Genomic DNA, 57,671 nt, shown 5'->3' with positions numbered 1-57,671 from the left:
TTGGTTTGGTATTTTGAATCTCATCTTGACCAGGAGGTGCCCGATGATCTTGACTCTTACGCAGTGGCGCTGGGTCTGACCGGGCGCGATGCGTTTTATGAATTGATAAAAGCCGAGTATTTGTATCGCCAGAGGTCCTGCGACTAGGGGCCCGGCACCGGAGGGTATTACATGCACGACCCTGATCAGATCGAGGAGGAGCCGGGAACCCGGTTTTTACTTTACCCTCAGTCTCCTTTTCTGGAACCCGATGCACCGCTGGAACTTGTCGAAATTTCCGCCCCGCAGGGCAGTATTGGCCCGGGTCCGTCAGGCCCGCGCATGTACACGGTCAACCCGGTCGGAAAAACCACGCCCTATGGGGCGATTGTTCCGGGGCCCAACGGACCCGGTATGTATCTACCCCCCTGGGATGGATACATTCATCCCCCTGCCATGCCGGATGAGCTTGGCAATTTCATCCATATAGATCCGTCCGATCCCGCATTCGAAGCGGCCCATCTGTTTGGCTCGGCCCATTTTACCATGGATGTCTGGCAAGGCTATTTCGACCGCCCGATCCCCTGGCATTTCGCGCGGGATTTCGACCGGCTGGAGTTATCGCTGCTGCCCAGCCTCGACAATGCGCATATCGGATGGGGCTTTCTGGAAACCGGGGGAACACATGAACATGGGAATGAATACCGCCCCTACAGTCTGAACTTCGATGTGGTCGCGCATGAAATCGGGCATGCCATCATTTACAGCGTGATCGGAATGCCCTCGGACGGGGATGCGGGGGGTGAGTATTACGGGTTTCATGAATCTGCCGCAGATTTGGTGGCTTTGCTGGCGTCGTTGCATTTCGGGTCCGTGGTTGACGCATTGTTGGAGAACACGAAGGGAAACCTGTATTCGTTCAATCGTCTTAGCCGCTTTGCCGAATTGTCGGACAACGCCCAGATCCGTATGGCGGCCAATACCCGATCGCTGTCAGAGTTCGCTTCAGGATGGTCCAGCGAACACGCGCTGTCAGAACCGCTGACCGGAGCCATGTTCGACATATTTGTCGATATCTATCACGAACGGCTGCTGGTGCATGACCTGATCTCGGCCGAAGAAGAACACCTGTCTGACCAGTTGGAGGACTCGCCCAATTACAGCGAGGTGATGCAGGGCATTTTTGACGCCAGGTATGCAGAAAACCCCGAAGGGTTTCGCGTCGCTCTGCTTGAGGCGCGGGATTACCTTGGCACCTATCTGGCCGATGCATGGGAACGTCTGGATGCGGATATGCTCAGCTATTTCGGGGTAGAAAAAGCGCTGTTGGCCGTTGATCAGGAAATCACCGGCGGTGCCTTTCGCCGCATCATCGAAGGGAACTTTCGAATGCGCGATATCGGCCTGACAACCGCAGGACCGCGCGTGCCTGATCCCGAAGAAGACAGCCACTCAAACTCGGTCCGTACGCAGGTGCCGGGTGAATGACCAATTCCCTTTATTTTTGAACCGTTTTGTGGCATGCAAACCTAGGATGATTTTTGGATAATAAGCCCGGATTTTCTTGTTCGGGTGCATTTTAAAAAGGGGGAGATGAGGGTTCGGACTCCGTCGCTCCCACAATTGGGAGAGAGTGTTATGTCTGAGTCCCTTCTCAGTTTTTCAGAAGTGTTATTGTTTGGGCGAACAGTCGAAGAGATTAAAATCGACACGCAGACCAAGGTAAAAGCGGCGACCACGGCACCGCTCGACCCTTTGCAGGGTGACACCGTCGATGGTGTGCCGCTGAATGCCGGGGATCGTGTGCTGGTCAAGAACCAGGCCAAAGAGTCAGAGAACGGCATCTACACAGTTGCAGATGACGGTGACAATTCATGGTTCAACAAAACGCAATTCAAACGCGGCACGGTCATCAAGGTTAGACGTGGTACCCAGAAAGGTCTTTGGTTACAGGATGGTAACTTTGGTCTGGGCGAACAGAAATTCAAAGAAACGGACAAGCCCGGAAAACGGCGCGGTCAAAACAATCATTTGGCCGAACAACTGGATGATGATGCCCGGTTCGCCAGAATTTATGGCTTTGCCTATGAAGGCACGTACTATGAATTGCCTGAGCCCTGCATTTTCCTTGTGCATGGTGAGGGTGAAACAGCCACGATGGATAACGCGCCAGACACTCAAGGGGCTCGTGCGCCTGTCTCGCCCACTCTTTCAGGCGTTGCTTCTGCCGAGTACCAGATGGCCAACGATATCCGCGTCTGGGACTATGACAAGGCCGATTTCACCATCCGCATGGACGTGATGACTGGCCAGTTCGAACAGGTTCTGCTCGACATCTATTTCGGCTTTGACAGTCCTGCAATCAGCGGCGCCAAAGTATCGGGTGCCAAGGTGAGCGGTGCGAAAGTGTCCGGGGCCAAGGTCTCGGGTGCCAAAGTCAGCGGCGCGAAGGTCAGCGGGGCCAAGGCGCGCGGCGGCGACTAAGCCCGGCTGTTCAAGTTTCAGACCAAGGGCGCGTTGTTCACGCGCCCTTTTCTGTTCAGAACCCTGCCTTTTTCAGACCTTCGACAAAGTGCTGGGTGTCTTCTTCAAGACGATCCGGCAGAACCGCGCCCCAACGTTCGAGCGAGAAGTTGGGATGAGCAACCCGGTGTTTGTCCGCGATCTGACGGGCCAGGTCGGTTTGACCCAGCTGGGCGTAGCTGGCGGCCAGCATCCGCTGCCCCTCCGTCGGGTTGTTCATCTTGTTGACGGTTGCAATCACGTCGTCGTAGCGGCGCAGATTGTAGTAGGCCCCACCCAGATGCCACAGGTACTGATCCGGGAAATAGGGGTTCAGCCGCATCGCCTGCTGGATATGCGTGATCGCCGTTTCATTGTCGCCCGAATGGGCCAGAGCATCGGCAAAGTCGGAATGCATATCCGCATCGTTGGGATTAAGCGCCAAGGCCCGGCGATAAGACTGTAGCGCGGCGTCATGTTCCTTGCGGTACAGATGCACATAGCCCAGCTCTCCAAAACCGCGGGCATCGGTCGGGTCCAGCTCGATCGCGCGCTGCGCAAAGCTCAGCGCCTGATCCAGCGCGCTTGAGGGGTCCTCGGTCCAGGAATACCGCCAGTCGATATTCAGCGTACGTGACAACGCAGCGGCGGCGCGGGCATAGTTTTCATCCCGCGCCAAAGCGGACTGATAGAAATCCTGCGCTTTGCGATTGTCGTTCCGGGTGTATTTGAAAATATGATACTGGCCCTGCAACACCGACCCATATGCCTCAAGATCGGATGGGATCGACTGGATCATGCGCTGTTTTTCGTGGGATTCGATCATCACAGCTGTGGCCGCGACGATGCATTCTGTCACCTCGTCCAGAATATCGAAAATATCGTCGATCTTGCGGTCAAACCGCTCACCCCAGATGGTTCGTTCCGAGGTTGCGTCCACCAGTTCTGCAGAGATGCGAATGCGGCTGGCCGAGCGTCTGACGCTGCCACGGGCGACATAGCGCACGTTCAGCTTTTGCGCGGCCTCCTTTGGCGACATGGACTGCGTTTTGAAGAAAAATGACGAGTTCCGCGCAATGACGAAAAGATTGCGGAACTTGGACAGGTTCATGATGATGTCGTCGGTCAGACCTTCGGCAATCCAGCTGTCGGATTCGTCCCCGCCCTGGCTGCTGAAAGGCAGAATGGCGACCGAGGGCGTATCGGGGCGTTCCAGAATGTCGCCCGGCACATCCGGACGCATTGTCCCGGCCATTGTTGCCCCGGCGACCTCGCTGCGGACGCAGTAGGTCGAGACGGGCGAGAGGATGTTCTTGAGCTGCTTGGGCCCCAGAAACTCATAACCATAACGCAGCCGGTTGCAGACCTGATCATAGACAGCTGAGCTGACATAGACCCGTTCCGGTTCCGCGATTTCCTGAAGTCGGGCGGCGATATTGACGTTGTCGCCATGGATGCCGCGATCGTCGATCAGGATTTCACCCAGATGCACACCGGCCCGGAAATTGATTCGCTGATCATCGGGGCGGGATTGATTGTGCTGGCTGGCGATGCGGTGCAGCTCTACACCGAATTCCACCGCGCTGGTGGCCGTTTCGAACAGCGCCAGAACGCCGTCCCCGCGCACCTCGACCACGCGGCCCTGAAAGGCCGCGCAGGTTTCTTCCAGCTGCGTCATCAGTGATTTCAGCGCGTTATATGTATCGAGCTCATTCTCGCTCATGAGGCGAGAATAGCCGACAACATCGGCGAACAAGACCGCGCCCAGCTTTTGTGTAATTGATGGATTTGAACTTGAAGTGTTCACAATAGATACTCGTCTGGTCGTCCGTACTCGAACCCTGCCGTCATTTTATAACAAGAAATGCTTTTGCAATCTGAGAGCAAAATCACACCTGTTACGAACCATTGCCGATTTGCGGAGGCCAGGACCACGTCGATGCGTCGCCTGATCCAAACGTCACGACCGTTTTCGGGTCAAGCTCCTGCGCCAAAGCCGCGCGCCGGTCCAGCCAGTCCTGCCTGAGAATGCCGACCACGACCATATCGTGAAATGCCCCATCCGTATACCAGGCTTGCCGCATGGTCCCTTCAACCCGACATCCCAACCGTTCTACCAGATCACGGCTGATATGATTGTCATCCCGATAGTAGGACGTTAGCCGGTTCAAGCCAAGCTGCCGAAATGCGAAGTCAACCAATAGCGCGGTTGCCCGTATCGCAATTCCAAGACGCCGCGATGATTTTTCGACAAACATGGCCATGATGGCGTCGCGGTTGATGGGCGAAATCGCCTCAAGACCAGTTAGCCCAAGCAGGTCACCATTTGCCGACTCGACGACGAACCAGGATTTTCCCTTGCTGCCGGACGGGTCAAACGCATCGGACCATGAATCTTCGGTTTGGGCTTGGTTGAATGGAATGCGGGACGTGCGGTCAAATCTGGCCAGATCATCAATGTTCTGAAACCAGGGTGTAATGACCTCTAGATCCGCCTTCTCCAATGGACGCATTCTGAATACGCTGCTGGATGTATCTGGCAATGGATCAACTACCTTTAAATGAATTTTGAGAATATGGGCGCAACCCTAACACAATTATCCGAAAAACATGAAATCCCAAAATGAGTGTTCCGGCGGAATTGCACCGACCGTGGTTTTCGGGGACCAAAGCCCAAACGGAAACCGGCCCGCCTGAAACAGGCGGACCAGTCTACCGTGAGCTATATGTGTCTTTTTAGCATTTCGGGTTTCACCTTAGACAGGTAAAACCCCAAAGCTTTAGTCGTACAAAACGGCCGAGATTTTCGGGTCGTCCATGTTCGACGCGTCATAGTAGTAGAAGCCGGTGTCGATCAGTGATGGAACCTCTTCACCGTTCAGCGCGGCAACCGCTGCCTTGACCGTTTCATAGCCGATGCCAACCGGGTTCTGCGTGATCGCACCCGTCATCAGACCGCTTTTGATTGCGTCTTTCTGGGCCTTGCCGCTGTCATAGCCGATGATGACCAGACCCTCGGTGCCCAGTTCCTGCACACCGTTCACCACACCGATGGCCGAGCCTTCGTTGGTGCCGAAGATGCCATTCAGGTCCGGGTTCGCGGTCAGGATCGCCTTGGTCACCTCGGTCGATTTCAGGTGGTCACCCTGTCCGTATTGAACGGTGACAACTTCGATGTCCGGGTATTTCTCGGCCATGCGATTGACGAAACCGTCGCGGCGGTCGATCCCGGTGCGGCTGGTCTGGTCATGTGCCACAACGGCCACTTTGCCTTTGCCGCCCAGTTTCTCGGCCATCTTGTCTGCGGCCAGACCGGCCGCTGCAAGGTTGTCGGTTGTTGCGGTCGAAAGCGGGATGTCGCTGTCGACGCCACTGTCAAAGGCGATGATCGGAATACCCTTGTCATTGGCCTGCTTCAGCAGCGGGATTGCCGCCTGACTGTCCAGTGCCGCAAAGCCGATGGCCTTGGGGTTGTTGGCCAGCGCTGCCGCCAGCATGTCGATCTGGCGGTCTACCATGGTCTCGTTGTCGGGGCCTTCAAAGGTGATGGTGACGTTGTATTCATCGGCGGCCTGTTCGGCGCCCGATTTCACAGCCTGCCAGAACTGGTGCTGAAAGCCTTTGGAGACCAGCGGGATATAGATATCCTCAGCTGCCGCCATCGAGGCCGGGCCCGCAATCGTGGCCGCGCTGAGCGCACCCAGTAGGAAACGACGTGTAAACATGTTTTTCTCCTCCACTGTTTGTCGTTGTGTCTTTGCTTTGTTCAACCGGATTTCTTGCGCCGCGCCATGTCGGCGTAGACGGCCAGAATGATGATCGCGCCGGTGACAACTGTCTGCCATTCCTGCGCCACGGACAGGACGCGCAGCCCGTTGGTCAGCACCGCCATGATCAGCGCGCCGATCAGAGTACCCAGAATGGTCCCGCGCCCACCCGACAGGGACGTGCCGCCAATCACCACGGCCGCGATGGCCTCAAGCTCGTATCCCAGACCCAGCGCCGGTTGCGCCGAGTTCAGGCGCGAGGCGATCAGGATGCCGCCGATGCCGCAGATGGCGCCCGCCAGTGCATAAATGCGCATCTTCCACGCGTCGGTGTTGACACCCGACAGGCGCACGGCCTCTTCGTTCGATCCCAGCGCAAAGGTATAGCGGCCCAGAACCGTGCGGCTGAGGATGTAGGATGCCGCAATCGCCACCAGGAACAGGATCAGCACGCCGTTCGGGATAGGCAGTGCCGGAAACACTTCTCCGATCAGTGACCCGCGCGAGATTTGGTCGAATCCCGGCGTGTCATTGAAATAGATCGGTCGTGTGCCCGAGATGACCAGCGACAGACCCTTGAGGATCAGCATCATGCCTAGTGTGGCAATAAAGGGCGGGATTTTCATCTTGGCCACGAATGTACCCGAGCAAAGCCCGCAGAAAGCCCCCGCCGCAATCGCTGCTGCGACGCCCAGCAACAAGGGCATTCCCAGATAGGTCAGCACGACCCCCGCGATCACTGCGCAGAAGGTCATCAGCGTCCCCACGGACAGGTCGATCCCGCCGGTGATGATGACCAGAGTGGCCGCCACAGCCAAAACTCCGTTCACCGAGGTCGCCTGCAGAATCGCAATCATGTTCGAGGTTTGCATGAAATTCGGCGACGCGATTGAAAACCCGATCAGCAATGCGATCAGACTGGCGAAGGCCAGCAGCTTTTGATAGGCGCCGCTTTCCGACAGACCCGCAAGGGGTTTCTTTTTGTCGATATCCGTAGCTGTGGTCATTGGACTGTCCCTGTTACCTGCATCGCCGCCTCACGCTGGGTGGCCAGATGCATGATGTCTTCCTGAGTGGTGTCTTTTCCGCCGGGCAGGATGCCGGTCAGGCGGCCTTCGCACATCACCGCGATACGATGGCTCAGCCGCATGATCTCGGGCAGTTCCGACGAGATCACGATGATGGTCTTGCCCTGTTCGGCCAGTTCTTCGAGCAGTTTGTAGATCTCGGACTTTGCACCCACGTCGATGCCGCGAGTCGGTTCGTCAAAGATCAGGATGTCGCAATCGCGCAGCAGCCATTTTGCAATGACAACCTTTTGCTGGTTGCCGCCTGACAGCAGCCGCACCTCTTGCACATCTGACGGGGTGCGAATGCCCAGCTGGGCAATATAGCCTTTGGCGGTGGTGCTGATTTCACTGTCGTTCAGAACCCCTCCGGTCCCGGTGAACAGGTCCATCGACGCCAAGGCGATGTTGTCACGCACGTTCATACCCGTGGCCAGACCAAAATGCTTGCGATCCTCGGACAGGTATCCGATCCCGGCGCGCACGGCGTCTTTGGGCGATTTGATCGACACCTCTTTGCCATGCACCCGGATTTCGCCGCCCTCTTTCGGGTCGGCCCCGAATATGGCGCGGGCAACTTCGGTGCGCCCTGCCCCCATCAAACCGGCAAAGCCCAGAATCTCGCCCTTTTGAACGGAAAAGCTGACATCCCTGATCTCTTTACCGCGGGTCAGACCCTTGATTTCCAATGAGACCTCAGCACCCCCCAGATCGGGAACGTCCAGCGGTTCTTCGTTCACCTCGCGGCCCACCATCATCGCGATGATCTGGCTGATCGGTGTCTCAGACGCCCCAACGGTGCCCACATATTCGCCGTCGCGCATGACGGTGACACGATCGGCGATCTGCTTCAGCTCATCCATTTTGTGGCTGATATAGACGATCCCCACGCCTTCGGCCTTGAGGCGGCGGATGATCACGAACAGCTCGGCAATCTCGGCGTCATTCAGGGCTGCCGTGGGTTCGTCCATGATCAGAACCTTGGACCGATAGGACAGTGCCTTGGCAATCTCGACCATCTGCTGTTTGGCGATGGTCAGGCTGCCAACCAGCGTTCTGGGGTCCAGATTCAGGTTCATCGAGGCAAAGATTTCGGCCGTTTGCGCATTCAGCGCGGCCTCATCCAAACGCCCAAAGCTTTTGCGCGGTTCGCGTCCGATAAAGATGTTCTGCGCCACGGTCAGATCGTTCATCAGGCTCAGTTCCTGATGGATGATGCCGATACCCAGATCCTGCGCTTCGCGCGGGGTGGTCGGACTGACCGACTGACCCCCGATCACCAGATCACCGCCATCCCGCTGATAAATACCCGACAGGATTTTCATCAGCGTACTTTTCCCGGCCCCGTTCTCGCCCATCAGCGCGTGAACTTCGCCCGGGAACAGATCGAACTGCACGGATTTCAGCGCGTGCACGCCGGGGAAATACTTTTCGATCCCCGTCATATCGACCAGTTTTGTCATGTCTTCTCCCATATTGCCCCTCTCCCCAAGGGCGTGACGCAGGCTACATCACTGCGCCGATCTGCCAGGGCACGAACTCGACCCCGCCAAATCCAAGTTCCTCGCTTTTGGTTTTCTCGCCCGAGGCGACACGGATCAGAATCTCGAACAATTCCTCGCCCTTGGCCTCGATGCTGACCCCGTCGGTGACGATGTCCCCGCAGTTCAGGTCCATGTCGTCGGCCATGCGGGCGTACATTTCGGAATTGGTCGCCAGTTTGATGCATGGCGTCGGCTGGTAGCCAGAGACCGAGCCCCTGCCGGTCGTGAACACGATCAGGTTCGACCCCGACGCCACCTGCCCGGTGACCGAGCACGGGTCGAAACCGGGGCTGTCCATGAAGACAAAACCGGATTGGTCCACGATCTCGCCAAATTTGTAGACGCCGCGCAAAGGGGCGGTGCCGCCCTTGGCCACTGCGCCCAGCGACTTTTCCAGAATGGTCGTCAGCCCGCCGCGCTTGTTGCCGGGGCTGGGGTTGTTGTCCATCTCACCGCCATTGCGCTCGGTATAATCTTCCCACCAGTGGATGCGCTCAATCAGCTGTTCACCGACCTCCACCGTTTCGGCCCGCCGGGTCAAAAGGTGTTCTGCGCCGTAGATTTCCGATGTCTCGGACAGGATCGTGGTGCCGCCATGGCGCACCAGAAGGTCCGACGCATATCCCAAAGCAGGATTCGCGGTGATCCCGGAATACCCGTCCGATCCGCCGCACTGCATCCCCACAGTGATATGACGGATTGGCGCGGGTTGCCGCGTGACCTGATTGGCCAGCTCGGCAATCCCTTGCACCTCTTTCAGCCCGCGTTCGATGGTCCGGCGCGTGCCGCCCTCGTTCTGGATCGTCATATAGCGCAAGGCGCCATCTGGCCGGATTGGGCGGCCCCCCACCAGATCGGCGACTTGCATCACTTCGCAACCCAGACCGATCAGCAGAATACCTGCGAAGTTCGGATGCTGCGCATAGCCCGCCAGGGTGCGGAACAGCGTGGCATAGCCCTCATCGGTCGCAGACATGCCACAGCCGGTGCCGTGAACGATCGGAACGATGCCATCCACGTTGGGATAGGCATCCAGAAGGCCGGACTTGTTGGCGGCCTCGGCAATAAAGCGGGCGACCGATCCGGAACAGTTTACCGTTGTCAGAATGCCGATATAGTTCCGCGTCCCGACCTTGCCATCCGCGCGGTGATAGCCCTGAAAGACGCGGTCGGACTGGATGCTTGGCAGCGGTGTATTGGCGCTGGCATGGGCATAGTCCTGCTGGTGATCGCCCATACCAAGGTTCTGCACATGGATATGTTCGCCTGGCGCAATATCCGCTTTGGCCTGCCCGATGATCTGCCCATAGCGAATCACATTCTCGCCCGCAGCAATTGCGGCGGTTGCGATTTTGTGCCCGCGTGACACCGATCCCAACAATGGAACCGGTACGCCCTCTGGCTGATCGCCCGAGGACAAGTCCCGCAAAGCAATAACAAGATTGTCATCCGGGTTCAGCTTGATCACGTCCCGCATACCGGCCGTTGCGTCTTTTGTTTGTTCGTCTGCTTGCATCGTTTTCCCGCTTGCTTGCCCAAACTGCTAAGCCGTGAAGACAGTCTTGTCAACTAACATGTTAGTATGCTAGGCCAGCCGTTATGAACAAACCTCAGGATATTGATGCGACCCTTCTGCGGGACATCACAACGACCGAAGGGTCGCTGGCGCAGCGCGTTTATCTGGCGATCAAGCAAGCGATCCTCGCGCTTGATTTTCCGCCTGGTGCGAATCTGAGAAAGGCGCCGATCTGCGAACAGTTGGGCGTGTCGCGCGCACCTGTTTCCGAGGCGATCGCGCGATTGGCTGCCGAAGGGCTTGTCGATGTGGTGCCGCAATCGGGCACGCGCGTCTCATATTTCTCGATGACCGAGATTCATGAGGGGGCATTCCTGCGCGAAGCGCTTGAGCTGGCCGCTGTCGCCAAGGTTGCGCGCGACCTGACCGATGACCAGCGCAAGAAACTGAGCCGCAACATGCGCCTTCAGGAACTGCTGATTGAAGATGACGACATTCCCGGCTTTTACCAGGCGGACGAAGATTTCCACGCGCTGCTGATGGAGTTTACCGGTATCACACGCCTGCCAGACGTGGCGCAGACGGTCTCGCTGCAGGTGAATCGTGCGCGTATGTTGTTGCTGCCGAAACCGGGCCGGATTGCGGAAACTCTGGCCGAACATCGCGCGATTCTTGAGGCGATCAGCAACAACGACGCGTCTGCGGCGCAGCAGGCCATGCATGATCATCTGGGGCAGTTGATGCCCCGGATCGAACTGCTGCAACAGCAGCAACCGCATTTGTTCAACACCACTCCCCAACCCAGACGAGAGGCAGGATGACCGTTTCGCAAACCGAATTACTGAACCACCGGACCGCACGACCGGTGCCTCTGACCCGCATGGGGTTTGGCGGCGCGCCGTTGGGCAATCTTTATCGCAAAGTTTCGGACGAAGATGCGCAGGCGGCGCTGCAAGCAGCCTATGATGCAGGCATCCGTTTTTTCGACACGGCGCCGCAATACGGGCTGGGCCGGTCCGAACACCGTTTTGGCGAGGCCATCGCCCGGTTTGGCCGTGAAAACATCCAGCTGTCGACCAAGATCGGGCGTCTGTTGCTGGATTGCGAGCCGCATGAGGTCACACCCGAAGCCTTCGTGGATGTGCCGCAAAAACGCATTGTGTTCGACTATACCTATGACGGGGTGATGCGATCCTATGAGGCCAGCCGCGAGCGGATTGGCGTGGCCAATGCCGATATTCTGCTGGTCCATGATGTCTGCGTCTTCAGCCAGGGCAGTCAGGAAATGTCCGATGCAAAGGTCCGAGAGCTGTTCGACGGCGGCGGCTACAAAGCCCTGACCGAACTGCGCGCCGCCGGAGAGATTGCCGCGATCGGTGCCGGTGTGAACGAATGGCAGGTCTGCGAACGGCTTTTGGGTCTGGGCGATTTCGACGGGTTCCTGCTGGCCGGTCGCTATACGCTGCTGGAGCAGGAGGCGTTGGACAGTTTCCTGCCGCTCTGTGAAAAGCGCGACGTGGGGATCATTCTGGGCGGGCCCTATAACTCCGGCATTCTGGCGACCGGCGCAGTGCCCGGAGCCAAGTACAACTATGCCGATGCGCCCGATGACATTTTGGACCGCGTGCGCAAGATCGAAGCGGTTTGCGCCGCGCATGACACCCCGCTGATTGCGGCTGCGCTGCAGTTTGTACTGGGCCATCCCTGCGTCAAAACCGTGATCCCCGGTGCCGTAAACGCGGCTGAGGTGCAGGCCAATGTCGCCCTGCTGGATCGCGAGATTCCGGCCGCGCTGTGGTCTGATCTGCGCGGCGAGGGTCTGATCCGCGCAGACGCGCCGCTGCCGGGTGAAGCCGCCCATGCTGCGTAATATCGACCCCATCCTGTCGCCCGAACTGCTGCACGCCCTGCGGGCCATGGGCCATGGCGATGAAATCGTGATTGCGGATGCGAATTTTCCGGGTTCAAGCACTGGTCCAACCTGTATTCGCGCCGATGGGTCCTCGGCCAGTGAGATTCTGCGCGCGGTGCTGTCGGTTATGCCCTTGGACAGTTTCGTGCACGACCCGGCGCTGACCATGCAGGTGGTCGGCGATCCGGACGCGGTGCCCGAGGCGGTTGCCGATTTCCAGACCATCATCGACGCCACGGCGGACAACCCGGCCCGCGTGCAGGGGCTGGAACGCTTTGCCTTTTACGATCGCGCGGCCAGTGCCTTTGCCATTGTGCAGACGGGTGAGCGACGCCTGTACGGCAATATCATCCTCAAGAAGGGCGTCGTTGGATGAGGATCGACGCACATCAGCATTTCTGGGCTGTGGCACGGGGTGACTATGGCTGGCTGACACCAGAACTGACGGCCCTGTATCGCGATTTCACACCTCAGGATCTGACGCCTTTGCTGGCAGCCGCAGGTATTGACGCGACTGTGCTGGTACAGGCTGCCCCCACGGTGGCCGAGACGGAATACATGTTGTCTCTGGCCGATCAGAACCCGTTTATCAAAGGTGTGGTCGGTTGGGTCGATTTTGAGGCTGCCGATGCCCCCGCACAGATCGCGGCATTGACCGCGCATCCGGCCTTGGTCGGGTTGCGGCCGATGATTCAGGACCTTCCGGACCCGAACTGGATGATCGCCGACGCTTTGACCCCTGCCTTTGAGGCGCTGCATAGCCACGATCTGACCTTTGATGCCCTGACCCTGCCGCAGCATCTGGCGCCCTTGCGCCAATTGCTGGCCCGCCACCCAAAGATGCGTGTGGTGATCGACCACGGATCGAAGCCGTTGATCCGCGACGGCGTCCTGTCGGGCTGGGCCGAAGACATGGCTGCTTTGGCCCGCGATACCGGCGCTTATTGCAAGCTCAGCGGTTTGGTGACCGAGGCCGCAGGCGACTGGACCATCGACGATCTGCGCCCCTATGTGGATCACTTGCTGACCACCTTCGGGCCCCAGCGTCTGATCTGGGGCAGCGATTGGCCGGTCTGCACCCTGGCCAGCAGCTATGACCGATGGGTCGCCACAACCGATGCGCTGCTTGCGGCGCTGACACAATCCGAACGCGATGCGATCCTGGGTGGGAATGCGGCGCGTGCCTATAACCTCAGGACCTGACATGACGAATATGAATTTGGACTCTGCCGGGCTGTGGCTTGGCCGAATAGAGCGGCCCGGTATCGGCCCCTGCGTTGTAACCCTGCGGGATGGCCAGTTGGTGGACATCACCGCCAAGGCTGCCCCGACAACACGCGATATTCTGGAGCGCGAGGATACTGCAGATTATGTGCGCTCTGCGCCGGGTCAGGCGATTGGGCCGCTGGACGGCGACCACATCTGGCTGGCCCCCTGCGACCTGCAATCTGTCAAAGCCTGCGGTGTGACCTTCGCCGGATCAATGGTTGAACGGGTGATCGAGGAACAGGCCGCAGGCGATCCCGCCAAGGCCGAGGCCATCCGCACACGTATCGGGGCGCGGATCGGTGATAGCCTGTCAAATGTCGTGCCGGGGTCCGAGGCTGCGGCAGAGGTCAAACAAGCTCTGATCGAAGAGGGGTTGTGGAGCCAGTATCTTGAGGTCGGCATCGGCCCCGATGCCGAGGTGTTTTCCAAGGCACAGGTTCTGTCCTCGGTGGGCTTTGGGGCGGATGTGGGCCTGCACCCGATCTCGACCTGGAACAACCCCGAGCCCGAGGTTGTTCTGGCGGTCACCTCACAGGGTCAGATCAAGGGCGCGACGCTGGGCAATGACGTGAACCTGCGCGATGTCGAAGGGCGCTCGGCCCTGCTGCTGAGCAAGGCCAAGGACAACAATGCCTCCTGCGCCATTGGCCCGATGATCCGGCTGTTTGACGACAGCTACACCTTGGATGATGTGCGCCAGGCGGAACTGACGCTGACGGTTTCCGGACCGGATGGGTTCGTTCTGAACGGTAGCTCATCCATGTCGCAGATCAGCCGAGACCCTGCCGATCTGGTGGGCCAGACCGTCGGGCGGCATCATCAGTACCCCGATGGGTTCATGCTGTTTCTGGGCACACTGTTTGCCCCGACGCAGGATCGCGACACGCCCGGTGGCGGGTTCACCCATAAGCTGGGCGATGTTGTCACCATTGCCAATGACAAATTGGGCGCGCTGACCAACACAGTGCGCCTGTCGACAGAGTGCCCGGAATGGACCTTCGGGGCCTCTCATCTCATGCGAAACCTGGCCCAACGCGGCCTGCTATAAGAAAGCGAAGATCATGTTGATCGGAAAACACCTGATTGCCGGCGACTGGGTCGGCTCGGACGCAACCTTTGCCTCGGAACCCGCGCATGGCCCCAGCCATGACTTTCCCGTTGGAACCCCCGCGCTGGTCGATGCCGCCGTCGAGGCAGCGGAAGAGGCATTCGCCACATATGGCTGGTCTACCCGGGGCCAGCGCGCCACCCTGCTGCGCAAGATCGCAGATGAGATCGACGCGCGGGGCGATGCCATTACAGAGATCGGCACTCAGGAAACCGGCCTGCCCGAAGCCCGTCTTCAGGGCGAACGGGGTCGCACCGTGGGTCAGCTGCGTCTGTTTGCCGACCATATCGAACAGGGCGGCTATTTGGACATGCGCCACGACCCGGCCATGCCCGACCGCGCGCCCCTGCCCCGCCCTGACCTGCGAATGATCCAGCGCCCACTGGGTCCGGTGGCAGTGTTTGGCGCATCGAACTTCCCGCTGGCCTTTTCGGTCGCGGGTGGGGATACCGCTGCGGCCCTTGCCGCGGGGTGCCCGGTTGTGGTCAAGGGCCATTCGGCCCATCCCGGCACGGGTGAGATCGTTGCGCAGGCCATCGACGCGGCGATCAAAGCCTGCGGCGTGCATCCCGGCGTGTTCTCTCTGGTGCAGGGCGGCAAGCGTGATGTGGGCACCCGTCTGGTGCAGCACCCGCTGATCCGTGCGGTGGGTTTCACCGGCAGTCTGGCGGGCGGGCGCGCGCTGTTCGACCTGTGCGCACAGCGCGACGAACCCATTCCGTTTTTTGGCGAGCTGGGCTCGGTCAACCCGATGTTCATCCTGCCGCAGGCCGCATCCGCACGTGGGGCACAGATCGGGACAGGTTGGGCCGGTTCGCTGACCATGGGTGCGGGTCAGTTCTGTACCAATCCGGGCATCGCCGTCATTATCGACGGCCCCGAGGCGGATGCGTTTCAGGCCGCGGCCGAGGCGGGCCTAACGGCTACCGCCGACCAGACCATGCTGACCGACGGTATCGCCGATGCCTATCGCGATGGCGTATCGCGGGTTGCCGCTGGCACCGGCGTGACCCAGATCATGGGCACAAGCTGCGAAACCCGTGACGCCGCGCCCTATCTGTTCTCGGTTTCCGGCGATGACTGGCTGGCTGATCGCAAGCTGCAGGAAGAGGTGTTCGGCCCTCTGGGTATCGTCGTGCGCGTCCGTGATGCGGCCCAGATGCAGCAAATCGCCCGCGCCATCGAAGGGCAACTGACCTGTACGCTGCACCTGGACGATGGCGACACCGCCGACGCGCAGGCCCTGCTGCCGTTGTTGGAGCGCAAGGCAGGCCGTTTGCTGGCCAACAGTTTCCCCACCGGGGTCGAGGTCTGCGACAGCATGGTGCATGGCGGCCCCTACCCCGCCTCAACCAATTTTGGGGCGACATCCGTGGGTACGCTGTCCATCCGGCGGTTCCTGCGGCCTGTGTGCTATCAGGACATCCCGGCCAATCTGCTGCCAGAGCAGGTGTAACCGACGCGGAATATGTTCTGACGCTCAGAACCATGGAAACAAAAAAGCCCCGGCTCGAACGACCGGGGCTTTTTCTTGGTTCAGAGCGGGATCATTCCGGCCATGGCAGAGAGTAGGTTTTGACGTTTGTGAAGAACTTCATCGCTTCGATGACGCCTTCCTTGACGCCGTTGCCGCTGTCTTTGATGCCGCCGAAGGGGGACATTTCGATGCGGTAGCCAGGTTGTTCCCAGATGTTGCAGGTGCCCACGTCCAGACCGTTGATATAGGCAATCGCGCGGTTCAGGTCGTTGGTGCACACGCCCGAGGACAGGCCAAACTCGGTGCTGTTGGAAATCGCCATCACCGCCGCGTCATCGTCCGGCACGCGGACGATGGGCACGATGGGGCCAAAGGTTTCCTCCATCACCAGCTCGCTGTCATGGGGCACCTTGTCGACCACGATGGGCGGCAGCAGCGCGCCCTGACGGCCGGGGTGATAGAGGATTTCCGCCCCTTCCTTTTCAGCCTGATAGACGCGGTTTTCAAAGATCTCGGCCGCCTTGTCGTCGATCACGCAGCCCAGTTCGGTCGCAGGGTCCTGCGGGTCGCCGAACTTGATCTTTTTGGCCTTCTCCAGCACCAGCGGCACGAACTTGTCCGCCACGCTGTCCTGCACCAGAATGCGTTTGATCGCGGTGCAGCGCTGGCCCGAGTTGCCGGTGGCCCCGGCCACGGCGATGGTGGCGGCCTTGTCCAGATCGGCATCACTGAGGTCGTTCAGTACGATCAGGGGATCATTTCCGCCCAGCTCCAGCGCCTGCCGTTTGTACCCCGCTTTCGAGGCGATCATCTTGCCCACCGGCACGCCACCGGTGAAGGTGATGATGTCGATATTGTCATTGGTGATCATCTCGTCGCCAATGTCTTGCGGCCAGCCGGTGACCACCTGAAACATCTCGGGCGGCAGGCCGGCTTCGTACAGAATATCCGCCAGCGTCAGGCAGGTCAGCGGCGTCAGCTCGGTCGGTTTGCATACCATGCAGTTGTTGGTCGCAATGGCGGGCGCGATCTTGTGGCTGACCATGTTCAGCGGGTGGTTGAACGGGGTGATCGCGCTGATGGCCTTAACCGGCTCGCGCTTGGTGAAGATCTTGCGCGCCTTGCCGTTATGGGTCAGGTCGCAGGAAAAAATCTCACCATCATCCTTCAGCGCCTCGGCGGCGGCGAACTGGTAGACGTCCTGCGCGCGCTTGGTCTCATAGATCGCGTGCTGGTGGCAGATACCCAGTTCCAGCGTCAGCCATTTGGCCAGGTATTCGCGGCGCTCGCCGATCAGCTCGCCGGCGCGTTGCAGAATCTGGCTGCGCTCATACCGGGTCAGTTTGGGGGTGTAGTTCGCCGCGATCTCAAACGCCTTGCGCGCGTGCTCGGCCGTGCCCGCGGGCACATGGCCGACCACCTCGTTGGTATAGGGATAGTGCACGGGGACGGTGGCCTCGGTAAAGACCACCTCGCCGCCGATGCGCATGCCCTCATTGCGGATTTCAGAGCTGTTCATGGTCCCGTCCATTTACTGAGCCGCCGCTGTGGTGGCGTAGAAAAACGCGTCGAAATTGCGCAGCTCGGGCGCGTTGCCCAGATCGATGACGCGGTTGACGATAAAGGGAACCTCCTGCTCGGTCAGGCCCCCATGGCTGCGCAGCGGCTCTTTCAGCGCGGCCAGATCGTGGCGGTCGGCCGAGGTGCCGATGGTCATGTTCTCGCCCGAGATCATGACGATGTCCCCAATCCGGTCGGCGGGCAGCTCAAAGCGGCGGATCGCCTCTTCCTTGTCGACCACCAGGATCATGTCGTCAATTGCATCGAGTTTGGCCATGATGTCGGCCTTGTCCGCACCTTCGGGCAGATAGGCGGTGGCGAACGCGCCAAGCGCGCCGTGATGCACCACATAGGGGTCGGTGATCGGCAGGATCACACGGGCCTGACCTTCGCCCAGCCATTCGTCCATCAGGTCCTGCGCATAGATCACGTTTGGCTCGCCCGCTGCGTTATGCTTGGGCTTCATGCCGTGGTCTGCGGTGACGACGATGGCCGCACCCAGCTCATCCAGCTGCGCCAGATACTTGTCGAACATGGCATAGAAATCCAGCGCGCCCTGCTGTTCGGGGGCGAATTTGTGCTGGATGTAGTCCGTGGTCGACAGATACATAATGTCGGGCTTGAATTCCTTCAGCAGCTTGACGCCCGCGGCAAAGACAAATTCGGACAGCTCAGCGGAATAGACCTCGGGCACCGGCATGCCCAGCCAATCGCTGGCATTGTCGATGCCGTGCTCGGCCTTCGTCGTCTCACCCGAACGTTCGGACGAGAACGCCACCGCGCGATCTTCGTCGAACTTCAGCCCCGCGCCCAGCAGCGCGCGCAGCTTGTCCTTGGCGGTGACCATGGCAACGCGATACCCGGCCTCGTAAAACTGCGAGAAGATGGTCGGCGCGCGCAGGAACCGCACATCGTTCATCATCACCTCTTCGCCGCTGTCGGGGTCGATCAGGTAGTTGCCGCAGATGCCATGCACGCTGGGCGGGCGGCCAGTTGCGATGGACAGGTTGTTGGGGTTGGTGAACGACGGGATCACCGAATGCGCCAGACGGTCGGTGCCGGTCTCGCGAATGCGCTTGAGCGTCGGCATCAGGCCCTTGGCGATTGCCACTTCCAGATATTCCGGCTCGCATCCGTCCAGACAGATCGCAATCGCAGGAACCTTGGGTGCAGGGTAAACCCGCTCATTCGCTGTGATAGGGGTGTGAATGGTCATTTGGGGGTCCTTGGTAAGGGCGCTTTTGCGCCTGAGTTGGATTTGAATTCAATCACGCCACTTTGGGGCGTTGGGTCTGCATGGCTTTCTCGGCTTCGAGAAAGGCGGCTTTGGTTCCGGCAAAGTTTCGGCCCCGCTCACCCGCGAAGGCCGCGTCGATAATGTCTGCCCGCTGACTGTCAGAAATGCCGTATTCTGCGAACCGGGTGGCAACGCCGAGGCTGGTCAGAAAGCTGTTCAGCGTGTCTGCCCCTGCGATCAGGTCCGGCCCGAACACTGCATGCAGCGCCTCCTGCCGAAATCCGCCAATCCCGGCGACCGAGCGCAGGATCATCGGCAGCGTAAAGGAACACGCGATGCCGTGCTGCACCCCCCATCCCAGCGTAATGGGATAGGACAGGTTATGTGCTATGGCCGTTTTGGTGTTGGAAAAGGCGAGCCCGGCGCTCAGCGACGCCTCGGCCATTCGGGCGCGCAATTGCAGGTTGCCCAAATCGCTGAGCAGCGCGGGCAAAGTGTCCAGAACCTGCCGGGCGGCAGCGACAGCATGGCACGCCGAGATCGGATTGGCGTTGACGTTCCAGATGCTTTCCAATGCGTGCGACAGCGTATCCAGACCGGTAGCCAGCGTCAGCCCATACGGTTTGTTCACCATCAGCGCCGGATCGATCACGGCGGCTTCGGGATAGAGGTCGGGCCGCGCCAGCGAGTATTTCTTGCCCGTCTCTTCTTGCCAGACCGTGGCCCAGCAGGTGACCTCACTGCCGGTTCCCGCCGTTGTGGGGATGGCGATGATCGGCGTGGCGCTTAAGGTTTCACCCCCTGCCTTGGTTTCCAGATATTCGGCGACCTTGCTAAAATCACCGTCGGCAGCGGCGAAGACCTTGGCCGAGTCGATCACAGAACCGCCGCCCAAAGCGACGATCACTTCGACTTTTTGCGCGATTTGCCGGAAACGCGCGCATTGAGTCCGCAACAGGCGATAATCCGGGTTCGGAGCAATGTCATTTATCACCAGCGCAGCAGGTCCAGCGGCATCTGCCAATTGTTGCGTCAATGCCAGCGATCTGTCGTCTGGATAAGTGATCAGCGCATAGCGGCGACCAGCGATCAGTTTCGGAACCTGATTGAACACCCCACTGCCGAACAGGGTTTTGACCGGGTTTGAATATGTCCACATCCGGGGCCTCTTGGAATATGAGGATTCGCTGGTTTGGCCGCAATCTGGTGGAAATCGTTTCATCGGTCCAATAGATTGTTTTGATGTTTTGTATTGGCTGGAACTATAGGAAAAACACGCAACGATCCGCGCGCCAAACTTCGCAATTTGAAGGGCTTGGAAACCATCCTCTCTCTTTGTATTTTGGATACACTTTCCTGATGCCCGAGGCCGATCAAATGCCCAAAACCCGCGCGATTGCCCGGCAAAGCCTACCCCAAGCCATTGCCGATGATCTGCGCGAACGGATTCTCAGTGGTGAACTGGCCGAGGGCGAAGCTATCCGTCAGGAGGCCCTGGCCGAAGAATATGATGTCTCGCGCATGCCGATCCGCGAGGCTTTGAAACGGTTGGACGCCGAAGGGCTGGTGCAATTGACCAACAACCGGGGGGCCTCGGTGACCACGCATTCCATGTCGGAAATCGGTGAGATTTTCGATTTACGCACCCTGCTGGAGGTTGATCTGTTCGCGCGGGCCATTCCGCAAATGACCGAGGCTGACTTTATAGCTTGCGAACGCCTTCTTGAGGATATGGAGTCATCCTATGACGCCCTGGATGTCGCACGGTGGGGCAGTTTGAACACACAATACCACGCGGCCCTTTATGCTGCGGCGCATCGGGGGTTGAGTTCCGAGATTCTGCAGCGGCTCAACATTCAGGCCGACCGCTATGTGCGCATGCACCTGAGTGTTATGGAGCAGCGCGACCCGGCCAAGAAAGACCATCGTGCGTTGCTGGCTCTGGCCCGCGCCAGGCAAACCACCGAGGCGTGTGAGCTGCTGACCCGCCACATTCAGCGCACCAAAGATGAACTGTTAGAGATGGTACGGGCCACGCGCAAAACCTGACTAGGGCGTTTCGGGTTTTACCTGAATCACTCTGCGACACGAATGTCCCGAAAACGCCGCAGGCGTGGCAGGGTACACGTGTGTCAAGTTAAACCCGAGACGCTTTAGGGAAAGTGACCGTTATCAGCGCCCGATAATAGTCAGCTCTTTGGGAAAGCTGGTCAGGGACCGGCAGCCATCTTCGGTCACCAGCACATCATCTTCGATGCGGACCCCGAAATTACCCAGATCGTAAAGTCCGGGCTCGTTCGTCCAGACCATGCCGGTGCGGATTTCCTGATGGTTTCCGCGCATGATATACGGGGCCTCGTGCACGTCACGCCCCAACCCGTGGCCTGTCTTGGTGCGGATGCGATCCGCATAGGCCGAAGCCTCAAGCACACGGGTGACGGCGTCATCGATGTCATGGGCCGAAACGCCGGGGCGGCAGGCCTCGAACCCGGCCAGGTTGGCCCGCAGCACCGTGTCATAAACATCCCGGCCCTCATCCGAGACCTCGGCAACAAAGAACGTGCGCGTGATGTCTGCGGCAAAGCCATCCTTGCGCGCGCCGAAATCAAACAGAAGCGCATCGCCGGGTTTGATCTGATAGTCCACGCGGGCCGCGCCATGGGGCCGGGCCGAGTTGTCACCCGCGACAACGATTGGCCCGAAAGCCAGCGATTCTGCGCATTCGGCAAACAGGGCTTGAATCAACGCCTGTTCAATCTGCTTCTCGGTCTGGCCAACCCGGACATCCGCGATCACACGCTCAAGCGCCCGTTCCGAGATATCTATCGCAGCCTGCAACGCCTGAATGTCCTCTGGGGCCTTGATGATCCTCAGGCCGGAGATTTCGCGCTCGGCATCCACGATTTGCAAACCGGGCATTGCCTGAGTCAGCGCCTTGGACACAAAAACGCGCATCACCTGCCCCTCGACGGCCACGGATTTAAGCGGCATCGCCTTGGCCAAGGCGGCAAAGGCATCGTCGTACCCGGTCTGGTCCATCCAGTCAAAGACCTCACCCTCGAAACCGACCAGCGCCCATGTTCCCAATTCAAGATTGGGCATAATCGCAGCGGGTGCGCCCTGGGCCGGGATGACCACCACAATAGGGCGCTCATGGCTTGGAAAGGGTTTTCCAAAGGCCCGTGTAAAGTTTGGGCCGGGCACCAAAGCTACGGCATCCACGGACATGATTTGCGCCAGTTGGCGGTATTCGGAAAGATCCGGCATCAGGGGCGGCCTCCTGTTTTGTGATTAGACCGCGCATGGCATGGCTGTGGTCTGGAAAAGGTGTCTTGTCCGATGCTTACACCAATTCAGATGTATTCGCCCAGCGGTTAGATGGCATAGCCCCAAAGACCCATTGGACGGGGGAATATGATCTCAGTCCTGAAAGGTCGGCGTCACGCCGACCGGAGGGTTTTCACGAATATACTGGCCGATACGGTCCAGCAACGGCCTGCGGGGACAACCGGGCCGGGTCGCGGCGCCAAGGTTGCGCAGGTTGCCGGGGGCGTCGAAAGGAATAAAGCACAAGGGCCAGTTGTCGCCCTTGAACTGCTCGGCCGCCAGCGCCGAGACGATGGTGCAGTCATCCGAATGGCAAATATGCCGGCAGATCGTTTCGAACCGCAAAGCGCTCAGATCAAAGCGTTTGCTGGCCCGGTTCGACGGGTCCGATTTGGGCAGGCGATCTTCCAGATCATAGCCGAAACTATGGGGTAGCCGGATAAAATCATGCGAGGGCACGTCCTCGGGTGCGATCGAGGGCAACTGACACAGCGGATGCCCCTCGCGCACAGCAAGAAACAGCGGTTCGGCCCAGATTGAGGTGAAATCCAGTGCGGCAGAGTTGTTCACCTTGGCCACCAACGCTAGGTCCAGCGTATGGTCCTCGACCATTTGCAGCATGTTATGCGGCAGGTCTTCGACCATCTTGACCCGCATTCTGGGGAACAGTGTGCTGAACAGTTCCGAAAAATACTGAGTCAGATAAGGGGCCAATGTGGGCGTCATGCCCACGTGAAACGGCACGGCCTCGGGGTCGCGGAACTGGGTTGCAGTGTCGCGCAGGGTCTGGGCGTCGTTCAGGATACGCTCGGCAATGGCGATCACACGTTCCCCGCACAGTGTCGGGCGCACCTCATTGTTGAGGCGCAGGAACAGGTCGGCGCCCAGTTCCTGTTCAAGCTTTTTGATCTGGTTGGACAATGCGGGCTGAGACACGTTGCAGGCGACCGCCGCCTGGCTGAACTGACCGTGTTTGGCGATGGCCAGAACGTATTCCAAATCTCTGAAATTCATGATTGCGGCTATTTGATACTCTTATCAGTCCCGTCGGGTTCAGGGGAGTCATAGCCTAACGGAGGCATGCCTGCATCAAAACCCGATCACTTCGGCTCACATAAGTGTCAATAATCGCCACTGAATAGTATCTTAATGGCGGATCGAATTTCCTAACTTATTGAATTTAAAATATACATCTTGTCATCAATTCACGCAGTTCGTGAGTATTTGCATTTGTTATATGCCTAATTCGCAGGATGTATTTTAGCTGACCAGCGGTGGTGACTACCCCTTTGCTATGCGACGCGCCCAGACCACCGGGTGAGCCGTAAAACGCAAACCCATGATGGAGTCCCTCATGCTGTCCCAATTCATAGAAGGCATTCGTGCGCGTCTGTTGACCTCGTCAACGCTGGCGCAAGAAACAAGCCGCGACGGTCAGACCCTCGTTAACAATTTCTTCCAAAGTACCGTGGTCGATGACACCCCGGCCTTTGTACTGGCCAATGACTTTTCGCGCCTGCTGAACTTTGGCGAGATCATCACCAACAACGCCGTGGCGGCCGTATTGGCCGAAGGTCAGGATGTTGAAGTGTTCAACTTCAGCTCGGGCCTGATCGAGGCGAATAACGGCCCCGAAGTGAATGCCACAGGCGTTCAGGTCACAGGCAGCGCGACGATCCGCAACTTTGGTGAGATCGCGGGTGAGTTCAATGGCGTTCAGTTTGCCGGTGCAGGCAGCTCGGGCAGCCTGGACAACTTCAGCGGCGGGGTCATCAGCTCTGACAGCCGTGCGGTTGATATTCAGGGTCAGGGCATTGATGTCCGCAACTTTGGCGACATCATCGGTACCGGCGATCAGCGCAATGGCACGATCTACACCAACAGCACTGCCGAAGATGTCACCATCTCGAACTTTGCAGGCGGCACTATCGACGCGGGCGTTGGAAACAGCGGCGCAGGTATCTCGTTGCAGGTGGGTGATGAATTCGGTGACCGGGTGGAAACCGACGTGTTCAACGGCGCAGGCGCGACCATTCAGGGCCGCGGTCAGGCGGCGTCGAACACCGCGCTGGCAGGCGACGGCATTCGGATCGATGAAGGTGTTGAAGGCACCATTCTGGAGACCGAGATTGTCAACAGCGGCCTGATCTCGACCGAAAGCAATCAGGGCACGGCCGCCGGTATCCGTATTGCCGACGGGGCGAATACCGAGGGCGAGATCCTCAACACCTCGACCGGCGTCATCGAAGGCCCGCGCAATGGTCTGTATATCGGCGATGCCGAACATGATCTGGATGTACTGAACTTTGGCACCATCCAATCCGGCAGCCGTGCCGTGAATATCGACGGCTCGGGCGTGGATCTGCTGAATGGCGGTGATATTCTGGGCACCGGCGATCAGCGCAACGGCACCGTGTATTCGGATGATACCGCGCGTGACTTCTCGATCAACAACATCGCGACCGGAACTATCGATGCCGGTGAGGGCAATCAGGGCTCGGGTATCTCGCTGTCGCTGGACGAAGACGGCAACGGTGAGGTTTCTGTTGAAAACGCAGGCACCATCGCGGGTCGCGGCAACGCGGGCGCGGGTCTGGGCACCGCCGGTGACGGCATCCGTCTGGAAGGTGCGCGTTTGGAAGGCGGCGGCTTTGGCCCCGGTCTGTTCGAAGGCACCATCAACAACAGCGGCACGGTCACATCCGAGGGCGCCAACGGCACCGTCGGCGCGTTCCGTGCGGTGAACAACGTCAATTTCCAGGGTGAATTGGTCAACCAGGAAGGCGGTGAGTTCGCAGGCGTTCAGAATGGCGTCTATTTCGGAACCGGCGATCACACGGGCGGTTCGTTCCTGAACCAGGGCACCGTCTCGTCCGACAGCCGTGCGCTGAACATCGATGGCGAAGGTCTTGAGGTTGTCAACGAAGGCGACATCCTGGGCACCGGAAATCAGCGCAACGGCACCGTGTATTCGGATGACACCGCGCGTGACTTCTCGATCACCAACGCCGAATCCGGCACCATTGACGCGGGCGAAGGCAATCAGGGCTCGGGCATTTCGTTGTCGCTGGACAGCGAAGGCAACGGCGACGTTTCCGTTGACAACGAAGGCACCATCGCCGGTCGCGGCAATGCAGGCGCAGGTCTGGGCACCGCCGGTGACGGCATCCGCCTGGAAGGTGTGCGCCCGGAAGGCGGCGGGTTTGAACCCGGCCTGTTCGATGGCACGATCACCAACAGCGGCACAGTCACATCCGAGGGCGCCAACGGCACTGTCGGTGCGTTCCGTGCGGTGAACAACGTCAACTTCCAGGGTGAACTGATCAACGAGGAAGGCGGCACATTCGCGGGTGTTCAGAACGGTGTCTACTTTGGCACGGGTGACCACACGGGCGGCTCGTTCGTCAACCGTGGGACTGTCTCGTCGGACAGCCGTGCGGTGAATGTCGACGGTGAGGGGCTGAGCGTCCAGAACGAAGGCGACATTCTGGGCACAGGCGATCAGCGCAACGGCACCGTGTATTCGGATGACACCGCGCGTGACTTCTCGATCGCCAACGCCGAGACAGGCACCATTGACGCAGGCGCAGGCAATCAGGGCTCGGGCATCTCGTTGTCGCTGGACGAAGAAGGCAATGGCGACGTTCTGGTCACCAACGATGGCACTGTTGCGGGACGCGGCAATGCGGGCGCAGGTCTGGGTACGGCGGGTGACGGTATCCGTCTGGAAGGTGTGCGTCTGGAAGGCGGCGGTTTCGGCCCTGCCCTGTTTGACGGAACCATCCTGAACAGCGGCACGGTCACGTCCGAGGGTGCAAACGGTACCGTTGGTGCGTTCCGCGCTGTCAACAACGTCAACTTCCAGGGCCTTCTGGTCAACGAGGAAGGCGGTGAGTTCGCAGGCGTTCAGAACGGTGTGTACTTCGGCACCGGCGATCACTCGGGTGGTTCTTTCGTCAACCGTGGGACCGTGTCCTCGGACAGCCGCGCGCTGAACATCGATGGCGAAGGTCTTGAGGTTGTCAACGAAGGCGACATCCTGGGCACCGGCAACCAGCGCAATGGTACGGTCTATGCCGATGGTACGGCTGACAACTATACCTTTACCAACAGCGGTCTGGTTGATGCAGGCGAAGGCAATAACGGTTCCGCCGTTTCGCTGCAGACCGGCGACGAATCCGGTGACGTCGTGTCGGCGGTTGTCCTTAACGATGGTGTCTTCCAGGGGCGCGGCGACGCGGTCGAAGGCAATCAGGTCGGGGACGGTCTGCGCCTGTTCACAGGTCAGGACGATGCAGGTTTTGCAGGTGTTGTTGTCAACGAGGGCCTGATCGCAGGGTCCGAGGACTCGGACGCCGCGGCTGGTATCCGCGTCGATGGTGGCCTGAACCTGTTGGGCGCGATCCTGAACGAAGGTGAAATCCGCGGCACGGTCAACGCGATTGACGCATCGGACGCGGGTGTTGTGACCATCGTCAACGACGAGGAAGGTGTGATCAACGGCAACGTTCTGCTGAGCGATGGCGATGACATCTTTGTTGATCTGGGCACCACCAATGGTGACATCTTCGGCGGTGCCGGTGATGACGTCCTGATCGCCGGCGATGCCGACAACGTTCTGACTGGCGGGCTGGGTAATGACTTCATCAACGGTGGTGAGGGCATCGACACGGCCGACTTCTCGGATCTGGATGTTGCGGTTGAGGTCCGTCTGGACGCCGATGGCAACGGTACAGCAACCCGCGATACCGGCTTCAGCGTTACTGTGACAGATGCGCTGGTTGCAGACCCGGATCAGTTCGGTTCGGCCATCGCAAACGGTGCCCAGTTTGTCGAGCAGGCCGTACAGGGCAACCTGTACTATAACATCCACACGGCGCAGTTCCGGGGCGGGGAAATCCGCGGGCAGCTGCTGGTTGAGGATGACGTCACAGTGGATGGTATCCGCACTGTCACCCTCAGCGGCAGTCTGGATGCAGCGCAGGAACCGGGGCCGCTGTCCAACAGCGAAGCAACCGGTGAGGCGACACTAGTCATCACGCAGAACCTGAACACGGGTGAGGTGACCTATTCCAGCCAGCTGGACGTTGTCGGCATCAGCGAGGCCGAACTGTTCACCCCGATCCCTGGCGTTGTCTCTCCGATCCATCTGCACAACGCCCCGGCGGGTCAGAATGGTCCGGTGGTTCAGGACACCCTGATTGATGCCGGTGCAACCCTTGACCCCAACCCAGGCGATGGCATCGGGCCCAATGGTGTTATCAACGGTGTGCTGGGTGTGATCGGCGAAGACGTGATCGAAAATCAGGTTGAAACCGACACGCTGCAATCGATCGAAAACGTGATCGGTTCCGATGATAACGACGTGATCATCGGCAGCGATCTGTCCAACGTGATCAACGGTGGGGCCGGTGGCGATGTGATCTCGGGTGAAGGTGGCGATGACATCCTCATCGGTGGTCTGGGTCGCGATACGTTCTCGTTCGGTGAGAACTTCGGCAACGACACGATCCAGGATTTCGAGATTGGTCGCGATGCGTTGCAATTCGGTGACTTTGGCCCCGATTTCGGTGGTCAGGTGAACGTTGCCCAGGATGGCAATGACACGCTGATCTCGTTCGGTGACGAAGGCACGGTGCGTCTGGTTGGCATCGACAGTGCTGATCTGAACGACAACGACTTTGTTGCGTAACTGAACCCTGACGGGGCGGCCTTGGGTCGCCCCGTTTTTCTAGCCGGAAAGGGCCCAAGACATGTTCCAGAACCACAATCCCGTCAAATCCGCCTGGGGATCGCTGCGCAAAGGTTTTGTTGCGGTTGCGGTCTTCAGCCTGTTTCTGAACCTTCTGATGCTGGCCGGGCCGCTTTATATGCTGCAGGTCTATGACCGTGTGCTGACCAGCCAGAACCCCGACACACTGATCGCCCTGTCCCTTCTGCTGGCTGGCGTTTTTGTGGTGGTTGCCTGTCTGGATTTGATGCGGATGCGCATTCTGGGCCGCCTGGCCGCCCGGTTCGAGATGACCGTCGGCGCGCCTGTGCTGGGTGCCGCGATGCGCCGTCGCGTCGAAGGCGAAAACGAAGCAGGTGAAAATCTGGTAGAGGATGTGAATGGGTTCCGCGAGTTTGTCTCGGGCACAACCCTGACCGCGTTTTTCGATGCGCCCTGGATTCCGATCTATCTGATGGTGCTTTATGTGCTGCACCCGTTGCTGGGTCTTCTGGGCCTTGTTGGGGCGATCACCTTGACCATCATGGCGCTGGTCAACAATGCCCGTGCCCGCGAGCCGATGAAACAGGCCACGCAAACCCGCAGTCGTTCGGACGCGTTGTTCAAGACCAGCGACCGGAACGCCGAACTGGTGCGGGCGCTGGGGATGAAATCCGACCTCGTGCGCCGCTGGACGGCTTTGCAGGCGGATGCGCATCAGCACAAAACCCGCGCCGCAGATCGCATCGCCAGCTTTTCCGTCATGTCCAAGACCATCCGAATGGGCCTGCAATCCGCCGCCCTTGGCCTTGGCGCGGCGCTGGCCATCACCGGGGAAACCACCGCCGGTGTGATGATCGCGGCCACCATCGTTCTGGCGCGCGCTCTGGCACCGATTGATCAGTTGATCGGCCAGTGGCGGACCTTTCTGGCGGCGCGCGGTTCCTACACCAAAATCAAGAAACTGACCGAAGATTTTGCCGAGGCACCGGCCAACCTGCATCTGCCGCGCGCATTCAAATCGCTGGACACCCGCATCGCACAGGCGGCCCCGCCGCGCGCGATGAACGCCACGTTGCGCGGGATCGATTTCAGCCTCAAGGCCGGGGATGTTTTGGCGGTGATTGGCCAAAGCGGGTCGGGCAAGACCACGCTGAGCAAGATGCTGGCCGGTATCTGGAACCCGCAGCGCGGCGAAGTTCTGCTGGATGGCAGCCCCATGTCGAAATGGAATTCCGAGGATCTGGGCAAGCAGATCGGCTATCTGCCGCAGGATGTGGAATTGTTTGACGGCACCATTCGCGAAAACATCGGCCGTTTCTCAGTGGAAATCGACGACACCGAAGTTCTGCGCGCCGCCCGTGAGGCCGGAGTGCATGAACTAATCAGCAGCCTGCCCGATGGCTATGAAACCCGCATCGGTCAGGGCTTTTTCCTGTCGGGTGGGCAACGTCAGCGTCTGGCTCTGGCCCGCGCGCTGTACGGCGACCCGTTCGTGCTGGTGCTGGATGAGCCGAATTCGGATCTGGATGCCGAAGGGGAACAGGCCCTGCGCGATGCGCTGCTGGCTGTACAGGAACGGGGCGCGATTGCAATTGTCATGACGCACCGCCCGGCCACGTTGCAGGCCGCCAACAAGGTGATGGTGCTGCGCAATGGCACCCAAGCCCAGTTCGGCGATAAGCAGGACGTGTTGAAAGTGACCCATCGCAACGTGCTGGACACACCAACCGCGCGCCCTGCAAACGAAACTCAGATCCAAGGAGCGGCCCAATGAGCGACCTGATCAAATACGCTTCGTCCCGCAACGCCGTCGGGTTTCACGAAACCCAACTCAAAGAGATCACGGATACCTCTTCCAGCATCACGCGCTATGTCCTGTTCGGGCTGTTCACTTTGGCGGTTTTCGTCGGTGGCAGCGCCTATTGGGCGTTTGCGTCGAAACTGGACGGGGCCGTGGTTGCACCCGCCTCTTTCGTGGTCGAGGGCGACCGCAAAACGGTCGAACATTTGGATGGGGGGATTATCAAAGCCATTCTGGTCTATGACGGCCAATTCGTTGAAGCCGGACAGCCGGTTGTGCAGCTGGACAGCACCGAGATTGACGTAGAACTCAGCGTCCAAGGCAGCCAACTGGGCGAGCTTTCCGTGCGCCGGGCCCGCCTGCTGGCGCAGATGAGCGGGCTGGCCGAATTCGATGAGGCCACCGCGCTGGCTGGGTTCCGCGACGGCATGAACCGCTTGCACTGGGTGTCGCCCTATCTGACGCAAAAGCAATTGTTTCAGGCCGAAGCCCGCGCCCGCCGCACCGAAGAGCAGATCAATGAACAGCGCATTACCAGCCTGCGCAATCAGATCGCAGGTCTGACCGAGCAGCGGCGTTCAACCCGGAACCAGATGGACATCACGCGGGCTGAGCTGGCCAATCTGGAAACGCTGCTGGCCAAGGGTCTGGTGGCGGCCACTCGGGTCAGCGCCCGGCAGATTGAGCTTGAGCGTCTTGGCGGGTCGGACGCGTCCCTGCGGACCCAGATCGCGCAGGCCCAGGACCGCATGCAAGAGCTGGAGCTGTCGCTGCTCAGCCAGAAGAAACTGCGCGATGAGGTCATCGCAGGCGAACTCGCGGTGGTTGAGGCGCAGCTGGACCTGATCCGCCCGCAATTCGCCGGATCGCTGGCCCGGCTTGAGCGGACGCAGGTTTTGGCCCCGACCAGCGGGCGCGTCGTGAATCTGGGCGTGTCGACCAAGGGCGGCGTCATTCGTCCGGGCGAGCCGATCATGGATATTGTCCCTGCCGATCAGGCCCTGATCGTCGAGGCGCGGGTAAAGACCGGCGATATCGACAAGCTGCGCATCGGTCAGAGCACGCGTATCCGCCTGTCAGCTTTCGCTCAGGCGGATGTGCCCGAAGCCAGTGGCCGGATCTTTGACATCTCAGCCGACGCGCTGGAGGACGAGCGCACGGGTGAGCCTTATTATAAGGCACGGGTTCAGTTGGACCCAGAGCAATCGCAAGAGGTGGCCGCACTGGAACTGGTGCCCGGAATGCCCGCCGATCTGTTCGTCAATACAGGCGAGCGTGCGGTGATCAGCTATCTGTCGCAGCCCATCAGCGACCGCTTGGCCCGCACGTTCATCGAGTGAGCCGCGACGCCTGTGCCTATTTTTTAGGCGTGGGCGCTCGGTATGATGTAAAATTCGCCACAATGGATTTACATCGCGCAGCGGCAGTTTTCTACTTTCCGGGTAATGAATAATGCCGCTGCCCCTTCCTTGCCGCTTTTGGTGTTCTCCGACCTCGACGGAACCTTACTGGACCACCACGACTATAGCTGGGATGCGGCCAAGCCCGGGCTGACGCGGTTGACCGAGTTGGGCGCAGGTTTGGTTCTGGCCAGCAGCAAGACTGCCGCTGAAATCCGATCACTACAGCAGGATATGAGCCTGACCCACATGCCCGCGATTGTCGAAAACGGCGCCGGAATTCTGTGGCCTGACCAAGCCTGCGCCGAAGATGACAGTGTATATCGGCACGTGCGATCAACCCTCGCAACACTGCCGCCGGGATTTGTTGGTTTCGGCGATATGACGGATCTAGATGTTGCACAACACACTGGTCTACCGTCAAAACAAGCAACTCTTGCACGTCAGCGCCAGTTTAGTGAACCGGGCCTTTGGACGGGCTCAGACGCGGCATTGGAGGCGTTTTTGGCTCAGGCCGCTCGTGCGGGTCTGCATGCCCGGCGTGGTGGGCGGTTTCTGACCCTGTCGCACGGCAAAACCAAGGCCGATGCTATGGCTGAGGTCATCATGCATTTGCATCCCATGCGCACGATCGCCTTGGGGGACGCGCCCAATGACATCGAAATGATCCAGACGGCACATCGGGGCGTGGTTGTTGCCAACTCGGATGGCCCCCAAATCCCCTCTTTCCCGCCCGAGATTGAAGCGCGCATTCTCAGGACAACGCAAACTGGACCGCAGGGCTGGGCAGAGGCGATTTTGACCCTGACGGCGAGGCTCTGACAAAAGGCAGAAGACATGGCAGATTTTCATCAGAACGGAAACATCACCACCCTCCACAATCTGCGCAGCAGACCGGCCGAGCATCTGGCGCATGAAATCTCGGTCTTTTCGCAAACCCGCAAGATCACCCTGATCCTGCCTTGCCTGTACTCTGAACTGCAAGGGCCAGCGCTGGCGGGTATTCTGAATGAGCTGTCGCAGGTCTCTTACCTGCACCGAGTCATCATCGGTTTGGATCAGGCAGATGAGGCGCAGTATCGCCACGCCCGCAGCTTTTTCGCTGACCTGCCGCAAAACCACGCGGTGATCTGGAATGACAGCCCGCGACTGACCGAGCTGCAATCCCAGTTGCAAGAGCTGGGGTTAGCGCCGCAAGAGCCGGGCAAGGGCAAAAATGTGTGGTCCTGCATCGGCTACCTGCTGGCCTGTGCCGACAGTTCGGTCATGGCGATCCATGATTGCGATATCGTGACCTACAACCGGCAGATGCTGGATCGGCTGGTTTATCCGGTCGTCAACCCGACGTTCCCGTTCCAGATGGCCAAGGGGTTTTATCCGCGCGTCGGCGACGGAAAGCTGAACGGTCGTGTCACGCGCCTGCTGGTCAGCCCGCTGCTGATTGCGCTGAAAAAGGTGATCGGGGATCGCGATTACCTCGATTACCTGCGCAGCTTTCGCTATCCGCTGTCTGGCGAGTTCGCCATCCGCACACCAACCCTGCCCGATCTGCGCATCCCGTCGGATTGGGGGTTAGAGATTGGGGTGCTGTCCGAGGCGTGGCGCAATCTGGCACCAAAATCCGTCTGTCAGGTCGAGATCGCCGACAATTACGATCACAAACACCAGGACCTGTCGCCCGAGGATGCGGGCCGCGGTCTGTCACGCATGTCCACCGATATCTGCAAGGCGATCTTCCGCAAACTGGCTGCGGATGGCACGATCTTTACGCCCAACACCTTCCGCACGCTCAAGGCGACCTATTACCGGTCCGCTTTGGATTTGCTTGAGGGCTACTACACTGATGCTAAGATGAACGGGCTGGAACTGGATCGGCACAAGGAAGAAAAATCTATCGAGCTGTTCGCCGAAAACATCATCCGCGCAGGGCAAGTGTTTCTGGACAACCCGCATGAGACCCCGTTCATCCCTACGTGGAACCGGGTTCATTCCGCCGACCCGGAATTCCTGTTGCGCCTCAAGGCTGCTGTGTCTGACGATTTAGAGGAATTCACCCCGCGTTCGTGATCCAGCGGCACTGATACGGCGCCAACACGATGTCGGGGCCGTTGGTGGCCAAAATCTCTCCGGTCAGGGCGTCGGTCCAGACTTCTTCGGCGATCATGTTGAACTCAGCGGGGCTGACATGGACCTGCTCGGCCGAGACATTGTGCAGGGCAAAAATAGACTGGCTTCGATCCAGACTCTGCCGCCAGATGCCAAACACGCGATCATCCAGCCGCAGCGTGAATTGCGTGGCGTTGGGGTGAAAGGCCGGTTGCTGGGCGCGCAGGCGCAGACGTTTGGACAGTTCCGACAGCACCAGCGCCTGGTTGGAGCCCGGATCGGCCAGCCGCGCCAACAAATCGGGATAGTGCCAGCGGTGCCGGTTGATTGCCCGGTTCATGCCGCGCCGTTCCACGGCCTCATGGTCGTTCGGCGTGGCCAGCAGCGAGTGGATGTAAAAGGCCGGTATCCCCTCCAGCGACATGACGATGGTTTGCGAGCAGATAAATCGCGCCAGATGATACTGATCCTTGCCCGCGAAGGTGGCGCGCATCGCCTCAAAATACCCGCAGTTCAGTTCATAGGGTTCTTCGCGCCCATCCGGCAGCGCGCGCATTGACACCAGACCACCGATCCGGCGCACGGTGTCGATCATGCGCTCTTTTTCATCCGGGGGCAGCAAGCCTTCGGCGGGGCGCATGCCGATGCCGTCATGGCTGGCGGTGAAATTCAGATAGGCACACCCCAACTGCGCGGGTGGCATCGCGGCCTGCCATTCGCGCAGATACTGCGCCGTACCCGACTGCATCGCATGCAGGATCAGCGGCGGCAGGGGGAAGTTGTAGACCGCATGCGCCTCGTTCCGGTTGCCGAAATAGCTGAGGTTTTCGGTGCGCGGCACGTTGGTTTCCGTCAGCAGCACCAACGTTTCAGTCGCGTAGTCGCACAGCAACCGTAGCAGCTGCACGATGGCATGGGTCTGCGGCAGGTGAATGCAATTGGTGCCGATCTCTTTCCATACAAAGGCCACCGCATCCAAGCGCAGAATGCGCACGCCCTTGTCGATATGCAGGCGGATGATCCGCAGCATCTCAACCAAAACCTCGGGGTTCGAGAAATCCAGATCAACTTGGTCATGGCTGAACGTGCACCAGACGTGCTTTTCACCCTGATTGGTGTCGACCTGACGCAGCAAAGGCGTGGTTCTGGGGCGCACGACGTCTGACAGATCATCCTCGGGCGAGGCCTGAAAAAAGAACCTGTCATATGGGGCTTTGCCCTGAAGAAAATCGGTAAACCACGCACCCTGACTGGACACGTGGTTCAGGACCAGATCGGACATCAGGTGAAAGTCATCCGCGATCCGGGTGATATCCGCCCAATCCCCAAGCTGCGGGCTGACGGTGTAATAATCGGACACCGCAAACCCGTCATCCGAGGTGAACGGAAAAAACGGCAGGATGTGCACGCCGTTCACCACACCGCTCAGGTGTCGGATCAGGAAATCATGCAACAGGTCCAGCGGCTTGTGGGCCTGATCCTCGATCGAGTTGCCATAGGTGATCAGAACACTGTCTTTTTCCGACCACAGCGTATTGCCTGGCTTGCGCCCCTGTTTGCGCCTGTGCGAGCCCTCGGGCCAGAAGGCATCCGAGATCTGATGCGCCAGCTTTGCATGATCGTGGGCAGGGTAAATCTGAACAAGCAAATCGTTCAGTCGCCGCGAGAAATTGGTATTCACACTGGTCAAGGGTCACAGGGCCTGAGTTGCATCCGCCCGATGGTTTGCCAGATCGGTGCGTCTGTCAAACATCATTGGCCGGTTTGGCCTGTCTGCCCCTGCGCTTGCCTAAATCTTGGTCAAACCCCGTAGCGTGCCATGAACATATCAACGGCCTGCAACGCGATTTCGTCGATCTCGGACTGATCGAACTTGGATTGAATACCCAGCGCGGCCTTGGTCCAGATGCGCACCTTGCACAACTCCGAGAATTGTTCGGCCGCGATCTGGACGTCTTCGATCGCCAGCTCGCCCTTTTTGACGGCCTTTTCCAGATATTCGACCATGTGGCGCTGGCCGTTCTTCGGCCCGGCTTCGAAAAACACGCTGCCCAGCTCTGGAAAGCGGTCGCGTTCTGCGACGCAAATGCGAAAGACCTGTTGTGAAAAATCCGAAACCAGAAACGCCGCGAGATGTGTTGCAGTGATTGTCAAAACCTCGCGCGCGGGTTTGGAATCATCGATCATCGAGATGACGTTCTCAGCCATCCGTTTGCATTCGGTCTGGGCGACTTCCATGAACAAAAGCCGTTTGTCGGGGACATAGCTGTACAGTGTCGCCTTTGAGACGCCTGCCGCGCGGGCGATGTCATCAACGCTGGCGCCTTCGAACCCATCCGCCATGAACACCTCTCGGGCACCGCGCAAAACCTGATCGAATTTACGACCTGTGCGAAGGATGGCGGCTGTCTCGGTCATGGGTGTTCCTTAATGCGTTGATCCCCTGAAACTATAAACCGTTTAGTTCAGATACAACGATTCGCGTCGCGAACGTGACCTCAACACCATGAATTTTGTTCAATTTTGCGCAATCGACTTGTGACACGGTTCAGCCCTGGCAAGAGGCTTGCCGCGCTGTCAAACAATGCTAACACTCTGGTCATGGTCGATATCTTTCTACGCACGCTTCCGTTTTTTGCGATCATCGGCCTGGGCTATTGGGCCGGGCGCAGCCGGTTCTTTACCGAAGAGGCAACGGCCTACCTGACCAAATTCGTGTTTTTCTTTGCCCTGTCGGCCATGCTGTTCCGCTTTGCCGCCACCCTGCCCTTTGCCGAGATTTTCAACGGGCGGTTGGTGATCGGCTACCTGCTGGGAACGGCGACGGTTTATGCGCTGGCGACATTCGTGGCCTGGATGCGGGGTTTGGACATTCCCACCTCCGCGGTCGAAGCTCAATGCGCCGCCATCGGCAATGTGGGCTTTCTTGGGCTGCCGATGCTGGCCCTGCTGTTGTCCGAGGCCGCCATTGGGCCAGTGATGCTGGTTCTGACCGTCGATCTGGTGGTGTTTTCATCCCTTATCGTGATCCTGATCAATGGCGGGCGCGACGGGCGCTTGACCCCGGCCACCCTGCGGCTGATCGGATTGGGTTTGATCAAGAACCCGATGATCGTGTCAATCTCAGCCGGTATGCTGTGGTCTGCGTTTCAGGTGCCAGTGCCGGGTCCGCTGAACGATTTCCTGACCATTTTGGGCGGGGCCGCCACACCGGGTGCCCTGTTCGCCATAGGCGCTTCGCTGGCTTCGAAATCTGCCGAACGCATGAAGGTCGCCGCGTGGCTCAGCTTTTGCAAGCTGGTCATTCACCCGCTTTGCGTCGCGGTTGTCCTGATATGGGTGGTGCCTGTTGATGCCTTTGCCGCTACTGTCGCCATCGCCGCTGCCGCACTGCCCGTGGCCGGGAATGTCTATATGCTGGCGGCGCATTACGGCGTGGCCCCGCATCGGGCGTCGGCGGCCATCCTGCTGTCCACAGCCGCAAGCATCCTGACCGTGCCTATCGTGATTGCGTGGGTGGCGACGCTCTGATCTTCACCTTTTCGCAAAATACTCTTTTACCGAAGGCTGCCGCACTTTACGTGCGGCTTTGAGGGCGTTAGCCATGGCTCGAACTTAGTGTAAGGATTCAGCCAGATGGAAACCCTTTCGGAAAACGCCTGTTTCGGTGGTGTGCAGGGTGTGTACCGCCATGCTTCTTCAGCTTGCCAATGCGATATGACCTTTGGTCTGTTCCTACCTGCCGAGGCCAAGGATGGCCCGGTTCCGGTGCTGTGGTATCTGTCCGGCCTGACCTGCACCCATGAAAACGCCATGACCAAAGCCGGAGCCCAAGCGTGGGCAGCCGAGCAAGGCATCGCGGTTGTTTTTCCCGACACCTCGCCGCGCGGCGAAGGCGTGGCCGATCATGAAGACTACGATCTGGGCCAGGGCGCCGGGTTCTACGTGAACGCAACGCAGACACCCTGGGCCCCCCATTTCAACATGTGGGACTACGTGGCCGAGGAACTGCCCGCCCTGCTGGCCGAAACATTTGCCATCGACATGGACCGTCAGGCCATCACCGGCCATTCGATGGGCGGCCATGGCGCGCTGACGCTGGCGATGAACCTGCCGAGCCGGTATCGCTCGGTTTCTGCCTTTGCGCCGATCTCGAACCCGACCGGGGCGGATTGGGGCCGCAAGCAGCTCAGCGCCTATCTGGGCAATGATGAGGCAGCATGGGCCAAGCATGATGCCTCGGTCATGATGAAAGAGGTCGGTTTCGATGGGCCGATCCTGATTGACACAGGCGCAAGCGACCAGTTCATGGACCTGCTGCGCCCCGAAGCGCTTGCACAGGCCATTGCCGAGCGCCGCCAGCAGGCGACCTATCGCCTGCAGCCCGGCTATGACCATTCGTATTTCTTCGTCTCGACCTTCATGGAAGACCATATCACCTTCCACGCCGAAGCGCTGTATGGAGACTGAGGCATGAGCAACTACGACTATGACCTGATCATCATCGGTTCCGGCCCGTCGGGTCGGTCAGCCGCGATTCAGGCGGGCAAACTCAAACACCGGGTTCTGGTGATCGACCGCAAGGACCGGTTTGGCGGCGTATCCGTGCACACGGGCACCATCCCCTCCAAAACCCTGCGCGAAACGGTGCTGAACCTGTCGGGCTGGCGCGAGCGGAGCTTTTACGGACGATCCTACCGGGTGAAGGACCAAATCCGCGCCGAAGACCTCAAGGCGCGCCTGCACATGACGCTGGACCACGAAGTCGATGTGCTGGAGCATCAGTTCAACCGTAACCACGTGGACACGCTGAACGGGCTGGCCAGGTTTGTCGGCCCGCATGAGGTTGAGGTCGCCACCGACGCAGGCGACAAAACCCGTCTGACAGCGGCCAAGTTCCTGATCGCGACCGGGACAAAGACCTATCGCCCGGATTATGTGCCCTTTAACGGCAAAACCGTCGTGGATGGGGATGACTTCCTTGAGATGGTGGAAATTCCCCGCTCGCTGGTGGTGATTGGTGCCGGGGTGATCGGGGTGGAATACGCCACCATGTTCTCGGCGCTGGATGTGCGTGTGACACTGATTGAGCCCCGCGACACTTTCCTGGATTTCATCGACAGCCGCCTGATCCACGACTTTACCCATCAAATCCGCGAAAACGGTGTGGACCTGCGTTTGGGTTCTGCGGTGGAAAAGATCGAGGACGCGGGTTCGCATGTCGAAGTGACATTGGAAAACGGTCGCCATGTCCGGGCCGAGATGCTGCTGTTTGCAGCGGGTCGGATGGGCGCAACCTCGGCGCTGAACCTCAAGGCGGTGGGGGTGGAAACCGATCACCGCAATCGGATCAGCGTGGACCGGAAAACCTATCAGACCGCCGTGCCACATATTTACGCGACGGGCGACGTGATCGGGCACCCCTCGCTGGCCTCTACATCGTTGCAGCAGGGGCGCGTTGCGGCCTGCCATGCGCTGGACACCCCTACCTTACCGGAAAGCCCGTGGTATCCTTATGGCATCTATTCGGTGCCCGAAATCTCAACCTGTGGCATGTCCGAGGAAGAGCTACAGGAACGAGGGATTCCCTATGAGGTCGGCGTCGCGCGGTTCCGCGAAACCTCGCGCGGACATATCATGGGGTTGGAACATGGCATGCTGAAGATGCTGTTTTCGCTGAAAACCCGCCGGGTACTGGGTGTGCAGATCGTGGGCGAAGGCGCGACCGAGTTGATCCATATCGCGCAGGCGGTGCTGAACCTGAAAGGTACGGTGGATTACTTCGTTCAGAACACCTTCAACTACCCGACACTGGCCGAAGCCTACAAGATCGCCGGGCTGGATGCGTTCAACCGCATGCCGATCCCCGAAGAGTTCAAGGTGAAGAAAAAGCCCGCTGAACCTGTGAAGAAAGAGGCCAAGAAAGCGTGACCACGCTCTATGTCGATGGCGATGCCTGCCCCGTCAAGGCCGAGGCCGAACGGGTCGCCACACGGCACAAAGTGCCGATGGCGCTGGTCTCGAACGGGGGGCTGCGGCCGTCGGCCAACCCTTTGGTTCAGGTGGTGATCGTGGCCGAGGGGGCTGATGAGGCTGACAAGTGGATCGCCGAACGCTGCGGTCCGGGGGATGTCGTGGTGACGTCTGACATTCCGCTGGCCGCCAAATGCGTTGAGGCTGGCGCGCGGGTGCTGCGCCCCAATGGTGAGGCGTTTACGCAGGCCAATATCGGTCAGCAACTGGCCATGCGTGATCTGATGGCTGACCTGCGCGCAGCAAACCCGTTGGGCGCGGGCGGCGGCGGTAAACCTTTTGGCAAGGCGGATCGGTCACGTTTTCTGGACGCGTTGGAGCGGGAATTGCGGGCCGCGCTACGCCGGTAACCCTCCCGCCGATAGTCAGCGCATCAAAGATGCGCGTCCTCTCGTTGGGCCGGGCAGCGCGTGCCGCGCTGCGGTTGCGCCTTGTCAATCCGGGTTGGGGTTGGTTCAGTCGGCGGCAATGAAAAAGTGATTCAACAGGGGCGTAACATGCCAATTGAAGCTGTGATTTTTGACATCGGGAACGTTCTGATCGAATGGCAACCGGAACGCTATTACGACAAGGTCATCGGCGAAGACCGCCGCCGGGCCATGTTCGATGAGGTGGACCTGCACGGGATGAACGATCTGGTCGATCAGGGGCATCATTTCACCGACACGATCTACAATTGGGCCGAGAAATACCCCGCGTGGCGCGATGAAATCCGTATGTGGCACGACAATTGGATTGAGCTGGCCGCCCCTGAGATTCCGCACTCGATCCGGTTGCAGCGGGCGCTGCGGGTCAAAGGTGTTCCCGTCTTTGCACTGACAAATTTCGGGGTGCAGAATTTCGACTATGCAACAACCGTTTACCCGTTTCTGAATGAGTTTGACCGGCATTATGTCTCGGGCCGGATGAAGGCGGTAAAACCGCATGTTCCGATCTATGAGATGGTTGAGGCAGATTGTGGCGTGCCCCCTCAGGCGTTGCTGTTTGCGGACGACCGGATCGAGAATATCGAAACCGCGCAGGCGCGTGGTTGGCAGACGCATCATTTCACAGGACCGCAGGGCTGGGCTGACCGTCTGGTGTCCGAGGGGTTGCTGACGAAGGAAGAGGCGCAATGAACGTCCTGCAAATCCCTTTTGCGCAAGGCGAAGCCAATCTGGACTGGGTCGAGCTGACCGAAGCCATTGCAGAGGGTCACCAACGGCCCAAAGCACAGATCGAAGACACGTTTCTGTACCGGGGTGAGGATACGCTGCTGTCCCGATCCGCATGGGTTGACGGGCTGGGGATAGCGGTGAAATCCGCCACGATTTTCCCGGGCAACGCTCAGGCCGGGCGGCCGCTGATTGATGGGTCGGTCTGTGTTTACGATGACGCGGATGGTCGGCTGGCAGCTTTGGTGGATTTTTTCCTAGTCACCAAGTGGAAGACAGCCGGGGATAGCCTGTTGGGCGCACTTCGGCTGGCAAATCCCGACAGCCGCAATATCCTGATCGTTGGTGCGGGGCCGGTTGCGCAATCCCTATGCGAAGCGTTTGCCGCAGGGTTTCCGCAAGCCAAAATCCGTTTGTGGAACCGGACAAGCGCCAAGGCTGAGGCTCTGGCCGCGCGGCTTGGGAATATTGACGTCGAATACGATCTGCCCGATGCGGTGGACCGCGCTGAGATCATCGTAACGGCCACGATGAGCACTGAGCCCTTCATCAAAGGCGAATGGCTGCGCCCCCGCCAGCACCTGAACCTTGTCGGGGCCTATCGCCCGGATATGCGCGAAGCCGAAGACCTTGCGCTACAGCGGGCCCGCATCTTTATGGACAGTTTTGATTCAACCGTCGATCATATTGGCGAGATCAAGATCCCCATTGCGCAGGGCGTTATCACCCGCGAAGATCTGGTGGCCGACTATTACGATCTGGACAGGTTCGCACCCGACCCCAATGCGATCACCTTGTTCAAGAACGGCGGCGGCGCGCATCTGGATCTGATGACCAGCCGGTACATTATCAGCAAATATCGGGGCGATTAGGCGGCGGCCATAGCCGGGCGGTTTTCTCGGATGGGAAGGTGAACAATGGCGCTGAACGCTCCGATGGCGACGCCGATCCACCAGACCATCGTGTAATCTCCGTACTGGTCATACATGCGGCCCCCCAGCCAGACGCCCAGAAAACTGCCGACCTGATGGCTGAAGAAGATGATGCCATAGAGCGTGCCCATGTAGCGCAAACCATAGAGATGCGCGACAAGACCGGAGGTCAGAGGCACAGTCGCCAGCCAGAGCGATCCCATCACCAGTGAGAAGGCAATGACCGAGATCGGCGTGATCGGGAAGACGATAAACACCGCCGCAGCCAATGTACGGGCGGTATAGACCGCCGCCAGCAGGTATTTCTTGGGAAAGTGATTGCCAGCCCAGCCAGCCAGCAGCGTACCACCGATATTTGCCAGTCCGATCAGCGATATAGACATGGCCCCCAGGGCAGACGTCGTGGTGATGCCCATCGAATGCAGTACCCCTCCGGGCTGGATGGGGCCACACATCTCGGTGACAAAGGCAGGGAAGTGCGCGGTGACGAAGCCCAGCTGATAACCGCAACTGAAAAAGCCCAAAAAGATCAAAGCATAAGACGGGTCGCGGAAAGCCCGTCCGACGATCTGTCCCATGCTTTCCTGCAATTCGGCCTTTGTTGCCGCCTGAGGGGCGCGCATGAAGGGCAGCGTCAGGATCAGGGCCAGAATGGCAATGGCAAACACGATGAAAACCTGCTGCCAGGGCAGAAAGCTTAGCATCCATTCGGCTGCAGGGGCGCCCAGAACCTGACCAAAGCTGCCCGCTGCTGTCACGATGGCCAGTGACATCGATCGGTTTGCATCCGATGAGGCCCGACCCACAACAGCCAGAACGACGCCAAAGCCAGTCCCCGCGATACCGAAACCCACCAGCCACGCATACATCTGATGCTCGAACGGGGTGACGGACCAGGCCGACAGCACCATCCCGGCAGCATAGATCAGGGCGCCAAGGACAATCGCACGTCGATCCCCGATCTTTTCGGCCATCGCTCCAAAGATTGGCTGGCCAATTCCCCAGGCCAGATTCTGAATCGCAATCGCCATCGAAAAGTCGGTGCGCAGCCAGCCGAACTCATCCGCAATCGGAATCTGGAACACCCCGAACGAGGCGCGCACGGCAAAGCTGACGGTGATGATGATACATCCCACGATCAGGATCGGGTTCAGAAGGCGAGCGGTTTGCGGCATGAGTGTCTCGGATACGGTGGTCTTGTGGACGTTAGGGGTTTTGGGCCGTGCGTCAAATCAGCAGATTTGCGGTCACGCGTAAGGAAATTTGATGCATCGGGAAAACTGCCCGCTTTTCAAGGGGCAGCGTGGGCGCTATGGCTCAGTCCCATGACGGATTTGATTTCGCTTTACGATGCCCGCATTGCCGACGGAACCCTGACGCGCGATGACGCGCAAGAGGCGGTGCTGCCGCATTTTGAGCGTATTCGCGAAGCGCTTGCTACTCCGGTCAAACGCGGATTGTTCCGCAAAGCGCCCCCGCCGCCCAAGGGGCTGTACCTGTGGGGCGGAGTCGGGCGTGGCAAGTCCATGTTGATGGATATGTTCGTGGATGCGCTGGAAGATATTCCCGCGCGGCGCGTGCATTTTCATGCCTTCATGCAGGAGATCCACGCAGGCATGCACAAGGCCCGTCAGGATGGGGTAGAGGATGCGCTGGCCCCGGTTGCGCAGGAGGTCGTGAAATCGGTCAAACTGCTGGCCTTTGACGAGATGCAGATCACCGATATCACCGATGCGATGATCGTGGGCCGATTGTTCGATCTGCTGTATGAAGGCGGGGTTGTGGTTGTTACGACCTCGAACCGGCATCCGGACGATCTTTATAAGGACGGGCTGAACCGGCAGCTGTTCCTGCCCTTTATCGCGCATATCAAGGACCAGCTTCAGGTGTGGGAACTGGTCTCACCCACCGACTACCGCCAAAACCGTCTGGAAGGTGCACCGGTCTATTTCACCCCGATTGGTCCCGAGGCGCGGCAGAGCGTGCGCAGCGTCTGGAACGACTTGTCAGGTGGCGCGGCTGAGCCGTTGATCCTGCAGGTCAAGGGCCGCTCGGTTGAACTACCTGCGTTCCGCAACGGGGTGGCGCGGGCGTCATTTTATGATCTGTGCGGACGGATGCTGGGGCCTGCGGATTATCTGGCGATTGCCGAGGAACTGAAGGTTTTGGTGTTGGAGGATATCCCCCGCCTGTCGCGCAACAATTTCAACGAGGCCAAGCGCTTTGTGACTTTGATCGATGCGCTTTATGAGGCGAAGGTCCGGCTGATCTGTTCCGCCGCAGCGGAGCCCGAGATGTTGTATGTTGAGGGCGAAGGGACGTTCGAGTTTGAGCGCACCGCCTCACGCCTGCGGGAAATGCAGGATCAGGATTGGGGGAAATAGGGGGCTCTGCCCCCGCCGCGCGTTGCGCGACTCCCCCGGGATATTTTTGGACAGATGAAGCTGCGCGGGATTTGTTCAGCCGTTTTCGCGCAGGATATGGCCAGCCAGATAGAGTGAACCGCAGATCAGCACGCGGGCCTGCGGGTCTTGGGTGGTGATGGCCTTAAGGGCCTCAGCAACGCTGTCTGCTGTGGTGGCGGGCAGGTTGACCTTGGTCGCGGCGGCGGCGGTGTCTTCGGCGCTGAGGGTTGCGGCCTCACCCGGGATGGACACGGCGGTCAGGCTTTGTGCCTGCCCAGCCAGCGGGGCCAGATAGCCGGTGACATCTTTGGTGTTGAGCATGCCGCAGATCATATGCGTCGGGCGGGCAGGCAGTTTGGCCAGAACGTCAGCGAGCGCAATCCCGGCAGCGGCGTTGTGCCCGCCATCGAGCCAAAGTTCGGCCTGTGGCGCGGAATCAACCAGCGGGCCGGTTTTCAGGCGCTGCATCCGCGCGGGCCATTCGGCGCGGGTCACGGCGGCCTCATAGGCGTCATCGCCAAGGTTCAGGTGGCGCAGAACAGCGAGCGCAGCGCCTGCGTTCTGAATCTGGTGTGCGCCCAGCAGGTTCGGCAGCGGCAAGTCGCGCAGACCGGTTTCGTCCTGATAGATCAGGCGTCCGTTTTCCTCATGCACGTGCCAGTGCTGGCCGTGGATCAGCAGCGGCGCGCCAAGGCGGGCGGCGGTGTATTCAATGACCTCAAGCGCCTCGTCCTGCTGCGGGCCGACGATGCAGGGCACGCCGGGTTTGATGATGCCTGCCTTTTCGGCGGCGATCTTGCCCAGCGTGTCGCCCAGGAACTGTTCGTGGTCGATTGAGACCGGCGTGATCACCGTCACGGCAGGTTCGTTGATCACATTGGTGGCGTCCAGACGGCCACCCAGCCCGACCTCAAGCAGCGTGTAGTCGGCCTGCGTGCGGGCAAAGGCCAGCAGGGCGGCGCAGGTGGTGATTTCGAAATAGGTGATGTTTTCGCCATTATTCGCGGCGTAGCATTCATCCAGCACCTCGGTCAGGGCGGGTTCCGAAATCAGTTCTCCGGCCAGACGGATACGTTCGTGGAACCGCGCCAGATGCGGCGAGGTATAGGCGTGGGCCGACAGCCCTGCCCCCTCAAGCCCGGCGCGGATCATCGCCTGGGTCGACCCTTTGCCATTGGTACCAGCGATGTGGATCACCGGCGGCAGTTTGGTTTGCGGATTGTCCAGTGCGGCCAGCAAACGCCAAACGCGATCCAAGGTCAGGTCGATGATCTTGGGGTGAAGCGCCATCATCCGGTCGAGGATGACGTCCGAGGTCTGGTTGGTCATTTCTCGGCCGCGTCCTCGGCGGGTGCATCGACAGGGGCGTCTTCGGGCTCGGGCGCAGGCAGGTCGCCTTTGACCGCCGGGGGCTGGTTCATCAGCATGCGAGTGATGGTGATCAGCTCTTCGCGCATCTCGGTGCGTTTGGTCACGCGGTCCAGCATGCCGTGGTCCAGCAGGTATTCGGCGCGCTGGAACCCTTCGGGCAGCTTTTCGCGGATGGTTTGCTCGATCACGCGGGGACCAGCGAAACAGATCAGCGCATTGGGTTCCGAAATATGCACGTCACCCAGCATTGCGTAAGACGCAGTCACGCCACCGGTGGTGGGGTGGGTCAGCACGACGATGTAGGGCAGGTTTGCCTCTTTCAGCATCTCAACCGCCACAGTAGTACGCGGCATCTGCATCAGGCTGAGGATACCTTCCTGCATCCGTGCGCCACCGGCAGCCGAAAACAGGATCAGCGGGCGCTTGAGCTTTACCGCCTCTTGCGCGGCAGCGATGATGGCATTGCCCACGTACATACCCATCGATCCGCCCATAAACGAGAAATCCTGCGCGGCGGCAATGATCGGCGTGCGACCGATTTCACCGGCGGCGACCAACATCGCCTCTTTTTCGCCGGTCTTTTTCTGGGCCGCTTTCATGCGGTCAGGGTATTTCTTTTGATCACGGAATTGCAGCGGGTCGTCTTTGGGTGCGGGCACCTCGACCTCGGTGAAAATACCGCCGTCAAACAGGTGCGTGAACCGGTCACGCGGTGTGATCGCCATGTGGTGATCGCACTGGGTGCATACATTCTGGTTCTCTGCCAACTCGCGGTGAAACAGCATCGTGCCGCATTCGTCGCACTTGTGCCAAAGGTTTTCGGGCACCTCGCGGCGCGAGAAGATCGAATTGATCCGGGGGCGGACGTAGTTTGTGATCCAGTTCATGTCGGAACCTTGTTATGCGGCGTTGACGTCAAATAAGACGCAACGGAAGTAAATGCAATCAACGCCTGAGTGCAAGACGCGCAGCAAGCCAGCAGACGATCATGACCGCAAAATCCACCATCAACCACTGGCGCAGTTGATCGGCCTCGGACATCTCATAGGGCACCAGATACAAGGCCAACCCACTGAGGGTTTCAGGTAACGAGATGAACAGTAAGGCCGACGCATTATTCATGAAATGCAATGCGATAGCAGGCCCCAGTGTGCCGGATCGGGCTGTCAGATCCGCGGCGATCACGCCAAAGACAAAGGCCCAGATCGTGATCAGAACCGCGTTGTCCCCGGACACGCCCGGCGCATAATGACCGGCGGCGAATAACACCGACGGCAGGCCCATCCACAGGATCGGAGACCGGAATCTCGCCGCCAAAGCCTGTTGAATATAGCCGCGAAACAGAATTTCTTCGGCGCTGGTCTGAATCAGGACTGCCGTTACTGAGAATGGCAGCAGCAACAGCCAGCTCGAAAACGTCAGATTCTGTGTCAACGGCTCGCCCATCCCGTAGGGCGGCAACAGCAGCATTGCGATGCCTACGGCCGCCAATGCCAGCAAAACCTGCCAGAACTGGAGGCGGCGCAGGGTACGCGGCCCCAAAATGTCGGAAAACGAACGGTGGTGCATTTTTTGCACGGCAACCGCAACACCGACAGTCAGAAACCCGAAACTGCCAAGCAGCACCAGTGTGGCCAGAGGCGTTGTGCCCCGCAGGAACCCCTGAGCCTGATCCGGCGACAGCATTCCACCGATAGCGGCAAACAGGACCGAGTTCAGCGCCATGTAAAGCGCAACGACTATGACCAGACCTGCAAGCAGACGCCAAAGCTCGGGCCGGGCCCGGGCGGTGGCCACCAGTTGCTCATGCGCGGAATAGGCGGCGGGCTCACGCATTCTGGTCGCTGCTTTCGCCCTGGATCGAGCGCGGCTCGTCCGCGAAGATATCCGACGGGGTTTGCGCGGTGTTGATCCGGTGGGACAAGGTGGTCAGGTACCCGGCCACCGTTTCCAGCAGCTGAACTGCGACCGAGGCGTCGCTTTCGACAACGGCGCGCAGCTCTTCCGCACCGATTCGGAGGAAGGTACACTCGGTTTCGGCAACCAGATCCAATTGGCGTACGTCGCCGGTAATGATCGACAGATCCCCAATCAGACGCCCGGGTTCGATGATTGAGATCGTCCGCGACCCGCCATCTTCTTCGGGCCACATCAGATTGGCCTGCCCTGCAATACACAAATAGGCAGCGTCGGGCACTTGCCCGCGGGAAAAGATCATTTGGCCGGGCGCAACATGAAACCATTGCGCCGAAAAGGCCAGCAGCCTTTGGTTACGTGCGTCAATGCCCGAGAACAGCTCGGTGGAGGCGATGATCTCAAGCTTTTTGCTCAGATCTGCCGAGGGGCTGTCTTCGTGGCGGGTTTGAGTCCGCGAGACACCGTCAATCCGCCCTTCTTTGATCTCGATAAACAGATCATAGGCTTCGGGATGGGCGAAATGGTCCTCCATGAAGATCATGATCGACTCTGGCAGCAACTCACGCAGCCGCAGACGGGTGCGCAGGCGGCTCTCGGAGTCGTGGCTGGCAAGCGCCTTGTCCAGAATCAAAATGTCCGGCCGCTTGATTCCCGCCCGCGAAAACGCCGCGCGTTCCTGAAACACGGTTGGCAGGTTGTTCCCACCCAGCCCCGTCGGCAGATCGAACATGGTCGAGGCCGCCCGCCGTCGTAGCCCGGCCTCGTTGATGGCCTGTGCGACCACATCCTCGATCTCTTCGGCGTAGGCCCCGGCCAACAGGGACACCCGCCCGTAAATCGCGTTCTCCATCACCGTCAGCCGCGGCAGATAAGCGTCCGGCGACAGCGGCACGAACATGTCACCCAAAGCGTCCCGCAGCCGTTCCGAATGGTCGCGGCGGATGGACAGGATGCGGTCTTTGTATTCCTCGGGGAAATCAGGGCCGATCTGTTCCGCCGTCAACAGAAACGGCAGTGTCAGCAATAACGAGCGTTCAAACTCAGTGATTGCCTGGTCGCCTTTTGATTTGCGGCGGTCTTTGATGTCCAGCAGGCGGTGGTACATGTCCTTGGACATGCCAAGACGCAGAAACAGCGGGTGATCCGCACCATCGCGACCAAAAGCCTGATCCAGCGTTTCAAGCACCGAGCTGGTCATGGTCATTGCATCATCGGCAAGGTCGTGCATGCCGAACAGGTTGCGGAACCGATGGTCACCGGCCAGAAAATCGGGGGTGATGTCCCGCGAAGGTGTGGCAAACAGAAGGTTCCCGCCCAGTGGAACCGCCGGGTTAAAGCGGTCCGGATCAAAGCGATAGACATACCCGTCCAGCCCCTTTTCCTTAAGCCGCTCGGCCACCGTGTCGCGGAGTTTCACGACCTCTTCCGCCAAAACCGGATGCACCCGTGGGTCGAACCGTGTCCGCAGCGTCCGGCGCAGCATGAATTCGTCGATACCCATCGCCTCGACCAGTTTGAACCACCAGTCGCGGATGTCCTCGATATCGTCCAGCTCAGCCAGACCCGGATCAATCCATTCGTCGCTGAGCGAATCCGTCGGGTTCCCGGCCCGCGCCGCTTCGATCTGCCAGCGGCTCGGCGTCTCGGTCGCTTCGGCCTCGTGCTGGGGATGCGGGCGCAGCGGCATCAACAGGTTGTCGCCCAAAGTGCCGTCAAACAGGTAGGGGCGCGAATAGGCGTATCCGATCCGCGCCGCGATCACCGATTGATGCAGGTCTTTGAGGTTATGACCCGCCATTATGACCTCACCCTGTACCGGCAGGACCTCGCGGGTCAGAACCTGAGCCAGCGCGTTGCGTTCCGAGGCGTGATCCGACTGAATCGCCACGCGCGCGCCTTTCGGGATCGTCAGATCGATGTCTTCCAGAATGGTCTTGCCGTCATTGTCGCGCACCGTCACATTGTGCAGCTCAATCTCACCGCGCAGGCGTGGGATCACCTCGGGTTTGCCCGTAAACAGCTCTTCGGGGATCATGTTCGAGGGCGCGAAACGTTCGGTCACAACCTCCCACCGCAGCGACATATCCTGCACCTGGTTGTAGTAGGTCAGCAAATCCTTCCACGGGCCGCTCAGGTCCTTATAGGCCCCAAGCGCGGCCACCAGCGCGCCGACGGTCACCTCACCCTTGATCGCCAGATAGCCGCCTACTGAATAGAACAGGAACGGCGTCATCTGCGTGATGAGGTTGTTGAGAAACTTCATGAAGAACTTTTTGTTGTAGATCTTAAAGCGGATCTCGAACAAACGGCCCAGACGGTGGCTGAACTGCGCCAGCCGATAGCGCCAGCCGCCATTGGTGCGCAGATCACTGATGCCCGCCGCACTTTCCCCGATTTCAGAGCTGAGGCTGCGCACTTCCTGGATGCGTTCCTTGTTCAACAGGTTGATTTGGCGCTGAAGCTTCGGGATCAGCCAGGCCTGCAGCGGGATCAGCGCAACACTGGCCAGACCGAACCAGACGCTCTGCATGAACAGAAAGGTCACGATGGTCATCATCTGACCGAACTGGAACACCGGTTGTGCGATGGCATCGCCCATAAGCCCGCCCATCGGCTCGGCCTCGGAGGTGATCATGGACACCAGCTCACCCTGGCTGGTGGTTGCAAAATACGATTTGGGGAATCGCATGGTGCGGTGAATCAGGGTAAATCGCAGGCGGCGCAGCATGCGTTCGGCCAGGATGCCCTTCATCGTGTTGATGCGCATTTTCATCAACCCGCTGACGATCACGGTTGCCAGAAAGGCAAAACACAGGACCATCAGATACTGCACCTGCGTGACCGAGATCCCAAGGACCGTCACCGTATCACTGGGGGCACCGATCGCCCCGTTGATGATCTGCTTGGGCAATTCCAGCGAGGCGTAGAGAAACGGAAAGGACAGAACAGTCAGAAACAGCAACACAAGCTGTTGTTTCTTTGAGTGTTTCCAAATGAATGCGAACAGAGTGGGTTCCATGCCCCGGTCCAACCTCAAATCTAGTGGATGCGTTATTCTGGGTGACCCAAAGCAATCAGGTGTCAGACGGTACGCATTGGATCAGGGGAATGCAAGATTTCGATGCGCGCGCAAAGAACTGTCAGAGGCTTTGACCCTTTTTCCGGTTCACGAATTTGCGAGAATTCGATCTTAATCTGTTTTATTCACCTTTCACCCCTGCACTGTCTTTGACTAAACAGGGGCAACTTCTGAACGATGGGGCCATGGGCAGACTTCTGGATCGCTATATTCACCGCCGAATTGTCGCCCGCTGGCGCAAAGCCCTGACCGATGTCGGGGCACAGACCGAGCCTGGGTTGCGCCTGCAGCGGGATGAAGCGCGCAGATTGCGTTTTGTTCTGGATCGGGTCGTGCACGAGGCGGATGGTCGGTTGGCCCGCCCACGCATAGGATCGGATCAGTTCCCCAAACCATTGGGAACGGACTGGTGCTGGCGACCCGACCTGTGGCGCGGACCTCTGGCGCGATCGGGTGTGGCCTCGGCCGCGCGCAAGACGAGGATGGACCCGCAAACGACCCTGTTTCACGATTGCCCATTGGCCGAAATTGCCCTGCGGCAGGCCCGGAACCGGCACGAAAAGGACCTGGCACCCTTTCGGCTGATGATCGAGGTGTTCGGATTCGAAGGCTCGTTTCTGTCCCTGTCGGTCGAACTGCCGCCCGAGGCCGCGCAGGGGCTGACCAAACAGCACCTGATGCGGATGGATGCTGTGATCGAGTCGGAACACACGTTAGAGGCATTCGCGCGCCTGAACATCCAACATGGGCCAAACACCGAACAGGTTCTGCGCAAGCTGGATCTGTCTCAGCACTCTAATTCGATCGATTTCGATCTTGCGCATTTACCGCTGAACGAGGCGCGTGTCGAAAAGATCTGGTTGGATCTGATTTTCGAAAACCCCGGCATGAATCGCGTTTCATTGCGCGATCTGACTCTGTGCCGCCACCACCGCGCCGATTTATAAGAGCTGTGACCATGATGCATTCTGATCTGACACCCGTTCGGTTCAAAGATGGCCTTTGGCAAGGGCACTTGCGCAGGGCGAGCGAACCCAAACTGGCCGTACTGTATCAGGGTGAGCCTTTAGACGACGTCCGCGTTACCAAAGCACAGGACGGCTGGGATATCCAGTTTACCGTTCCTCAGTCCGCGCTGTCCGACGGAGTACATTGCTGTGTCATCACCGATGCGGACAGTGCTGAAAAGCTGGGTGATGTGACGATCATTTCCGGGTCACCGGCAGCAGATGACCTCCGGGCCGAGGTTGAATTGCTGCGGGCCGAGTTGGACATGTTGAAACGCGCCTTTCGGCGGGTACAAAACAGCAGCGCGTCTGGCTAGAGCGCTTTGGGTTTTACCTGAAACACTCTGTGACACGAATGTCCCGAGAACGCCGCAGGCGTGGCAGGGTATTCGTGTCTCAAGTTAAACCCGAAACGCTTTAGGGGGTAAGTCCCTATCTTTTCAACGGATTCCCGTGCATCCTTGCCTCAGCCGCAACAAACTGGGCAAGCTCATGGATCGCAGCAGCATCGTCAAGGTCATCGCGCTTATGGTGACAGGGTTTGGGATCGGCATCGATTTTACCGGCGCGCTGATCCTGGTTCCAGCGATTGAGAACAGTTTTGACGCCGATATCACAAGCACGCAGTGGGTTCTGAACATCTACGCGCTGTTCTTTGCCATGACCATGGTCGCCGGGGGGCGCATGGGCGATATGTATGGTCATCGCAAGATGATGCTGATCGGGCTGGCGATCTTTCTGTTCTCATCTGTGATGTGCTTTTTCTCGCCCAGCCTGGATTTCCTGATCATCGCCCGCGCGTTACAGGGTATCGGGGCAGGATGCGTCTGGCCCTGCACTCTGGCTTTTGGGGCCACCAAAGTCTCAGCGCCCGAGCATCGCGCAATGGTTATGGGGCTGATCCTGTCTGGCGTCACCTGCGGCAATGTCTTTGGCCCCTTGATCAGCGGTACGGTGGTTACGCTTGGGGATTGGCGGCTGTTCTTCCTGGCCAATGTAGTGTTTTCGGCCATTTCTATGGTGACGGCCCTGTTGCTGATGCAGCGTGAAACCCAACACAAACAAGGAGAGCATATCGATATTGCCGGAATGGTTGTCTTGTCCTTCGCCGTTCTGCTGCTGCTCTACGGTCTGGATGTAGGCGCGGATTGGGGCTGGACCTCGGCCCCGTTGCTGATGCTGTTTGTCGTCAGCGCCGCCTTGTTTGCCTTTTTCCCGCAGGTGGAAAAACGGGTGAAAGAGCCACTGCTGATGCCGCAGATGATGCAGAACCGGGAATTCCTTATCACGCTGGGGCTGAACATGTTCAACGTCTCGGCCGCTTTTGTCGGGTTGATGTATTTCCCGCAATACATGCAAAAGGTTCTGGGCTGGTCCAGCCTTGAATCGGCCATCGGACTGGCCCCTTTGACGGTCTTGCTGGCGGTGGGGTCGATCTTGTCCGGCAGGCTGTACAATGACTTCGGGCCAAAGCGGCTTTTGTTCTGGGGCTATACCTGCGCCACGGTCGGGGCAGCCAGTGTGGTTCTGATGCCGTCGGGTCTTGGGTATTTCCAGATATTGCCCGGTATGGCCATGATCGGGCTTGGGGCAACGCTGACGGTCGGGCCTTCGGGCACGGCAGCCGTTTGCGCCGTGAAACCGGAACGCGCCGGGCTGGTGGGTGGGCTCAGCTTTATGACCCATCTTGTATACGGGGCGATCTCGGTCGCCTGCGCCACGGCGATCATGTATCTGGTCGGCCTGCGCAGTCTTGCCGAAAACCTGACCGCCGCGGGCATTGAGATGTCTGCCGCCGATCAGCGCGCAATCAATGGCAGCACGCTGTCCACGTCCTCGTCCAAGGCTGTGATGGACAAGCTGAGCGCCGCTGACATCGAAAAAGTCCAGAGCGCCATCTCAGCCGGGTTTGAAAGCGGCATGAACATGGCTTTCCTTTTTGCCACACTATCAGTTTCGGTGGGCATTCTTCTGTCGCTGCTGCTGGACGAAGAAAAGCTGCACAAGGTGGAAAGCTGACCACTGAAAAAAGGCCGCCCAAGGGGCGGCCCGATTGGTTTACTGGGACGGCCCGTTCGGATTGAAGGCAGACAATCCTTTGAGAATATCGATGGCATAGGCCAATTGATAATCCTCTTCGCGCAGTTCGGCAGTTGCCTCGGCCCGCTCACGGTCTTCTTCGATCTGGCGGATTTCATCTTCGCTGAGGCTGTCATTGTTAAGACTGCCGCGCAGATCGGCCTCGGAACGCGCGGGACGGTCATTGTCTTCTTCCTCGGCCTCAGGCACAGGGCGCGGTTGTTCGACGATGATGTCCGGGCTGACGCCAAGCGCCTGGATCGAGCGGCCCGACGGCGTGTAATACCGCGATGTGGTCAGGCGCATCGCGCCATCCCCGCGCAGCGGCATCACTGTCTGGACCGAGCCTTTGCCAAAGCTCTTGGTGCCGACCACAATGGCGCGGCGGTGATCCTGCAGCGCACCGGCCACAATTTCCGACGCCGAGGCCGATCCACCATTGATCAGCACAACGATCGGTTTGCCTTCGGCCAGATCACCAATAGTGGCGTTGAAACGCTCGCCCTCCCCCGGATCACGACCTCGGGTCGAGACGATCTCACCTTCGTTGAGGAACGCATCCGAGACCTTGATCGCCTGGGTCAGCAGGCCGCCGGGGTTGTTGCGCAGGTCCAGAACAAAGCCATTGACCTTGTCGATGCCGCCAGCCTCTTCGATCTGCTCTTTCAACCCTTCCTGCAGGTTGGGAAAGGTCTGGTCGTTAAAGGTGGTCACCCGCAGGACAACACTGGTGCCTTCGGTGCGCGCACGCACGGCAGTCAACTTGATCGTGTCGCGGATAATGGTGACATCGAACGGCTCCTGCTCGCCCTCGCGCACAACGGTGATCACAATCTCGGACCCGACAGGGCCGCGCATTAGATCGACCGCCTTGTCCAGCGTCAGGCCCAGAATGCTTTCGCCATCGACATGGGTGATGAAATCCCCCGCTTCGATCCCGGCCGCATCCGCCGGGGTGTCATCGATGGGCGAGACGACTTTGACGAAACCGTCTTCCTGAGTGACCTCGATCCCCAGTCCACCAAACTCACCCCGTGTCTGGACGCGCATTTGTTCGGCATCGTCAGGGGACAGATAGCTGGAATGCGGATCAAGCGAGGTGAGCATGCCGTCAATCGCGGCTTCGATCAGTTCCTCGGGCTCGACCTCTTCGACATATTGCGCGCGGATGCGCTCAAAAATATCGCCGAACAGATCAAGCTGTTCATAGACGCCGGCGTTGTTCTCGGCCTCTTGCGCCAGCAGCGGGCCGGCGATCTGAGTGGTCGCGATCACGCCTGCTATGGTTCCGGCCAGACCGGCCATCACAAATTTCTTCATACTCGTTTATCCATCCTTGCTGGTCCGAAACCACGACTCCGGGTCCACGGGGGTGTTATCTTGTCTTACCTCTATATAGAGCGTTTCTGACCGGTCAGTTCCAGTGCCATCACCTCTTGTTGACAAAATTGCGCCGATTTCCGGCGTTTCGCCCGGCATCAGCCCGACCGGAGTGCCCTCGGGGATCACTTGCCCGGTGTCGCCGTAAACCTCTTGCAGGCCGGAAAACACGAATAAAAGTCCGGGCTGCGGCTCAAGTATCACCAGATTTCCCAAATCCAGCAGAGGACCGCGATAGCGGATCGTGGCGGCGGTGGGCGATGTAACAATTGCCCGCGGGCGGGTGGCCAGTACAACACCGGGGCGGTTCACGCCCGCGGCATCCGTCTGCCCGGCGCGGTGCAGAACCACACCCTGTGCGGGCAAGGCGATCTGCCCCTTCAGATCGGAGATATCAGCGTTGGTTTCCGCAATCTCGCCTTCGGAAATTTCCGAGAGGCCGCTGGCGAACCCTTCCAGAGTTTCCGTGGACGAAATCAGGATGGCCGTGCGCACCGGGTCTTCGACAAAGCGTTTCGGCAGGTCGGTGCGGTCCGCAATGGCCGTGCTAAGCTGCGTGCGTGCCGTCTGAACGCCTGTCAGCCCCTCGGTCAGTGTCTCAGAGGCGCTCTGCTGCAGTTGGCGCAGGGTCCGGACCTCGTGCAAATCATGGGCCAACGCCTGCGCGCGGGCGTTCAGACCTGGCGTGACCTCGGACAACATCATGCCCGCCCGCGCTGATCCCAGCGGCCCCGAGGGGTGCAACATCAGAACAGGCGGAGCCGTTGTCTCAATCGTTTGCAAGACGCCCAGCAATTGCGCGATTTCTTTTTCGCGCACGCGTAGTTCTGCGGTCAACTGTGCCTCTCGCGTGGCGGCACGGCGCAAACCCTCGCGCATCGCGGACAGGCCCGCCTCATAGGCTTGGATGGTATCGGTCAGCGCGCGGACCCTGTCGCGGGCGCGCTCGGCCTCGGTCAGCGCGACAGACGCCTCTTCCAGCATCTGCGCCGCGTCCAACGCTGCTGTCGACGGGTCGGTCTGGGCCTGTGCCTGCGCGCCAACAAAAGACGCCAGAACCAGTGCACACAGCCTCATGACAGCAGGCTCTGCCCGGTCATCTCGGCCGGTTGTTCCAGACCCATCAATTGCAACAGGGTGGGCGCCAGATCGGACAGGCGCCCGTCGCGCAGGTTCGCACCCTTTGGCCCACCGACCAAGGCCACGGGCACCGGGTTCAACGTATGCGCCGTGTGCGGCCCGCCGGTTTCAGGATCGACCATCACCTCGCAATTGCCGTGATCGGCAGTGACGATCATCGCGCCCCCAGCCTTTTCCAATGCTGCAACCACCTGCGCCAGCCCCTGATCCACGGCCTCACACGCCTTGATCGCGGCTTGCAGATCACCCGTATGGCCGACCATATCCGGGTTGGCATAGTTGGTGACGATCAGGTCATACCCAGCCTCAATCGCCTCAACAAATTTGGCTGTCACCTGGGCCGAGGACATCTCGGGCTGCAAATCATAAGTCGCCACTTTGGGCGATTTGGGCATAAAGCGATCCTCGCCGTCCTCGGGCGTTTCCTTACCGCCATTGAGGAAGAAGGTCACATGCGGATATTTCTCGGTCTCAGCCAGACGGAACTGCCGCAGGCCCTTTTTGGCGACCCATTCACCCAGCGTGTTCACGATGTCCCGTTTGGGGAATACGGTAGTCATATAGGCGTTGTGGCCGCCGGAATATTCCACCATGCCCAGCAGCGCCGACAGGTTCGGGCGCGGACCGGTGTCGAAATCGGCAAAACCCGATTCGGCAATCGCGCGCAGGATTTCACGGGCACGGTCCGCACGGAAATTCAGGCAGAAGACCCCATCGCCATCTTTCACGCCATCGAAGCCTTCCAGAACGGTAGGCACGATGAATTCGTCCGTTTCCGACTGATTGTAGGCGGCATCAACCGCGCTATGGGCCGAAGCCGCCGCCCTGCCTTGCCCTTTGATCATCGCGCCGTAGGCCTCGCTGACGCGTTCCCAGCGATTGTCGCGGTCCATCGCGAAATAGCGCCCGCTGACCGTCACGACACGCGCGCCTTCGGGCAGACGCTCTTCAAGCTCGGCAATGTAGGTGAGCGCGGATTTCGGCGCGACGTCGCGCCCATCCGTTACGGCGTGCAGCGCAACGGGCACGCCTGCATCGGTAATTGCCTTGGCTGCGGCAACGATATGGTTCAGATGCCCGTGGACCCCACCATCCGACACCAGCCCCATAAGGTGCGCAGTGCCACCGGTGGCTTTGACCTTAGCAATGAAATCCTGCAGCGCATCGTTGTCGAAGAACGAGCCATCCTCGATGGCCAGATCAATTTGTCCCAGATCCATGGCAACAACGCGGCCCGCGCCGATATTGGTGTGACCGACCTCGGAATTGCCCATCTGGCCACTTGGCAGCCCAACCTCGGGACCATGCGTGATTAGAGTCGCGTGCGGCCCCTTGGCCATGATCGCGTCGAATGTCGGTGTGTTCGCCAGATAGGGCGCGTTGGCCTTTGTGTCTTGCGACAGCCCCCAACCATCGAGAATACACAGGACAACGGGTTTGGGGGCGGTCATTTCGGCTCTCCGGGTTTCTGCTCTGCCTTGTCTTGTATCGCCTGACCACCGGCGGGTGAACCGCCTTTTGCCGCCAGCTGCACAGAATTAATGGCGCGGCTTGTCTTTGCCTGTTAACGCGCCAAATGGGCGGGCTTTGCGGCCCCGGTACTTTACCGTCAGATCCAGAGGGATGTCGTTTTCGTCGTATATCCCCAGCACAACGCCCGTGCCCCGGCTTTTGGTGCGCATGTCGATCAGTTGTTGCGCGGACCGGGTGGTGCGCTGCGATGGGCGGCGGGCCCAGGTGAATAGATGATCGTACATCTGGGCGATGACATCGCCATGATCGGGGCTGTCGCCCAGATCGACCAGCTCATCCGGGTCATTTTCCAGATCAAACAGCAGAGGCCGATGATCACCTTCGCAATGGATCAGCTTCCATTTCCTGTTGGCCAC

The 57,671-nt window shown here is 59.5% G+C and carries 47 protein-coding genes (2 of these 47 running past the window's edge); 25 read left to right on the top strand and 22 right to left on the bottom strand.

From position 1 onward, the window contains the following. From ACRZ94_RS13930 to ACRZ94_RS13920, 3 genes are all read left to right on the top strand, one after another. Positions 1 to 147, top strand: the end of a protein-coding gene (locus tag ACRZ94_RS13930) for a TfuA-like protein (RefSeq protein WP_480654312.1). Its footprint begins 1,149 nt before the window's first position; only the last 147 of its 1,296 coding nucleotides appear in the window; its start codon lies off the left edge, out of view; the stop codon is at positions 145 to 147. Positions 148 to 171: 24 nt separating this feature from the next. Further along, the gene (locus ACRZ94_RS13925; RefSeq protein ID WP_480797587.1) at positions 172 to 1,467 is read left to right on the top strand and encodes a gluzincin family metallopeptidase; all 1,296 of its coding nucleotides are present in this window, start codon (positions 172 to 174) and stop codon (positions 1,465 to 1,467) included. Positions 1,468 to 1,551: 84 nt separating this feature from the next. Continuing rightward, positions 1,552 to 2,463, top strand: coding sequence for a hypothetical protein (locus tag ACRZ94_RS13920; protein ID WP_480654308.1), 912 nt, complete (start codon positions 1,552 to 1,554; stop codon positions 2,461 to 2,463). A 55-nt stretch (positions 2,464 to 2,518) separates the two neighbouring features. Here ACRZ94_RS13920 and ACRZ94_RS13915 read toward each other — a convergent pair whose 3' ends face one another. The 6 genes from ACRZ94_RS13915 to ACRZ94_RS13890 all read right to left on the bottom strand — a co-directional run bounded on the left by ACRZ94_RS13915 (position 2,519) and on the right by ACRZ94_RS13890 (position 10,375). Further along, entirely contained in the window at positions 2,519 to 4,288 is a 1,770-nt protein-coding gene (locus tag ACRZ94_RS13915) for an adenylate/guanylate cyclase domain-containing protein (protein WP_480654306.1), read from the bottom strand. Between the two features lie 91 nt (positions 4,289 to 4,379). Next, complete coding sequence (locus ACRZ94_RS13910) at positions 4,380 to 4,994, bottom strand: GNAT family N-acetyltransferase (protein ID WP_480654304.1); 615 nt, start codon at positions 4,992 to 4,994, stop codon at positions 4,380 to 4,382. 267 nt (positions 4,995 to 5,261) lie between these two features. Beyond that, a complete protein-coding gene (locus ACRZ94_RS13905) occupies positions 5,262 to 6,206 on the bottom strand; it encodes a substrate-binding domain-containing protein (RefSeq protein ID WP_480797586.1) in 945 nt (314 codons plus the stop codon). Between the two features lie 41 nt (positions 6,207 to 6,247). Then, the gene (locus ACRZ94_RS13900) at positions 6,248 to 7,255 is read right to left on the bottom strand and encodes an ABC transporter permease (protein WP_480654300.1); all 1,008 of its coding nucleotides are present in this window, start codon (positions 7,253 to 7,255) and stop codon (positions 6,248 to 6,250) included. After that, positions 7,252 to 8,778, bottom strand: coding sequence for a sugar ABC transporter ATP-binding protein (locus tag ACRZ94_RS13895; protein ID WP_480797585.1), 1,527 nt, complete (start codon positions 8,776 to 8,778; stop codon positions 7,252 to 7,254). The genes ACRZ94_RS13900 and ACRZ94_RS13895 overlap by 4 nt, the downstream gene beginning before the upstream one ends. A 43-nt stretch (positions 8,779 to 8,821) precedes the next feature. Next, positions 8,822 to 10,375, bottom strand: a complete 1,554-nt coding sequence (locus tag ACRZ94_RS13890; RefSeq protein ID WP_480797584.1) for a UxaA family hydrolase — start codon at positions 10,373 to 10,375, stop codon at positions 8,822 to 8,824. Positions 10,376 to 10,458: 83 nt separating this feature from the next. Here ACRZ94_RS13890 and ACRZ94_RS13885 point away from each other — a divergent pair, with 83 nt between their 5' ends. Genes ACRZ94_RS13885 through ACRZ94_RS13860 form a run of 6 tightly spaced genes read left to right on the top strand, consistent with a single transcriptional unit; the run spans position 10,459 to position 16,120 of the window. Then, positions 10,459 to 11,196, top strand: a complete 738-nt coding sequence (locus tag ACRZ94_RS13885; RefSeq protein ID WP_480797583.1) for a GntR family transcriptional regulator — start codon at positions 10,459 to 10,461, stop codon at positions 11,194 to 11,196. Then, positions 11,193 to 12,245, top strand: coding sequence for an aldo/keto reductase (locus ACRZ94_RS13880; protein WP_480654292.1), 1,053 nt, complete (start codon positions 11,193 to 11,195; stop codon positions 12,243 to 12,245). Before ACRZ94_RS13885 ends, ACRZ94_RS13880 begins: the two co-directional genes overlap by 4 nt. Then, positions 12,235 to 12,663 (top strand): RbsD/FucU family protein, encoded by a 429-nt coding sequence (locus ACRZ94_RS13875; RefSeq protein ID WP_480797582.1) that lies wholly within the window; start codon positions 12,235 to 12,237, stop codon positions 12,661 to 12,663. The genes ACRZ94_RS13880 and ACRZ94_RS13875 overlap by 11 nt, the downstream gene beginning before the upstream one ends. Further along, positions 12,660 to 13,490, top strand: a complete 831-nt coding sequence (locus ACRZ94_RS13870) for an amidohydrolase family protein (RefSeq protein ID WP_480797581.1) — start codon at positions 12,660 to 12,662, stop codon at positions 13,488 to 13,490. Before ACRZ94_RS13875 ends, ACRZ94_RS13870 begins: the two co-directional genes overlap by 4 nt. A 1-nt stretch (position 13,491) precedes the next feature. Beyond that, on the top strand, positions 13,492 to 14,604 hold the full coding sequence (locus ACRZ94_RS13865) for a fumarylacetoacetate hydrolase family protein (RefSeq protein ID WP_480654286.1): 1,113 nt from the start codon (positions 13,492 to 13,494) through the stop codon (positions 14,602 to 14,604). Between the two features lie 13 nt (positions 14,605 to 14,617). Beyond that, positions 14,618 to 16,120, top strand: coding sequence for an aldehyde dehydrogenase (NADP(+)) (locus ACRZ94_RS13860; RefSeq protein ID WP_480797580.1), 1,503 nt, complete (start codon positions 14,618 to 14,620; stop codon positions 16,118 to 16,120). Between the two features lie 91 nt (positions 16,121 to 16,211). On the opposite strand, the gene phnY is transcribed toward ACRZ94_RS13860, so the two are convergent. The 3 genes from phnY to psrA are packed head-to-tail and all read right to left on the bottom strand — an operon-like array spanning position 16,212 to position 20,097. Continuing rightward, complete coding sequence (gene phnY, locus ACRZ94_RS13855) at positions 16,212 to 17,660, bottom strand: phosphonoacetaldehyde dehydrogenase (RefSeq protein ID WP_480654282.1); 1,449 nt, start codon at positions 17,658 to 17,660, stop codon at positions 16,212 to 16,214. 12 nt (positions 17,661 to 17,672) lie between these two features. Then, positions 17,673 to 18,917 (bottom strand): phosphonoacetate hydrolase, encoded by a 1,245-nt coding sequence (phnA, locus tag ACRZ94_RS13850; RefSeq protein ID WP_480654280.1) that lies wholly within the window; start codon positions 18,915 to 18,917, stop codon positions 17,673 to 17,675. Positions 18,918 to 18,969: 52 nt separating this feature from the next. After that, on the bottom strand, positions 18,970 to 20,097 hold the full coding sequence (gene psrA, locus ACRZ94_RS13845) for an iron-containing alcohol dehydrogenase PsrA (RefSeq protein WP_480654278.1): 1,128 nt from the start codon (positions 20,095 to 20,097) through the stop codon (positions 18,970 to 18,972). Positions 20,098 to 20,315: 218 nt separating this feature from the next. Here psrA and ACRZ94_RS13840 point away from each other — a divergent pair, with 218 nt between their 5' ends. Continuing rightward, the gene (locus ACRZ94_RS13840) at positions 20,316 to 20,987 is read left to right on the top strand and encodes a GntR family transcriptional regulator (protein WP_480797579.1); all 672 of its coding nucleotides are present in this window, start codon (positions 20,316 to 20,318) and stop codon (positions 20,985 to 20,987) included. 123 nt (positions 20,988 to 21,110) lie between these two features. Here ACRZ94_RS13840 and ACRZ94_RS13835 read toward each other — a convergent pair whose 3' ends face one another. Both ACRZ94_RS13835 and ACRZ94_RS13830 read right to left on the bottom strand, forming a co-directional pair. After that, a complete protein-coding gene (locus ACRZ94_RS13835; RefSeq protein WP_480797578.1) occupies positions 21,111 to 22,205 on the bottom strand; it encodes a M24 family metallopeptidase in 1,095 nt (364 codons plus the stop codon). A 153-nt stretch (positions 22,206 to 22,358) separates the two neighbouring features. Continuing rightward, entirely contained in the window at positions 22,359 to 23,279 is a 921-nt protein-coding gene (locus ACRZ94_RS13830; protein WP_480654272.1) for a LysR family transcriptional regulator, read from the bottom strand. A 340-nt stretch (positions 23,280 to 23,619) separates the two neighbouring features. Between ACRZ94_RS13830 and ACRZ94_RS13825 the strand changes: the two genes are divergently transcribed. From ACRZ94_RS13825 to ACRZ94_RS13805, 5 genes are all read left to right on the top strand, one after another. Further along, positions 23,620 to 27,957: a beta strand repeat-containing protein gene (locus ACRZ94_RS13825; RefSeq protein WP_480797577.1), complete on the top strand. Its 4,338-nt coding sequence runs from the start codon at positions 23,620 to 23,622 to the stop codon at positions 27,955 to 27,957. A gap of 61 nt (positions 27,958 to 28,018) precedes the next feature. Then, positions 28,019 to 29,752: a type I secretion system permease/ATPase gene (locus ACRZ94_RS13820; protein ID WP_480797576.1), complete on the top strand. Its 1,734-nt coding sequence runs from the start codon at positions 28,019 to 28,021 to the stop codon at positions 29,750 to 29,752. After that, the gene (locus ACRZ94_RS13815; protein ID WP_480654266.1) at positions 29,749 to 31,119 is read left to right on the top strand and encodes an HlyD family type I secretion periplasmic adaptor subunit; all 1,371 of its coding nucleotides are present in this window, start codon (positions 29,749 to 29,751) and stop codon (positions 31,117 to 31,119) included. Before ACRZ94_RS13820 ends, ACRZ94_RS13815 begins: the two co-directional genes overlap by 4 nt. Positions 31,120 to 31,224: 105 nt before the next feature. After that, on the top strand, positions 31,225 to 32,001 hold the full coding sequence (locus ACRZ94_RS13810) for an HAD-IIB family hydrolase (RefSeq protein ID WP_480797575.1): 777 nt from the start codon (positions 31,225 to 31,227) through the stop codon (positions 31,999 to 32,001). 15 nt (positions 32,002 to 32,016) lie between these two features. After that, entirely contained in the window at positions 32,017 to 33,246 is a 1,230-nt protein-coding gene (locus ACRZ94_RS13805) for a glycosyltransferase family protein (RefSeq protein ID WP_480797574.1), read from the top strand. Here the strand turns inward: ACRZ94_RS13805 and ACRZ94_RS13800 are convergent. Both ACRZ94_RS13800 and ACRZ94_RS13795 read right to left on the bottom strand, forming a co-directional pair. After that, on the bottom strand, positions 33,230 to 34,966 hold the full coding sequence (locus tag ACRZ94_RS13800; protein ID WP_480797695.1) for a sugar phosphorylase: 1,737 nt from the start codon (positions 34,964 to 34,966) through the stop codon (positions 33,230 to 33,232). The two genes, ACRZ94_RS13805 and ACRZ94_RS13800, sit on opposite strands and share 17 nt — an antisense overlap. 119 nt (positions 34,967 to 35,085) lie before the next feature. Then, complete coding sequence (locus ACRZ94_RS13795; RefSeq protein WP_480654260.1) at positions 35,086 to 35,703, bottom strand: TetR/AcrR family transcriptional regulator; 618 nt, start codon at positions 35,701 to 35,703, stop codon at positions 35,086 to 35,088. 183 nt (positions 35,704 to 35,886) lie between these two features. Between ACRZ94_RS13795 and ACRZ94_RS13790 the strand changes: the two genes are divergently transcribed. The 6 genes from ACRZ94_RS13790 to ACRZ94_RS13765 all read left to right on the top strand — a co-directional run bounded on the left by ACRZ94_RS13790 (position 35,887) and on the right by ACRZ94_RS13765 (position 41,344). Beyond that, the gene (locus tag ACRZ94_RS13790) at positions 35,887 to 36,816 is read left to right on the top strand and encodes an AEC family transporter (RefSeq protein WP_480797573.1); all 930 of its coding nucleotides are present in this window, start codon (positions 35,887 to 35,889) and stop codon (positions 36,814 to 36,816) included. A 105-nt stretch (positions 36,817 to 36,921) separates the two neighbouring features. Then, positions 36,922 to 37,755: an S-formylglutathione hydrolase gene (gene fghA, locus ACRZ94_RS13785; protein WP_480797572.1), complete on the top strand. Its 834-nt coding sequence runs from the start codon at positions 36,922 to 36,924 to the stop codon at positions 37,753 to 37,755. A gap of 3 nt (positions 37,756 to 37,758) precedes the next feature. Next, the gene (sthA, locus tag ACRZ94_RS13780) at positions 37,759 to 39,216 is read left to right on the top strand and encodes a Si-specific NAD(P)(+) transhydrogenase (protein ID WP_480797571.1); all 1,458 of its coding nucleotides are present in this window, start codon (positions 37,759 to 37,761) and stop codon (positions 39,214 to 39,216) included. Next, positions 39,213 to 39,668 carry a YaiI/YqxD family protein gene (locus tag ACRZ94_RS13775; protein WP_480797570.1) on the top strand — a complete coding sequence of 152 codons (456 nt, stop codon included), beginning with the start codon at positions 39,213 to 39,215 and terminating at the stop codon, positions 39,666 to 39,668. Before sthA ends, ACRZ94_RS13775 begins: the two co-directional genes overlap by 4 nt. 147 nt (positions 39,669 to 39,815) lie before the next feature. After that, positions 39,816 to 40,436 carry an HAD family hydrolase gene (locus tag ACRZ94_RS13770; RefSeq protein WP_480654250.1) on the top strand — a complete coding sequence of 207 codons (621 nt, stop codon included), beginning with the start codon at positions 39,816 to 39,818 and terminating at the stop codon, positions 40,434 to 40,436. Beyond that, positions 40,433 to 41,344, top strand: a complete 912-nt coding sequence (locus tag ACRZ94_RS13765; RefSeq protein ID WP_480797569.1) for an ornithine cyclodeaminase family protein — start codon at positions 40,433 to 40,435, stop codon at positions 41,342 to 41,344. The genes ACRZ94_RS13770 and ACRZ94_RS13765 overlap by 4 nt, the downstream gene beginning before the upstream one ends. On the opposite strand, the gene ACRZ94_RS13760 is transcribed toward ACRZ94_RS13765, so the two are convergent. Beyond that, positions 41,341 to 42,579 carry an MFS transporter gene (locus ACRZ94_RS13760; protein WP_480797568.1) on the bottom strand — a complete coding sequence of 413 codons (1,239 nt, stop codon included), beginning with the start codon at positions 42,577 to 42,579 and terminating at the stop codon, positions 41,341 to 41,343. The two genes, ACRZ94_RS13765 and ACRZ94_RS13760, sit on opposite strands and share 4 nt — an antisense overlap. A gap of 150 nt (positions 42,580 to 42,729) precedes the next feature. On the opposite strand from ACRZ94_RS13760, the gene zapE reads away from it, so the two are divergent. Next, positions 42,730 to 43,788, top strand: a complete 1,059-nt coding sequence (gene zapE / locus ACRZ94_RS13755) for a cell division protein ZapE (RefSeq protein WP_480654245.1) — start codon at positions 42,730 to 42,732, stop codon at positions 43,786 to 43,788. A 75-nt stretch (positions 43,789 to 43,863) separates the two neighbouring features. Here zapE and ACRZ94_RS13750 read toward each other — a convergent pair whose 3' ends face one another. From ACRZ94_RS13750 to ACRZ94_RS13735, 4 genes are read right to left on the bottom strand one after another with little or no spacing between them, the layout of a single operon-like run. Then, complete coding sequence (locus ACRZ94_RS13750) at positions 43,864 to 45,138, bottom strand: bifunctional folylpolyglutamate synthase/dihydrofolate synthase (RefSeq protein ID WP_480654243.1); 1,275 nt, start codon at positions 45,136 to 45,138, stop codon at positions 43,864 to 43,866. After that, positions 45,135 to 46,067 (bottom strand): acetyl-CoA carboxylase, carboxyltransferase subunit beta, encoded by a 933-nt coding sequence (gene accD, locus ACRZ94_RS13745; protein WP_480654241.1) that lies wholly within the window; start codon positions 46,065 to 46,067, stop codon positions 45,135 to 45,137. Before accD ends, ACRZ94_RS13750 begins: the two co-directional genes overlap by 4 nt. Before the next feature lie 58 nt (positions 46,068 to 46,125). Further along, positions 46,126 to 47,016: a CPBP family intramembrane glutamic endopeptidase gene (locus ACRZ94_RS13740; protein WP_480654240.1), complete on the bottom strand. Its 891-nt coding sequence runs from the start codon at positions 47,014 to 47,016 to the stop codon at positions 46,126 to 46,128. Then, the gene (locus ACRZ94_RS13735) at positions 47,009 to 50,116 is read right to left on the bottom strand and encodes an ABC transporter transmembrane domain-containing protein (RefSeq protein ID WP_480654238.1); all 3,108 of its coding nucleotides are present in this window, start codon (positions 50,114 to 50,116) and stop codon (positions 47,009 to 47,011) included. The genes ACRZ94_RS13740 and ACRZ94_RS13735 overlap by 8 nt, the downstream gene beginning before the upstream one ends. 245 nt (positions 50,117 to 50,361) lie before the next feature. Between ACRZ94_RS13735 and ACRZ94_RS13730 the strand changes: the two genes are divergently transcribed. The 3 genes from ACRZ94_RS13730 (at position 50,362) to ACRZ94_RS13720 (ending at position 53,202) form a co-directional block, all read left to right on the top strand. Then, positions 50,362 to 51,123, top strand: a complete 762-nt coding sequence (locus ACRZ94_RS13730) for a DUF6478 family protein (protein WP_480654237.1) — start codon at positions 50,362 to 50,364, stop codon at positions 51,121 to 51,123. An 11-nt stretch (positions 51,124 to 51,134) separates the two neighbouring features. Beyond that, on the top strand, positions 51,135 to 51,500 hold the full coding sequence (locus tag ACRZ94_RS13725) for a hypothetical protein (RefSeq protein WP_480654235.1): 366 nt from the start codon (positions 51,135 to 51,137) through the stop codon (positions 51,498 to 51,500). Positions 51,501 to 51,675: 175 nt separating this feature from the next. Then, positions 51,676 to 53,202, top strand: coding sequence for an MFS transporter (locus tag ACRZ94_RS13720; protein ID WP_480654234.1), 1,527 nt, complete (start codon positions 51,676 to 51,678; stop codon positions 53,200 to 53,202). A 39-nt stretch (positions 53,203 to 53,241) separates the two neighbouring features. Here the strand turns inward: ACRZ94_RS13720 and ACRZ94_RS13715 are convergent, their stop codons facing one another. The 4 genes from ACRZ94_RS13715 to ACRZ94_RS13700 form a co-directional block, all read right to left on the bottom strand. Next, entirely contained in the window at positions 53,242 to 54,582 is a 1,341-nt protein-coding gene (locus ACRZ94_RS13715) for a S41 family peptidase (RefSeq protein ID WP_480654233.1), read from the bottom strand. 6 nt (positions 54,583 to 54,588) lie between these two features. Beyond that, positions 54,589 to 55,719, bottom strand: coding sequence for a murein hydrolase activator EnvC family protein (locus ACRZ94_RS13710; RefSeq protein ID WP_480654232.1), 1,131 nt, complete (start codon positions 55,717 to 55,719; stop codon positions 54,589 to 54,591). After that, a complete protein-coding gene (gene gpmI / locus ACRZ94_RS13705) occupies positions 55,716 to 57,233 on the bottom strand; it encodes a 2,3-bisphosphoglycerate-independent phosphoglycerate mutase (protein WP_480654231.1) in 1,518 nt (505 codons plus the stop codon). The genes ACRZ94_RS13710 and gpmI overlap by 4 nt, the downstream gene beginning before the upstream one ends. A gap of 87 nt (positions 57,234 to 57,320) precedes the next feature. Next, positions 57,321 to 57,671, bottom strand: partial view of a sulfatase-like hydrolase/transferase gene (locus ACRZ94_RS13700; protein ID WP_480797567.1) — the 3' portion only. 1,335 nt of this gene lie beyond the right edge of the window; 351 of the gene's 1,686 nt are visible here — the last part of the coding sequence; its start codon lies beyond the right edge, outside the window; its stop codon occupies positions 57,321 to 57,323.

It is taken from the genome of Ruegeria sp. CH10 (assembly GCF_056537125.1).
Note: the sequence above shows the minus strand (reverse complement) of the source record. Positions and strands in the feature narration are given on the sequence as shown.

Bases quoted from the DNA above. Each gene is read 5' to 3' on its own strand.
- ACRZ94_RS13765 (WP_480797569.1), top strand. From the start codon at position 40,433: ATGAACGTCCTGCAAATCCCTTTTGCGCAAGGCGAAGCCAATCTGGAC.
- zapE (WP_480654245.1), top strand. From the start codon at position 42,730: ATGACGGATTTGATTTCGCTTTACGATGCCCGCATTGCCGACGGAACC.
- ACRZ94_RS13710 (WP_480654232.1), bottom strand. From the start codon at position 55,719: ATGAGGCTGTGTGCACTGGTTCTGGCGTCTTTTGTTGGCGCGCAGGCA.
- ACRZ94_RS13890 (WP_480797584.1), bottom strand. From the start codon at position 10,375: ATGCAAGCAGACGAACAAACAAAAGACGCAACGGCCGGTATGCGGGAC.
- ACRZ94_RS13840 (WP_480797579.1), top strand. From the start codon at position 20,316: ATGCCCAAAACCCGCGCGATTGCCCGGCAAAGCCTACCCCAAGCCATT.
- ACRZ94_RS13865 (WP_480654286.1), top strand. From the start codon at position 13,492: ATGACGAATATGAATTTGGACTCTGCCGGGCTGTGGCTTGGCCGAATA.
- gpmI (WP_480654231.1), bottom strand. From the start codon at position 57,233: ATGACCGCCCCCAAACCCGTTGTCCTGTGTATTCTCGATGGTTGGGGG.
- ACRZ94_RS13900 (WP_480654300.1), bottom strand. From the start codon at position 7,255: ATGACCACAGCTACGGATATCGACAAAAAGAAACCCCTTGCGGGTCTG.
- ACRZ94_RS13870 (WP_480797581.1), top strand. From the start codon at position 12,660: ATGAGGATCGACGCACATCAGCATTTCTGGGCTGTGGCACGGGGTGAC.
- ACRZ94_RS13925 (WP_480797587.1), top strand. From the start codon at position 172: ATGCACGACCCTGATCAGATCGAGGAGGAGCCGGGAACCCGGTTTTTA.
- ACRZ94_RS13830 (WP_480654272.1), bottom strand. From the start codon at position 23,279: ATGAATTTCAGAGATTTGGAATACGTTCTGGCCATCGCCAAACACGGT.
- ACRZ94_RS13880 (WP_480654292.1), top strand. From the start codon at position 11,193: ATGACCGTTTCGCAAACCGAATTACTGAACCACCGGACCGCACGACCG.
- phnA (WP_480654280.1), bottom strand. From the start codon at position 18,917: ATGACCATTCACACCCCTATCACAGCGAATGAGCGGGTTTACCCTGCA.
- ACRZ94_RS13795 (WP_480654260.1), bottom strand. From the start codon at position 35,703: ATGACCGAGACAGCCGCCATCCTTCGCACAGGTCGTAAATTCGATCAG.
- ACRZ94_RS13735 (WP_480654238.1), bottom strand. From the start codon at position 50,116: ATGGAACCCACTCTGTTCGCATTCATTTGGAAACACTCAAAGAAACAA.
- ACRZ94_RS13740 (WP_480654240.1), bottom strand. From the start codon at position 47,016: ATGCGTGAGCCCGCCGCCTATTCCGCGCATGAGCAACTGGTGGCCACC.
- ACRZ94_RS13790 (WP_480797573.1), top strand. From the start codon at position 35,887: ATGGTCGATATCTTTCTACGCACGCTTCCGTTTTTTGCGATCATCGGC.
- ACRZ94_RS13860 (WP_480797580.1), top strand. From the start codon at position 14,618: ATGTTGATCGGAAAACACCTGATTGCCGGCGACTGGGTCGGCTCGGAC.
- ACRZ94_RS13905 (WP_480797586.1), bottom strand. From the start codon at position 6,206: ATGTTTACACGTCGTTTCCTACTGGGTGCGCTCAGCGCGGCCACGATT.
- ACRZ94_RS13715 (WP_480654233.1), bottom strand. From the start codon at position 54,582: ATGAAGAAATTTGTGATGGCCGGTCTGGCCGGAACCATAGCAGGCGTG.
- ACRZ94_RS13730 (WP_480654237.1), top strand. From the start codon at position 50,362: ATGGGCAGACTTCTGGATCGCTATATTCACCGCCGAATTGTCGCCCGC.
- ACRZ94_RS13910 (WP_480654304.1), bottom strand. From the start codon at position 4,994: ATGCGTCCATTGGAGAAGGCGGATCTAGAGGTCATTACACCCTGGTTT.
- ACRZ94_RS13835 (WP_480797578.1), bottom strand. From the start codon at position 22,205: ATGCCGGATCTTTCCGAATACCGCCAACTGGCGCAAATCATGTCCGTG.
- ACRZ94_RS13895 (WP_480797585.1), bottom strand. From the start codon at position 8,778: ATGACAAAACTGGTCGATATGACGGGGATCGAAAAGTATTTCCCCGGC.
- ACRZ94_RS13725 (WP_480654235.1), top strand. From the start codon at position 51,135: ATGATGCATTCTGATCTGACACCCGTTCGGTTCAAAGATGGCCTTTGG.
- phnY (WP_480654282.1), bottom strand. From the start codon at position 17,660: ATGAACAGCTCTGAAATCCGCAATGAGGGCATGCGCATCGGCGGCGAG.
- ACRZ94_RS13875 (WP_480797582.1), top strand. From the start codon at position 12,235: ATGCTGCGTAATATCGACCCCATCCTGTCGCCCGAACTGCTGCACGCC.
- fghA (WP_480797572.1), top strand. From the start codon at position 36,922: ATGGAAACCCTTTCGGAAAACGCCTGTTTCGGTGGTGTGCAGGGTGTG.
- ACRZ94_RS13825 (WP_480797577.1), top strand. From the start codon at position 23,620: ATGCTGTCCCAATTCATAGAAGGCATTCGTGCGCGTCTGTTGACCTCG.
- ACRZ94_RS13750 (WP_480654243.1), bottom strand. From the start codon at position 45,138: ATGACCAACCAGACCTCGGACGTCATCCTCGACCGGATGATGGCGCTT.
- ACRZ94_RS13810 (WP_480797575.1), top strand. From the start codon at position 31,225: ATGAATAATGCCGCTGCCCCTTCCTTGCCGCTTTTGGTGTTCTCCGAC.
- ACRZ94_RS13760 (WP_480797568.1), bottom strand. From the start codon at position 42,579: ATGCCGCAAACCGCTCGCCTTCTGAACCCGATCCTGATCGTGGGATGT.
- ACRZ94_RS13885 (WP_480797583.1), top strand. From the start codon at position 10,459: ATGAACAAACCTCAGGATATTGATGCGACCCTTCTGCGGGACATCACA.
- ACRZ94_RS13720 (WP_480654234.1), top strand. From the start codon at position 51,676: ATGGATCGCAGCAGCATCGTCAAGGTCATCGCGCTTATGGTGACAGGG.
- ACRZ94_RS13805 (WP_480797574.1), top strand. From the start codon at position 32,017: ATGGCAGATTTTCATCAGAACGGAAACATCACCACCCTCCACAATCTG.
- accD (WP_480654241.1), bottom strand. From the start codon at position 46,067: ATGAACTGGATCACAAACTACGTCCGCCCCCGGATCAATTCGATCTTC.
- sthA (WP_480797571.1), top strand. From the start codon at position 37,759: ATGAGCAACTACGACTATGACCTGATCATCATCGGTTCCGGCCCGTCG.
- psrA (WP_480654278.1), bottom strand. From the start codon at position 20,097: ATGTGGACATATTCAAACCCGGTCAAAACCCTGTTCGGCAGTGGGGTG.
- ACRZ94_RS13815 (WP_480654266.1), top strand. From the start codon at position 29,749: ATGAGCGACCTGATCAAATACGCTTCGTCCCGCAACGCCGTCGGGTTT.
- ACRZ94_RS13820 (WP_480797576.1), top strand. From the start codon at position 28,019: ATGTTCCAGAACCACAATCCCGTCAAATCCGCCTGGGGATCGCTGCGC.
- ACRZ94_RS13770 (WP_480654250.1), top strand. From the start codon at position 39,816: ATGCCAATTGAAGCTGTGATTTTTGACATCGGGAACGTTCTGATCGAA.